This window comes from Pseudomonas sp. SDO5591_S426 (assembly GCF_054070755.1).
This window is the reverse complement of sequence record NZ_JBSVXD010000017.1, coordinates 1-54,238: the sequence shown is the minus strand read 5'-3', so window position 1 is coordinate 54,238 and position 54,238 is coordinate 1. Positions and strand designations below refer to the sequence as shown.

At 59.5% G+C, this 54,238-nt stretch carries 52 protein-coding genes; 31 read left to right on the top strand and 21 right to left on the bottom strand.

The window, feature by feature from the left end; genetic code table 11:
- Positions 1 to 46: 46 nt before the first annotated feature.
- Entirely contained in the window at positions 47 to 961 is a 915-nt protein-coding gene (locus ACW9JC_RS06235; RefSeq protein ID WP_457454197.1) for a LysR family transcriptional regulator, read from the bottom strand.
- 229 nt (positions 962 to 1,190) lie between these two features.
- Between ACW9JC_RS06235 and ACW9JC_RS06230 the strand changes: the two genes are divergently transcribed.
- The 6 genes from ACW9JC_RS06230 to ACW9JC_RS06205 all read left to right on the top strand — a co-directional run bounded on the left by ACW9JC_RS06230 (position 1,191) and on the right by ACW9JC_RS06205 (position 8,939).
- Positions 1,191 to 2,681 carry an aldehyde dehydrogenase gene (locus tag ACW9JC_RS06230; protein WP_457454195.1) on the top strand — a complete coding sequence of 497 codons (1,491 nt, stop codon included), beginning with the start codon at positions 1,191 to 1,193 and terminating at the stop codon, positions 2,679 to 2,681.
- Positions 2,682 to 2,830: 149 nt separating this feature from the next.
- On the top strand, positions 2,831 to 3,871 hold the full coding sequence (locus tag ACW9JC_RS06225) for an ABC transporter substrate-binding protein (RefSeq protein ID WP_150701568.1): 1,041 nt from the start codon (positions 2,831 to 2,833) through the stop codon (positions 3,869 to 3,871).
- Positions 3,872 to 3,972: 101 nt separating this feature from the next.
- Positions 3,973 to 5,418: an amino acid permease gene (locus tag ACW9JC_RS06220; RefSeq protein ID WP_448109414.1), complete on the top strand. Its 1,446-nt coding sequence runs from the start codon at positions 3,973 to 3,975 to the stop codon at positions 5,416 to 5,418.
- A 28-nt stretch (positions 5,419 to 5,446) separates the two neighbouring features.
- On the top strand, positions 5,447 to 6,829 hold the full coding sequence (locus tag ACW9JC_RS06215; RefSeq protein ID WP_457454194.1) for an aspartate aminotransferase family protein: 1,383 nt from the start codon (positions 5,447 to 5,449) through the stop codon (positions 6,827 to 6,829).
- A 337-nt stretch (positions 6,830 to 7,166) separates the two neighbouring features.
- The gene (locus ACW9JC_RS06210) at positions 7,167 to 8,432 is read left to right on the top strand and encodes a flavin-containing monooxygenase (RefSeq protein ID WP_457454193.1); all 1,266 of its coding nucleotides are present in this window, start codon (positions 7,167 to 7,169) and stop codon (positions 8,430 to 8,432) included.
- 72 nt (positions 8,433 to 8,504) lie between these two features.
- Positions 8,505 to 8,939: a RidA family protein gene (locus ACW9JC_RS06205; RefSeq protein ID WP_457454191.1), complete on the top strand. Its 435-nt coding sequence runs from the start codon at positions 8,505 to 8,507 to the stop codon at positions 8,937 to 8,939.
- A gap of 90 nt (positions 8,940 to 9,029) precedes the next feature.
- Here the strand turns inward: ACW9JC_RS06205 and ACW9JC_RS06200 are convergent, their stop codons facing one another.
- Together ACW9JC_RS06200 and ACW9JC_RS06195 are read right to left on the bottom strand one after the other, a co-directional pair.
- Positions 9,030 to 10,109 carry an endonuclease/exonuclease/phosphatase family protein gene (locus ACW9JC_RS06200; RefSeq protein ID WP_457454189.1) on the bottom strand — a complete coding sequence of 360 codons (1,080 nt, stop codon included), beginning with the start codon at positions 10,107 to 10,109 and terminating at the stop codon, positions 9,030 to 9,032.
- Positions 10,110 to 10,175: 66 nt separating this feature from the next.
- Positions 10,176 to 10,850 (bottom strand): YciC family protein, encoded by a 675-nt coding sequence (locus ACW9JC_RS06195; protein WP_457454187.1) that lies wholly within the window; start codon positions 10,848 to 10,850, stop codon positions 10,176 to 10,178.
- A 178-nt stretch (positions 10,851 to 11,028) separates the two neighbouring features.
- Between ACW9JC_RS06195 and ACW9JC_RS06190 the strand changes: the two genes are divergently transcribed.
- The 3 genes from ACW9JC_RS06190 (at position 11,029) to ACW9JC_RS06180 (ending at position 13,036) form a co-directional block, all read left to right on the top strand.
- A complete protein-coding gene (locus tag ACW9JC_RS06190) occupies positions 11,029 to 11,808 on the top strand; it encodes a DUF2076 domain-containing protein (protein ID WP_457454185.1) in 780 nt (259 codons plus the stop codon).
- Positions 11,809 to 11,928: 120 nt separating this feature from the next.
- The gene (locus ACW9JC_RS06185) at positions 11,929 to 12,408 is read left to right on the top strand and encodes a LabA-like NYN domain-containing protein (protein ID WP_007990686.1); all 480 of its coding nucleotides are present in this window, start codon (positions 11,929 to 11,931) and stop codon (positions 12,406 to 12,408) included.
- Between the two features lie 22 nt (positions 12,409 to 12,430).
- On the top strand, positions 12,431 to 13,036 hold the full coding sequence (locus tag ACW9JC_RS06180; RefSeq protein WP_034148168.1) for a 3'-5' exonuclease: 606 nt from the start codon (positions 12,431 to 12,433) through the stop codon (positions 13,034 to 13,036).
- 139 nt (positions 13,037 to 13,175) lie between these two features.
- On the opposite strand, the gene ACW9JC_RS06175 is transcribed toward ACW9JC_RS06180, so the two are convergent.
- Positions 13,176 to 13,628 carry an Lrp/AsnC family transcriptional regulator gene (locus tag ACW9JC_RS06175; protein ID WP_416129074.1) on the bottom strand — a complete coding sequence of 151 codons (453 nt, stop codon included), beginning with the start codon at positions 13,626 to 13,628 and terminating at the stop codon, positions 13,176 to 13,178.
- A 165-nt stretch (positions 13,629 to 13,793) separates the two neighbouring features.
- On the opposite strand from ACW9JC_RS06175, the gene yedA reads away from it, so the two are divergent.
- A complete protein-coding gene (gene yedA / locus ACW9JC_RS06170) occupies positions 13,794 to 14,723 on the top strand; it encodes a drug/metabolite exporter YedA (protein WP_416129073.1) in 930 nt (309 codons plus the stop codon).
- Positions 14,724 to 14,787: 64 nt separating this feature from the next.
- Complete coding sequence (locus ACW9JC_RS06165; RefSeq protein ID WP_150701556.1) at positions 14,788 to 16,128, top strand: DEAD/DEAH box helicase; 1,341 nt, start codon at positions 14,788 to 14,790, stop codon at positions 16,126 to 16,128.
- Between the two features lie 71 nt (positions 16,129 to 16,199).
- On the opposite strand, the gene ACW9JC_RS06160 is transcribed toward ACW9JC_RS06165, so the two are convergent.
- The gene (locus ACW9JC_RS06160; protein ID WP_457454182.1) at positions 16,200 to 17,447 is read right to left on the bottom strand and encodes a TIGR03862 family flavoprotein; all 1,248 of its coding nucleotides are present in this window, start codon (positions 17,445 to 17,447) and stop codon (positions 16,200 to 16,202) included.
- 280 nt (positions 17,448 to 17,727) lie between these two features.
- On the bottom strand, positions 17,728 to 18,648 hold the full coding sequence (locus ACW9JC_RS06155) for a histone deacetylase family protein (protein WP_457454180.1): 921 nt from the start codon (positions 18,646 to 18,648) through the stop codon (positions 17,728 to 17,730).
- Positions 18,649 to 18,725: 77 nt separating this feature from the next.
- On the opposite strand from ACW9JC_RS06155, the gene ACW9JC_RS06150 reads away from it, so the two are divergent.
- From ACW9JC_RS06150 to ACW9JC_RS06140, 3 genes are all read left to right on the top strand, one after another.
- The gene (locus ACW9JC_RS06150) at positions 18,726 to 19,295 is read left to right on the top strand and encodes a GNAT family N-acetyltransferase (protein ID WP_338586590.1); all 570 of its coding nucleotides are present in this window, start codon (positions 18,726 to 18,728) and stop codon (positions 19,293 to 19,295) included.
- Between the two features lie 106 nt (positions 19,296 to 19,401).
- Positions 19,402 to 20,271: an acyl-CoA thioesterase II gene (tesB, locus tag ACW9JC_RS06145; protein WP_338583234.1), complete on the top strand. Its 870-nt coding sequence runs from the start codon at positions 19,402 to 19,404 to the stop codon at positions 20,269 to 20,271.
- Positions 20,268 to 20,861 carry an HAD family hydrolase gene (locus ACW9JC_RS06140; RefSeq protein ID WP_416129070.1) on the top strand — a complete coding sequence of 198 codons (594 nt, stop codon included), beginning with the start codon at positions 20,268 to 20,270 and terminating at the stop codon, positions 20,859 to 20,861. Before tesB ends, ACW9JC_RS06140 begins: the two co-directional genes overlap by 4 nt.
- A gap of 95 nt (positions 20,862 to 20,956) precedes the next feature.
- Here the strand turns inward: ACW9JC_RS06140 and ACW9JC_RS06135 are convergent, their stop codons facing one another.
- The 4 genes from ACW9JC_RS06135 to ACW9JC_RS06120 all read right to left on the bottom strand — a co-directional run bounded on the left by ACW9JC_RS06135 (position 20,957) and on the right by ACW9JC_RS06120 (position 25,582).
- Positions 20,957 to 21,913, bottom strand: a complete 957-nt coding sequence (locus tag ACW9JC_RS06135; protein WP_457454178.1) for an alpha/beta fold hydrolase — start codon at positions 21,911 to 21,913, stop codon at positions 20,957 to 20,959.
- The gene (gene ypfJ, locus ACW9JC_RS06130; RefSeq protein WP_457454176.1) at positions 21,914 to 22,804 is read right to left on the bottom strand and encodes a KPN_02809 family neutral zinc metallopeptidase; all 891 of its coding nucleotides are present in this window, start codon (positions 22,802 to 22,804) and stop codon (positions 21,914 to 21,916) included.
- Positions 22,805 to 23,016: 212 nt separating this feature from the next.
- On the bottom strand, positions 23,017 to 23,850 hold the full coding sequence (locus ACW9JC_RS06125; RefSeq protein WP_457454175.1) for an aldo/keto reductase: 834 nt from the start codon (positions 23,848 to 23,850) through the stop codon (positions 23,017 to 23,019).
- Positions 23,834 to 25,582 carry an FAD-dependent oxidoreductase gene (locus ACW9JC_RS06120; protein ID WP_457454173.1) on the bottom strand — a complete coding sequence of 583 codons (1,749 nt, stop codon included), beginning with the start codon at positions 25,580 to 25,582 and terminating at the stop codon, positions 23,834 to 23,836. Before ACW9JC_RS06120 ends, ACW9JC_RS06125 begins: the two co-directional genes overlap by 17 nt.
- 176 nt (positions 25,583 to 25,758) lie before the next feature.
- Here ACW9JC_RS06120 and ACW9JC_RS06115 point away from each other — a divergent pair, with 176 nt between their 5' ends.
- The 4 genes from ACW9JC_RS06115 (at position 25,759) to ACW9JC_RS06100 (ending at position 29,658) form a co-directional block, all read left to right on the top strand.
- On the top strand, positions 25,759 to 26,535 hold the full coding sequence (locus tag ACW9JC_RS06115) for an IclR family transcriptional regulator (protein WP_457454172.1): 777 nt from the start codon (positions 25,759 to 25,761) through the stop codon (positions 26,533 to 26,535).
- Positions 26,536 to 26,770: 235 nt separating this feature from the next.
- On the top strand, positions 26,771 to 27,826 hold the full coding sequence (locus ACW9JC_RS06110; protein ID WP_457454171.1) for a Gfo/Idh/MocA family protein: 1,056 nt from the start codon (positions 26,771 to 26,773) through the stop codon (positions 27,824 to 27,826).
- Positions 27,827 to 27,828: 2 nt separating this feature from the next.
- Positions 27,829 to 28,644, top strand: a complete 816-nt coding sequence (locus tag ACW9JC_RS06105) for a sugar phosphate isomerase/epimerase family protein (RefSeq protein ID WP_457454170.1) — start codon at positions 27,829 to 27,831, stop codon at positions 28,642 to 28,644.
- Between the two features lie 135 nt (positions 28,645 to 28,779).
- Entirely contained in the window at positions 28,780 to 29,658 is an 879-nt protein-coding gene (locus ACW9JC_RS06100; RefSeq protein ID WP_457454169.1) for a DMT family transporter, read from the top strand.
- A 64-nt stretch (positions 29,659 to 29,722) separates the two neighbouring features.
- On the opposite strand, the gene ACW9JC_RS06095 is transcribed toward ACW9JC_RS06100, so the two are convergent.
- Complete coding sequence (locus tag ACW9JC_RS06095; protein WP_448109397.1) at positions 29,723 to 31,060, bottom strand: MFS transporter; 1,338 nt, start codon at positions 31,058 to 31,060, stop codon at positions 29,723 to 29,725.
- A gap of 332 nt (positions 31,061 to 31,392) precedes the next feature.
- Between ACW9JC_RS06095 and quiC the strand changes: the two genes are divergently transcribed.
- Positions 31,393 to 33,294 carry a 3-dehydroshikimate dehydratase QuiC gene (gene quiC, locus ACW9JC_RS06090; protein WP_457454167.1) on the top strand — a complete coding sequence of 634 codons (1,902 nt, stop codon included), beginning with the start codon at positions 31,393 to 31,395 and terminating at the stop codon, positions 33,292 to 33,294.
- Between the two features lie 102 nt (positions 33,295 to 33,396).
- Positions 33,397 to 34,074 carry a TetR/AcrR family transcriptional regulator gene (locus ACW9JC_RS06085; RefSeq protein ID WP_338583221.1) on the top strand — a complete coding sequence of 226 codons (678 nt, stop codon included), beginning with the start codon at positions 33,397 to 33,399 and terminating at the stop codon, positions 34,072 to 34,074.
- A 105-nt stretch (positions 34,075 to 34,179) separates the two neighbouring features.
- On the opposite strand, the gene ACW9JC_RS06080 is transcribed toward ACW9JC_RS06085, so the two are convergent.
- The 3 genes from ACW9JC_RS06080 to ACW9JC_RS06070 all read right to left on the bottom strand — a co-directional run bounded on the left by ACW9JC_RS06080 (position 34,180) and on the right by ACW9JC_RS06070 (position 36,531).
- Positions 34,180 to 35,034: a shikimate dehydrogenase gene (locus tag ACW9JC_RS06080; protein WP_457454165.1), complete on the bottom strand. Its 855-nt coding sequence runs from the start codon at positions 35,032 to 35,034 to the stop codon at positions 34,180 to 34,182.
- Positions 35,035 to 35,039: 5 nt separating this feature from the next.
- A complete protein-coding gene (aroQ, locus tag ACW9JC_RS06075) occupies positions 35,040 to 35,480 on the bottom strand; it encodes a type II 3-dehydroquinate dehydratase (protein WP_338583217.1) in 441 nt (146 codons plus the stop codon).
- Positions 35,481 to 35,619: 139 nt separating this feature from the next.
- A complete protein-coding gene (locus ACW9JC_RS06070) occupies positions 35,620 to 36,531 on the bottom strand; it encodes a LysR substrate-binding domain-containing protein (RefSeq protein WP_448109394.1) in 912 nt (303 codons plus the stop codon).
- A gap of 119 nt (positions 36,532 to 36,650) precedes the next feature.
- On the opposite strand from ACW9JC_RS06070, the gene ACW9JC_RS06065 reads away from it, so the two are divergent.
- From ACW9JC_RS06065 to ACW9JC_RS06055, 3 genes are all read left to right on the top strand, one after another.
- On the top strand, positions 36,651 to 36,857 hold the full coding sequence (locus ACW9JC_RS06065) for a tautomerase family protein (protein ID WP_338583214.1): 207 nt from the start codon (positions 36,651 to 36,653) through the stop codon (positions 36,855 to 36,857).
- A gap of 214 nt (positions 36,858 to 37,071) precedes the next feature.
- Entirely contained in the window at positions 37,072 to 37,500 is a 429-nt protein-coding gene (locus ACW9JC_RS06060; protein ID WP_338583212.1) for a DUF4160 domain-containing protein, read from the top strand.
- Positions 37,497 to 37,943 (top strand): DUF2442 domain-containing protein, encoded by a 447-nt coding sequence (locus ACW9JC_RS06055; RefSeq protein WP_338583211.1) that lies wholly within the window; start codon positions 37,497 to 37,499, stop codon positions 37,941 to 37,943. The genes ACW9JC_RS06060 and ACW9JC_RS06055 overlap by 4 nt, the downstream gene beginning before the upstream one ends.
- A 54-nt stretch (positions 37,944 to 37,997) precedes the next feature.
- Here the strand turns inward: ACW9JC_RS06055 and trmA are convergent, their stop codons facing one another.
- Complete coding sequence (gene trmA, locus ACW9JC_RS06050; RefSeq protein ID WP_457454162.1) at positions 37,998 to 39,077, bottom strand: tRNA (uridine(54)-C5)-methyltransferase TrmA; 1,080 nt, start codon at positions 39,075 to 39,077, stop codon at positions 37,998 to 38,000.
- Entirely contained in the window at positions 39,074 to 40,369 is a 1,296-nt protein-coding gene (locus tag ACW9JC_RS06045) for an NCS2 family permease (RefSeq protein WP_338583209.1), read from the bottom strand. Before ACW9JC_RS06045 ends, trmA begins: the two co-directional genes overlap by 4 nt.
- A 220-nt stretch (positions 40,370 to 40,589) precedes the next feature.
- Here ACW9JC_RS06045 and ACW9JC_RS06040 point away from each other — a divergent pair, with 220 nt between their 5' ends.
- Both ACW9JC_RS06040 and ACW9JC_RS06035 read left to right on the top strand, forming a co-directional pair.
- Complete coding sequence (locus tag ACW9JC_RS06040) at positions 40,590 to 41,027, top strand: DUF4879 domain-containing protein (RefSeq protein ID WP_457454160.1); 438 nt, start codon at positions 40,590 to 40,592, stop codon at positions 41,025 to 41,027.
- Positions 41,028 to 41,110: 83 nt separating this feature from the next.
- Positions 41,111 to 41,662 (top strand): DJ-1 family glyoxalase III, encoded by a 552-nt coding sequence (locus tag ACW9JC_RS06035; RefSeq protein WP_338583205.1) that lies wholly within the window; start codon positions 41,111 to 41,113, stop codon positions 41,660 to 41,662.
- A 4-nt stretch (positions 41,663 to 41,666) separates the two neighbouring features.
- Here ACW9JC_RS06035 and ACW9JC_RS06030 read toward each other — a convergent pair whose 3' ends face one another.
- Complete coding sequence (locus ACW9JC_RS06030; protein WP_416129052.1) at positions 41,667 to 42,905, bottom strand: MFS transporter; 1,239 nt, start codon at positions 42,903 to 42,905, stop codon at positions 41,667 to 41,669.
- Between the two features lie 371 nt (positions 42,906 to 43,276).
- Here ACW9JC_RS06030 and ACW9JC_RS06025 point away from each other — a divergent pair, with 371 nt between their 5' ends.
- From ACW9JC_RS06025 to ACW9JC_RS06015, 3 genes are all read left to right on the top strand, one after another.
- Positions 43,277 to 44,707 (top strand): cytochrome ubiquinol oxidase subunit I, encoded by a 1,431-nt coding sequence (locus ACW9JC_RS06025; RefSeq protein WP_448109387.1) that lies wholly within the window; start codon positions 43,277 to 43,279, stop codon positions 44,705 to 44,707.
- A gap of 3 nt (positions 44,708 to 44,710) precedes the next feature.
- The gene (gene cydB, locus ACW9JC_RS06020) at positions 44,711 to 45,718 is read left to right on the top strand and encodes a cytochrome d ubiquinol oxidase subunit II (protein WP_457454157.1); all 1,008 of its coding nucleotides are present in this window, start codon (positions 44,711 to 44,713) and stop codon (positions 45,716 to 45,718) included.
- Between the two features lie 87 nt (positions 45,719 to 45,805).
- Entirely contained in the window at positions 45,806 to 45,973 is a 168-nt protein-coding gene (locus tag ACW9JC_RS06015) for a DUF2474 domain-containing protein (RefSeq protein WP_338583199.1), read from the top strand.
- Between the two features lie 66 nt (positions 45,974 to 46,039).
- Here the strand turns inward: ACW9JC_RS06015 and ACW9JC_RS06010 are convergent, their stop codons facing one another.
- Together ACW9JC_RS06010 and ACW9JC_RS06005 are read right to left on the bottom strand one after the other, a co-directional pair.
- On the bottom strand, positions 46,040 to 47,164 hold the full coding sequence (locus tag ACW9JC_RS06010) for a methyltransferase (protein WP_457454155.1): 1,125 nt from the start codon (positions 47,162 to 47,164) through the stop codon (positions 46,040 to 46,042).
- A gap of 157 nt (positions 47,165 to 47,321) precedes the next feature.
- Positions 47,322 to 48,053 carry a helix-turn-helix transcriptional regulator gene (locus ACW9JC_RS06005; RefSeq protein ID WP_457454154.1) on the bottom strand — a complete coding sequence of 244 codons (732 nt, stop codon included), beginning with the start codon at positions 48,051 to 48,053 and terminating at the stop codon, positions 47,322 to 47,324.
- 336 nt (positions 48,054 to 48,389) lie between these two features.
- Between ACW9JC_RS06005 and ACW9JC_RS06000 the strand changes: the two genes are divergently transcribed.
- A complete protein-coding gene (locus tag ACW9JC_RS06000; protein WP_448109384.1) occupies positions 48,390 to 49,166 on the top strand; it encodes a ferredoxin--NADP reductase in 777 nt (258 codons plus the stop codon).
- A 44-nt stretch (positions 49,167 to 49,210) separates the two neighbouring features.
- Here ACW9JC_RS06000 and mscL read toward each other — a convergent pair whose 3' ends face one another.
- Complete coding sequence (gene mscL, locus ACW9JC_RS05995; protein WP_338583191.1) at positions 49,211 to 49,624, bottom strand: large-conductance mechanosensitive channel protein MscL; 414 nt, start codon at positions 49,622 to 49,624, stop codon at positions 49,211 to 49,213.
- Between the two features lie 657 nt (positions 49,625 to 50,281).
- Here mscL and radA point away from each other — a divergent pair.
- A complete protein-coding gene (gene radA / locus ACW9JC_RS05990; protein ID WP_338583190.1) occupies positions 50,282 to 51,649 on the top strand; it encodes a DNA repair protein RadA in 1,368 nt (455 codons plus the stop codon).
- A 110-nt stretch (positions 51,650 to 51,759) separates the two neighbouring features.
- Here radA and ACW9JC_RS05985 read toward each other — a convergent pair whose 3' ends face one another.
- The gene (locus ACW9JC_RS05985; protein ID WP_457454153.1) at positions 51,760 to 52,128 is read right to left on the bottom strand and encodes a PilZ domain-containing protein; all 369 of its coding nucleotides are present in this window, start codon (positions 52,126 to 52,128) and stop codon (positions 51,760 to 51,762) included.
- Between the two features lie 159 nt (positions 52,129 to 52,287).
- Between ACW9JC_RS05985 and ACW9JC_RS05980 the strand changes: the two genes are divergently transcribed.
- On the top strand, positions 52,288 to 54,238 hold a 1,951-nt coding region (locus tag ACW9JC_RS05980; RefSeq protein ID WP_457454152.1), incomplete at its 3' end, for a carbon starvation CstA family protein.

The following is a 54,238-nucleotide window of genomic DNA, read 5'->3' as shown; positions in this document are numbered from 1 at the left end:
GCGTTCCCCTGTAGGAGCTGCCGAAGGCTGCGATCTTTTGATTTTTTCAGGGCGCCATTTTCTGGCTAAGTTGTTCGCGGCAAAAATCCACGAACAATTGCGCAGGCTTGGTTAGTTGGCTGCGTTTCAAATGGGCGGACGCCAGCCCGGACAGGGTGACCGGCTCTTTGATGTTCACCGAGATCACCTTCTTGCCATCGTAAGTGCATTCCGAGTGCGGGCGGGTGACCAGGATCGAGAAGCCGAAGCCCTGACCAACCATGCCCCGCACCATCTCAATCGAAGGTGAGCTGAAGACGATGTTGGGCGTCAGATCCAGTTCATGGAACAGGCTGACAAAGTAAGTCCGGCTCGGTTGCACATCGAGAAGAATCATCGGTTCGCTGCACAAGTCCCGTAGCGATACCTCTTTCTGGTCAGCGAAGCGATGCCCTTCAGGCAGCAGCACGTAAGGCTTTTGCGGTGGCATCAACGGCGTGGTCTGGATGGTGCCGTCCAGACCGTGATCGTAGAGGAAGGCCACGTCGAAAGTGCCAGCGGTCAAGCCTTGCACCAGCTCCTGCTGCTCGCCATCGCGAATACGAATGTCCACGCCCGGATAAAGCTTGCGAAAGCCTGCGATCAGTTGTGGCAGGTACAGCGGGGCGACGGTTTCGAAGCAGCCGATGTCGATCTGCCCAGACACCGTGTCGTTGTCGGCCAGCGCATTTTGTTCAAACTCCCTGGCCATGCGCAGCAGCTCTTGCGCCTTGTGATAGAAGCGCGTGCCGGTGGGCGTCAGCGAAACGCCCTGGGCGTGGTGGCGGATGAACAGCTGGACGTTGAACGACTCTTCCAGACTCTTGATCGCCGTGGAAACCGAGGGCTGCGCGATGTACAGCTGCCGCGAGGCTTCAGCGACGCTGCCGGCTTCTACCGTTGTGACGAAATACTTGAGTTGCCGCAATGTATAGGAAGCCACACGCACCTCGTTCTGCTTTGTTTTGCGCTGAAAGACCGGATGGTCGCCGCGCCGATTGTTGACTGAACCTTACCCTATGCGGGTTCCGGACTGGGTCAGCGCTTACCCAGTTTTTTCTTATACCCCGAGCACATTTTTAATAATTTTCCTCTTCGCACGGTTGCCGCACTATCTCTACAACCTCTGATAACAACCCCGACCACCCTGGCGGTCGTAAAGGGAGCGTAGCGTGTTCGACCTCGACTATTGGCAGCAACGAGCTGCCCGGCAAACCTTCTCTGACAAAGCCTTGATCGATGGCCGGCAGGTGGCTGCGTCTTCGGGCGCAACATTCGATTCGATCAACCCGGCGACGAATCAGTTGCTTGCCCGTGTCGCCGCGTGTGGCGAAGTGGAAGTGGAACTCGCCGTACGCAGTGCGCGCCGAGCTTTCAACGAAGGCCCGTGGGCGCGGATGGCGCCGGTCGAGCGCAAGCGGGTGATGCTGCGTCTGTCCGAGCTGGTGCTGGCGCACCGCGAAGAGCTCGCCTTGCTCGATTCGCTGAACATGGGCAAGCCAGTGATGGATGCCTACAACATCGACGTCCCCGGCGCCGCCCATGTGTTCGCTTGGTACGGCGAGTCGCTGGACAAGCTTTACGATCAGGTCGCACCTACCGCGTCCTCGGCGTTGGCGACCATCACCCGTGAAGCGCTGGGCGTGGTGGCAGCCGTGGTGCCGTGGAATTTCCCGCTCGACATGGCAGCCTGGAAACTGGCCCCGGCCCTGGCAGCCGGCAATAGCGTGGTACTCAAGCCCGCCGAGCAATCACCGTTTTCGGCGCTGCGTCTGGCCGAGTTGGCGCTGGAAGCCGGTTTGCCGCCGGGCGTGCTGAACGTGTTGCCGGGGCTGGGCGAGTCTGCCGGCAAGGCGCTGGGTTTGCATCCGGATGTCGATTGCCTGGTGTTCACCGGCTCGACTCAGGTGGGCAAATACTTCATGCAGTACGCCGCGCAATCGAACCTCAAGCAGGTCTGGCTTGAATGCGGCGGCAAGAGCCCGAGCCTGGTGTTCGACGATTGCCGTGATCTTGATCTGGCGGCGGAGAAAGCGGCGTTTGGCATCTTCTTCAATCAGGGCGAAGTCTGCTCAGCCAACTCGCGGCTGTATGTCCAGAGCTCGGTCAAAGATGAGTTTATCGAGCGTCTGCTGGAGAAAGCCAAAGCCTGGATGCCCGGCGATCCACTGAATCCTGCGAGCGCTGCTGGCGCCATTGTCGATTCGGCACAGGCATCGCGGGTGATGAATTTTATCGAGCGCGCCCACGAAGACGGCGCCCGACTGCTCACCGGCGGCCGTCGCTTGAGCTTTAACGGTTCCGACAACTTTATCGAGCCGACCATTTTTGCCGAGGTCGATCATGATTCGCACCTGTCCCGCGAAGAAGTATTCGGACCGGTGCTGGCGATTTCCACGTTCGACACTGAAGAGCAAGCGGTGCGGCTGGCCAACGACAGCATCTATGGGCTGGCCGCCTCGGTGTGGAGCGATGATCTGAATCGTGCGCACCGGGTTGCACGGGCGCTGAAGGCGGGCACTGTTTCGGTGAACACCGTGGACGCCCTCGATGTCAGCGTGCCGTTCGGCGGTGGCAAGCAATCGGGTTTCGGCCGGGACTTGTCGTTGCACTCGTTCGATAAATACACCCAGTTGAAAACCACCTGGTTTCAATTGCGTTAAGCGTCTGCTGAACAATTAACCGCACGCTGATGGTGTGCGGTTTGAAGAATAAAAAGATGTCACCACGCGGAGAGTCTTCCGTGAACTTGCGGCTGCGTGGCCGTGACTGCCTCAGTAACTAACCACAATTAAAAAGTGAGGGAGCTTTCATGTTCAGATATTCGTCTTCGAGCGTTGTAACAGCATTTTTGGTATTCACGGTGCCCGTTGTTGCGCACTCCGAAAGTCTCACGGTTATTTCGTTCGGCGGTGCCACCAAGGCAGCGCAAGAGGGGGCTTATTTCAAACCCTTTGAACAAAGTGGCGCTGGCAAAGTTGTGGTTGGCGAGTACAGCGGAGAACTTTCCAAAGTCAAAGCCATGGTCGATGTGGGCCAGGTCAGTTGGGACGTCGTCGAAGTCGAAAGCCCTGAGCTGCTGCGCGGCTGTGAAGAAGGGCTGTTCGAGCGGTTGGACCCGGCGCTGATCGGCGATTCAAAAAACTATCTGGCTGGCGCGGTCAGTGAGTGCGGCGTGGCCAGTTATGTGTGGTCGATGGTGCTCGCCTACAACTCGAACAAGGTGGCGGCGGCGCCGACCTCCTGGGCGGATATGTGGAACCTGCAGCAATTCCCCGGCAAGCGCGGCCTGCGCAAGGGCGCCAAGTACACGCTGGAAGTGGCGCTGCTCGCCGACGGGGTCAAACAGGATGACCTGTACAAAGTGCTGGGCACCAAGGAAGGCGTGGACCGGGCGTTTCACAAGCTCGACCAGATCAAACCGTCGATCCAGTGGTGGGAAGCCGGAGCGCAGCCTCCGCAATGGCTCGCAGCAGGCGACGTGGTGATGTCGGCGGCCTACAACGGCCGGATTGCCGTGGCGCAAAAGGAAGGCTCGAAACTGGCCATCTCCTGGAACGGCCACCTCTACGATCCTGATCACTGGGCCATCGTCCGCGGCAGTCCGAACAAGGCGCTGGCCGAGCGATTCATCGTGTTCGCCAGCCAGGCGAGTGGGCAGAAATCCTTCTCCACGCAGATCCCTTACGGTCCGATCCGCAAGGATGTGCTGGCGCAACTTCCGGCCGACACGCTTGCCCAGTTGCCTACCGCTCAGGCCAATCTTTCTGAAGGCCAGTTGGTCGATGCCACGTTCTGGGTCGATCACGGCGAAGAGCTTGAGGAACGCTTCAACGCCTGGGCGGCCCGCTAAGCCGCTGCTGTCGTCAATCGCCGCTCACGGATGAGTGGCGATGTTTATCCCTGCCTTCCACGTGAAGGCGATCAACAACAAGAAAACACGGGGAGTTTGTCATGAGTTCAAGTACAACCGCGTCCATCCAGGCGCCGTCCGGCGGCTTGCGCCGGGTCCTGGGGCTGGGTTCATTGCTGGCCGTTGCGGTGGGCGTCGTGGTCTCGCAAGGCGTGATGGTGCTGATGCTGCAAGGCGCGGGCATCGCCGGTTTCGGTTTCATTATTCCGCTGGCCATCGCTTATGTGTTGGCAATCACTTACGCCTGGTCGTTTTCCGAATTGGCCTTGATGATTCCGAAGGCAGGCAGCCTCAGCAGTTACACCGAAGTGGCGATCGGGCATTTCCCGGCGATTCTGGCGACCTTCTCGGGCTACATGGTGGTGGCGATGTTTGCGCTCTCCGCCGAGTTGCTGTTGCTGGACCTGGTGATCAGCAAGGTCTATCCCGATGTCATTCCGCACATGGTGGTGGCCTACGGCGTACTGGGGCTGTTCACCGTGCTGAACCTGTTCGGCATCGATGTGTTCGCCAAGCTGCAGAACGTGCTGGCGCTGGTGATGGTGGTGATCCTCATCGCCATGGGCCTGGCTTCGCTGACTAACGGTCAGGCCAGTTTGCAACTGCCGCTGGATCAGGGCTGGAACCCGTTGGAGTTCGGCGCGATCACCTTGGCTGCGATGGCGGTGTGGGGTTTTGTCGGGGCGGAATTCGTCTGCCCGCTGGTGGAAGAAACCCGCAATCCCGAGCGCAATATTCCACGCTCGATGACCATTGGTTTGACGGTGATTTTCGGTGTGATTGCGTTGTATTGCTTTGGCGCGCTGCTGTGCATTCCACGTGAACAACTGGCGAGCGATGCGCTGCCTCACTACTTGCTCGCCACCACGGTTTTCGGTGAGGCAGGGAAGCTGTTCCTCGTCGTCGCAGCCATCACCGCAACGTGCAGCACGGTGAACTCATCCTTGGCAGCGTTGCCGCGCATGCTCTACGGCATGGCGCAAAACGGCCAGGCGTTCCCGCAATTCAAGAAGCTCACCGCACGTGGCCGTACACCTTGGGTGGCGGTGTTGTTCGTTGCCGCGATCACCGGCCTGCCGATCCTCATTCTGGGGCATGACGCGGCGGCGATCAGCTTGCTGCTATTGGCTGCCGCGTTGGCGTGGCTTTTGGCCTACATCATCGTGCACATCGACGTGATCGCCTTGCGCCGCCGCTATCCCCATTTGGCCCGTCCATTCCGCTCACCGTTTTACCCTTGGCCACAAGTCGTCGGCATCGCCGGCATGCTGTTTGCGATCTATCACGTGTCGCCAACACCGGAGATGACCGCGAGCATTTTTGCTTGCGCTGGCGTGGTACTGGGCGTGATATCGATCATTGCCGTGGTGTGGGTCAAGTTCGTGATGCGCAAACCGCTGTTTACGCCAGAACCCCTGATCCAAAACGAATCGCAGGACAACGGTGTGCCTGCCGTGGCACCGCTGACTACCGTGTCCGGGAACTGAACCTTTATTCAATTCAGGAGAATAAAAAATGACAACCGATTACAAACCCCAGCGCGAAACCAAGGACTATCAAGCGTCCGATGCCGCCCACCACATTCACGCGTTCCTCGATCAGAAGGCGTTGAACGAAGAAGGGCCGCGCGTGATCGTCGGTGGCGACCGCCTGCACCTGTGGGACAACGACGGCAATCGTTACCTCGATGGCATGTCCGGTTTGTGGTGCACCAACCTCGGCTACGGGCGCAAGGATCTGGCCGCGGCGGCGACCCGTCAGTTGGAGCAATTGCCGTACTACAACATGTTCTTCCACACCACTCACCCGGCGGTGGTCGAGCTTTCGGAGCTGCTGTTCAGCCTGCTGCCCAAGCACTACAGCCACGCGATCTACACCAACTCCGGCTCTGAGGCCAACGAGGTGTTGATCCGCACTGTACGCCGCTACTGGCAGGTGCTGGGCAAGCCGCAGAAGAAGATCATGATCGGTCGCTGGAACGGTTATCACGGCTCAACCCTGGCCGCCAGCGCCATGGGCGGGATGAAGTTCATGCACGAAATGGGCGGTGTGATTCCTGACGTCGCGCACATCGATGAACCGTACTGGTTTGGTCATGAAGGTGATCTGACGCCAGCCGAATTCGGCCTGCGCGCCGCTCAGCAACTGGAAACCAAGATCCTCGAACTGGGCGCGGAAAACGTTGCTGCGTTCATCGCCGAACCGTTCCAGGGCGCGGGCGGCATGATCTTCCCGCCAGAGAGCTACTGGCCGGAAATCCAGCGTATCTGCCGCAAGTACGACGTGCTGCTGTGTGCGGACGAGGTGATCGGTGGCTTCGGGCGGACCGGCGAATGGTTTGCCCACCAGCACTTCGATTTTGAGCCGGACACCTTGTCCATCGCCAAGGGCCTGACCTCGGGTTATATCCCGATGGGCGGCCTGATTTTGAGTCGGCGCATGGCCGAGGTGTTGGTTGAACAGGGCGGCGTATTTGCCCACGGCCTGACCTACTCCGGTCACCCGGTGGCGGCCGCCGTGGCAATTGCCAACCTCACAGCGTTGCGCGATGAGGGTGTCGTTACCCAAGTGAAAAGCGACACCGGCCCGTACTTCCAACAGTGCCTGCGTGAGGTGTTTGGCAATCACCCGTTGGTGGGTGAAATCCAGGGTGTCGGCCTGGTGGCTGCGTTGCAGTTCGCCGAGGACAAGGCGACCCGCAAACGCTTCGCCAACGAAGGCGACATCGCCTGGCGCTGCCGCACGATCGGTTTTGAGGAAGGCGTGATTATTCGCTCGACGTTGGGCCGCATGATCATGGCGCCGGCATTGATTGCCACGCGTGCTGAAATTGATGAGCTGGTTGGCAAGACGAAGATTGCGGTGGATAGAACAGCCAAAGAAATCGGCGTGCTTTAAACAACTATCAGGTTCGCTTCTGTAACTGTGGGAGCGAGCCTGCTCGCGATGGACGTTAACGATAATGCGTTTTGTCTGAAACAACGCGGTGTTTTTAAATTCATCGCGAGCAAGCTCGCTCCCACAATGACCGTGGTTATTCAGTAAATATCGAAGTTAGTTGTTGGTTAGTTTTTTCATGGGCAACAACGACAAAAATCATATTTTCGCTATTGGCATTCGCTAAGCACAATAAACCTACCCCGCCAGCAAAGTTATCCACGCGGTATTCAATTTTAAAAACAGCTGATCTGTCGCGACTTGCCGCGCCATAGTCGCCTCTCTGAAGGACACAAGCATGAATGATAAAAAGATAGAAATAGATACGCTTGTTGTCGGTGCCGGCCAGGCTGGCGTCGCCATGAGCGAACACCTGAGCAAACTCGGTGTGCCGCACCTGGTGCTGGAGCGTAACCGCATCGCTGAAGCGTGGCGCACCGGGCGTTGGGATTCGCTGGTGGCGAACGGTCCGGTCTGGCACGACCGCTTCCCGGGGCTGGATTTCGAAGACCTGGAACCCGATGCCTTCGCCTCAAAAGATCAAGTGGCGGCTTACTTCGAAGCCTACGCCGAGAAATTCGAAGCGCCGATTCGTACCGGTGTGGAAGTCAAAAAAGTCGTACGCAACAGTGATCGTCCAGGCTTCACCATCGAAACCTCCGAAGGTGTGATTCAGGCCAATCGCGTGGTGGCGGCGACCGGTCCTTTCCAGCGTCCGGTCATCCCGCCGATTGCGCCGACAGACAGCACGATCACGCAGATTCACTCGGCCCAGTATTTCAACCCGCAACAGCTGCCCGAGGGCGGTGTGCTGGTGGTCGGTGCCGGTTCTTCCGGTGTGCAGATCGCCGATGAATTGCAGCGTGCCGGCAAGCAGGTCTACCTGTCGGTCGGCCAGCACGACCGTCCGCCTCGCGCCTATCGCAACCGTGATTTCTGCTGGTGGCTGGGGGTGCTGGGGCTTTGGGATCTGGAAACCATGGAGCCTGGGCGCGAGCACGTCACCATCGCCGTGAGCGGTGCGCGTGGTGGGCAGACCGTCGATTTCCGGGCTCTGGCCCAGCAAGGCGTGACGCTGGTGGGGCTGACCCAATCCTTCAACGACGGCGTGGTGACGTTCCAACAGGATCTGGCGCGCAACATCGCTGCCGGTGACGCTAATTACCTGTCGCTGCTGGACGCGGCGGATGCCTACATCGCGCGCAACGGACTCGACCTGCCGGAAGAGCCCGAAGCGCGGTTCATGCTGCACGATCCAGAGTGCGTCACCCACCCGATTCTCGAACTGGATCTGGCCGAGGCGGGCATCACCTCGATCATTTGGGCCACCGGTTACGCCGTCGATTACAGCTGGCTGCAAGTCGACACCTTTGACGAGAAGGGCAAGCCGCGTCATCAGCGCGGGGTCTCGAATGAGCCGGGTATCTACTTCGTGGGCCTGCCGTGGTTGTCGCGCCGCGGATCGAGCTTCATCTGGGGCGTCTGGCACGACGCCAAGCATGTCGCTGGCCACATCGCCACCCAGCGCCAGTACCTCGAATACCGCGACCCGTCGCAGCGTTAAGAATCGATCGAGGGAGTGGTCCTGTGGCCATTCCCGATCCACACCTTCACTCAAGTTTCAGGGAGTCAGTTGATGCCTACTCACACGCGCATTCGCATGTTCAATACCAAGGACACGTACCCTAACCAGTCACTGGACAATGACCTTTGCCAGGCCGTACGGGCCGGCAACACGGTTTATGTGCGCGGCCAGATCGGCACCGATTTCGATGGCAACCTGGTAGGCCTTGGCGACCCGGGTGCCCAAGCTGAACAGGCGATGAAAAACGTCAAGCAGCTGCTGGAAGAGGCGGGGAGCGATCTTTCCCATATCGTCAAAACCACCACGTACATCATCGACCCGCGTTACCGTGAGCCGGTTTATCAGGTCGTGGGCGAGTGGTTGAAAGGCGTGTTCCCGATTTCGACGGGGCTGGTGATTTCCGGGCTGGGTCAACCGCAATGGCTGATGGAAATCGATGTGATCGCTGTCATTCCGGATGATTGGCAGGCAACGCCAAACCTGTAGGAGCCGAGCTTGCTCGCGATGAGGCCGGCACATCCAGCCTCATTGGCGGCTGACACACCGTCATCGCGAGCAAGCTTTGCTCCTGCAAGATCAAGGCGCGGCGGGCAGCAGGAACCGCGCAATCACCGGCAAGTGATCGGAGATGCGCAACGTATCGTCCTGTCTGACCGTGGCCTCGACCCGTTTGATACGTGGGCTGTAAAACAGGTAATCGACGGTTCGGTCCGGGCCGTTCAGGTTAGGGTCGTTCGGGTAGTGGGTCAGCCAACGCGCGCGGTCGATACCGCTGGCTTCGTTGTTGTTGGGGATCATCGGGTACTTGTCCCACAGCACGTGCAGGGCGCTGTCGGCAGAGTAGGGCATGCGTTGCTCGCTGGGCAGGCGCTGGAATTGCCCCAGCGGCAACAGATTGAAGTCGCCGCCGATCAACCAGGGCGTACCGCGGCTTTCGAACTTGTCGAGCACTTTGCCTATGGCCGCGACCTGCGCTTGCAGCGTCCCGTCAGGTTGCCGCACTCGGTCGAGATGGGTGGTAAGGATTGCGACCTGACCGCCATCACTCACTGGCAGGTAGGCGACCAGCAAGGCGTTTTTCGGCTGGAACTGGCGGCTGACCAGATTGACCGGCGCCACCGGCAGTTGCAGGCGCTGGGCATGATCGATCTGATAGCGGCTCAGCGTTGCCAGTTGCCGGCCGACGCTGCCGAAGATATGCGGGTCAGGGACGAAGTCAGCCTTCCAGTCGAAGGCGCTGACACTGCATGGGTACAGGTCGGCGAGCCGTTCCTGCAGCAGTTTGAGCTGGTGCTGGTAAGCGCTGGCCTTGGCGCCGTCATCGAGTTCCTGCAACAGCACCACGTCCGGTTGCTCGTCGCGAATCACCCGCGCCACTTCATCGAGGCTGAAGGCCATGTCTTCCGGCGTGGGTTTTTCATCGGTGCCGTTGGCCAGGTCATTCCAGAACACGTAGCGCTTGCCCGCCAGGTACTGGACGTTCCAGGTCATCACCTTCAGTGCCTGGCCGGGCGCCAGGGTCGGCGCCTTGGTGCTGCAATTGACCGGCAGCACTTCGCGGGCTTCGGGGCGCCAGGTCAGGCTGTAGATCATCACGCCAGTCAGGCCGATGACAATCAACAATCCCAGCAAGGTGTAGCGCAGCAGTCGGGTCATGGCTCGGCTTATAGCGTTACGGAAGTTGGTCCCGAGCATACCCGAGTGACGGGCGGTCGCCCAAGGTCAGAGTGGCCCGTCGATTTTTTCCGGCACATCGCTGATCAACATGAACAGGCGGAACAGCACCACGCTGGTGAACAGTTGCAGGAAGCTGTGGGCGCTGTCGATCAGCAGCGAGATCACCGGGTTCTGCGGTTCGGGATAGACCGCCAGCGTCGCGCCCTTGAGCAGCCACAACGGCCCCATCACGCACAAAATGCACACCAGGATGCGCAGGAAATGGCCACGGGTCAGGCGCAGGCTTTCCTTCATCGCTTGCAGCGGGGCCAGGCCTCGCAACACCAGCAGGTACTCGCCGAACGCCAGGGTCACCATCAGCCAGATACCCGGCAGGAAATACAACGACAGGCCGAGCAGGATCAACAACGTATTGATCGCCGTCAGCAGTGCGAAGCGTGGCCACAGGTAGGCCGACCTCGACAGCAAGTCGCGGTTGCGTGGCGATTCGCCACGGCTACGGGCGTCGAGAAACAGGATCAGCGCGGCGGTGTACAGCGGATAGATCAGCAGGCCGACGATCACGCTGACACCAGGAAAACTGTCCGGCTCGGTGGACTGGTCGACCACGTGCTGCAACAGGGCCTCGATGATCACCAGCGGCAGGCACAGTTGCACGATCTGGCTCAGATTGCGCTTGAAGAAATACAGGGAGTCACGCAGCACATCTAACGGGTTCATCAGTCGGTATCGCAGGTCATAAACAGTGGCTCACTGTAACCGATGATGTACCGCCTGAAGCAAACGTAAACGTTGGGTAAATGTCATTGAAACAGATTGTTTCAGCCTCCATTAAGGTCGGGCACCTTATCCTCCTTGGAGAAGGGCAACGATTTCCCCGGCAATCTACGAGGTCGCCATGAACAGCGAAGAACAAACCCTCATCGATGGACTGTTTTCCCGGCTGCAACAGGCCGAAACGGACTCAGCCCCGCGCGACACCCAGGCCGAGGCGCGGATCAAGGAACACCTGACACGCCAACCGGCGGCAGGTTATTTCATGACCCAGGCGATTCTGGTGCAAGAGGCGGCGATCAAGAGCCTCGACGAGCAGAACAAACAACTGACGGCGCAAGTCCAGCAATTGCAGGCCGAACTGCAACAGGCCAAGGCGCAAACGGCGGCTCCGGCGCCGAGCAGCAGTGGTTTTCTATCGAGCATCTTTGGTGGCAGTCGTGATCCGCAACCCGCGCCGACCCAGAGTGCGCCGCCATCGAGCGGCGGCTGGCGTGAACCAGGGCGGGCTTCGTTCAATTCGCAGCCACCACAACAGAATTTCGGTGCACCGCAGCAAAACTTCCCGCAACAGGGTTATGCACCCCAGCAACAGGCTCCGGCAGCGGCGGGCAGCGGTTTTCTCGGTGGCGCGCTGAAAACCGCGGCCGGTGTGGCAGGTGGCGTGATGCTGGCGCAGGGCATCAGCAGCCTGTTCCATCACAATCAGCAACCGGAAGAAATCGTCGAAGTCATCAAGGAGCAACCGGCCCAGGTCAACGACCAGGGCAACAACGACTGGGGCGATGACCAGCGTGTGGCCGGCAATGATTCCTACGGCAATGACCAGGGCGGTTTCACCGACGCCGACTACAGCGATGACAGTTCATCGTTCTTCGGTGGCGACGACGATTCCTTCGTCTGACCCGCCATTCGTCCGGAGCGCGCCTGCGCTCCGGGCCGATTATTCGCGGAACATTCCTTGAGGCTGGCATACTGGGCGACTTTTCGGGCCTGGGGCCTGATTCAGCCTTGAGGAAAACCGGTGAAAAAAATCGCAGTGTTCGCCGACGTCCAAAACCTCTACTACACCGTGCGTCAGGCTTATGGTTGTCACTTCAACTACGCCGCGCTGTGGGCTGACATCAGTAAACAGGGCGAGATCGTCGAAGCCTATGCCTACGCCATCGATCGCGGCGACAGCAAACAGCAGCAGTTCCAGCAGATCCTGCGCAACCTCGGTTTTACCGTGAAGCTCAAACCCTACATCCAGCGCAGCGATGGCTCGGCCAAGGGCGACTGGGACGTGGGCATTACCCTCGACATCATGGACGCCGCCGATCACGTCGACGAAATCGTCCTGGCCTCCGGTGATGGCGATTTCGACATGCTGCTCGAACGCATCATCAGCAAACACGGCGTGCAAGCAGTCGCCTACGGCGTGCCGGGCCTGACCGCCAACTCGCTGATCCGCGCCGCCAGCCGCTACGTGCCGATCGAAGGCGCGTTGCTGCTCAAGAATTGATTTTTACGGAGTTGAAACAGGTTTGGAACGCATAGCAGTCATCGACTTTGAAACCACCGGAATCTCCCCGAGCAGCAGCTGCCGGGCCACGGAAATCGCCGTGGTGATTCTCGAACAGGGGCGCATCGTCGAGCGTTACCAGAGCCTGATGAACGCCGGCGTGCGCGTCCCGGCCTTCATCGAACAACTCACCGGCATCAGCAACGCCATGTTGCGCACCGCGCCATCGGCCGAGCAGGTAATGAACGAAGTCAACGAATTCGTCGGCATCACACCATTGCTGGCGCACAACGCTGCGTTCGACCAGAAGTTCTGGGACTTTGAACTGGGGCGGATCAAACGCACCCGGTTGCAGAATTTCGCGTGCTCGCTATTGCTGGCCCGACGCCTGATGCCCGCCGCGCCGAACCACAAACTCGGCACCCTCACCACCTTCGCCAACCTGCCGCACACCGGCAAGGCTCACCGGGCGATGGCCGATGCCGAGATGGCGGCCAACCTGACGGCGCATCTGGCCGAAGAGCTGCGGCACAAGCACGGATTGCGCGAGCTGTCTCATGATTTGCTGTGCAAGTTGCAGAAAGTGCCGGCAGCCAAAGTAACCGAACACCTCCAGCGTTATCGCTGATTTCAAGCACCCCACAAATCCCTTGTAGGAGCTGTCGAGTGAAACGAGGCTGCGATCTTTTGACTTTGATTTTTTAAGATCAAGATCAAAAGATCGCAGCCTCGTTGCACTCGACAGCTCCTACAGGCCTACAGCAGTGCTATTTGCCGTTGCTTTCGATGTGCCCCAACGGCACGCGTTTCTCTATCGCGCTCGACAACACAATCGACGTCTTGCTGAACCCGAACGTGGCAATCCGGTTGATCAACTCTTCCAACTCAGGCATCGAACCCACCGCCGCTTGCATGATCACGCACGGATCGCCGGTCACCCGATGGCACTCGGTCAATTGCGGGATTTTGATCAGGTCGTCGTAGGCCTTTTGGTTGCCGTGCTGGTTCAGGCGCAGTTCGATCACGCACTGGATCGGCAGGCCGAGCTTGGCCATATCAACTTTCGCCTGATAGCCGGTGATCACGCCGCTGGTTTCGAGCTTGGCCACGCGCTCGGCCACGGCCGGGGCAGACAGGTTGACCTTGCGCGCGAGATCCGCGTAGGACGCGCGACCGTTTTCCAGCAGCGCGCTGAGCAGCATGCGGTCGTACTTATCCATCGGATGACTCCTGAAAAATGACCAACTTTCGAAAGCACGGTTTATAGCGCTGAACTCCGTGTTTTGAAAAGTGTACCGGCGCTTTAAACAGGTTTTGTAACTTATTTTATGGCGCTGGCCTTTTTAGAATAGCCGTTCACTTGTCCTTGCCTGTGAGCTGCCCTCATGTCTGGCCTTCGTCGCTTTCCCTTACCCTTGATCGCTGCCTTTTTCGCCTTGTACGTGATTTGGGGTTCGACCTATCTGGTGATCCGCATCGGCGTGGAGTACTGGCCGCCGTTGCTGCTGGCGGGCATTCGCTTCGTGATTGCCGGGACCTTGATGTACGCCTTCCTGCGCTGGCGCGGGGCGCCGGCGCCGACCTGGGCGCAATGGAAAGCCGCGGGGATCATCGGGATTTTGCTGCTGGCGTGCGGCAACGGCGCGGTCAGCGTGGCCGAGCACACGGGCGTGGCTTCCGGAGTGGCGGCGTTGGCGGTGGCGACGGTGCCATTGTTTACCTTGCTCTGTGGATATTTCTGGGGCGCGCGTAATACCCGTCTCGAATGGGCCGGGATTGTGCTCGGGCTGATTGGTATCGCCATGCTCAACCTCGGCTCCAACCTGCAGTCGAGCCCGTTGGGGGCGGCGTTGCTGATATTTGCGGCGGCAACCTGGGCCTTCGGCTCGGTGTGGAGCAAGCACTTGCCGTTGCCGCAAGGCGCGATGGCCAGTGCCGTGGAAATGCTGGTGGGTGGCGTGGTGTTGCTGATCGCCAGCGCCGTGAGCGGTGAACACCTGGAAAAAATCCCGCCAATCGAAGGCTGGGCCGCGCTGGCGTACCTGACCGTGTTCGGTTCGATCATCGCCTTCAACGCCTACATGTACCTGTTGAAACACGTGCGTCCGGCGGCCGCGACCAGTTATGCCTACGTCAACCCGGCGGTGGCGGTGTTGCTGGGGATCGTGTTCGTCGGCGAGACCATTGGCATCGAAGAAGCTTTGGCGATGGCCGTGATCATCAGCGCCGTGGTGCTGATTGGCCTACCGCAGTGGCGCCGTGCACCGACGCTGCCGACGGTGAAGGTCGTGCCGACAGAATCCCGTGTGAATTAGGGTAAACTGCGCGGCATTGCACACTCGTTTGCACAACTGCGCTGAATTTTCCTACGGTATTCCCATGACTTTCGCCACCCTTGGCCTGATCGAACCCTTGCTGCGCTCCCTCGAGACGCTCGGCTACCAGACTCCGACGCCGGTTCAGGCGCAAGCCATTCCGGCGGTGCTGGCCGGTCGCGACTTGATGGCCGCCGCCCAGACCGGTACTGGCAAGACCGCCGGTTTCGCCTTGCCGCTGCTGCAACTGCTGGCCATGGAAGGGCCGAAAGTCACCGCCAACTCTGTGCGCGCACTGATCCTGGTACCGACCCGCGAACTGGCCGAGCAAGTTCACGAAGCCGTGCGCCAGTACGCCGAAAACCTGCCGTTGCGCACCTACGCGGTGTACGGCGGCGTCAGCATCAACCCGCAAATGATGAAGCTGCGCAGCGGCGTCGACCTGCTGGTGGCGACCCCGGGCCGTTTGCTCGACCTGTTCCGCCAGAACGCGCTGAAGTTCAACCAGCTGCAAACCCTGGTGCTGGACGAAGCCGACCGCATGCTCGACCTGGGCTTTTCCGAAGAGCTGGCGAACATTTACCGCGCGCTGCCGAAGAAACGTCAGACGCTGTTGTTCTCCGCGACTTTCTCCGATGACATCCGCCTGCTGGCCGGGCAGATGCTCAACGATCCGCTGACGGTCGAAGTGAGCCCGCGCAACGTGGCGGCCAATACGGTCAAGCAATGGATCGTGACGGTGGACAAGAAGCGCAAGCCGGAACTGTTCGTGCACCTGATGCGCAAGGGCAAGTGGAAGCAAGTGCTGGTGTTCGCCAAGACCCGTAACGGCGTGGACGCGCTGGTGGAAAAACTCCAGGGCCTGGGCATCAACGCCGACGGCATCCACGGCGACAAACCCCAGGCAACCCGTCAACGCGCACTGGACCGTTTCAAGGCCAGTGAAGTGCAGATCCTGGTCGCCACCGACGTCGCAGCCCGTGGCCTGGACATCGAAGACTTGCCGTTGGTGGTCAACTTCGACCTGCCAATCGTGGCCGAGGATTACATCCACCGCATCGGTCGTACCGGCCGCGCGGGCTCGACCGGCGAGGCGATTTCCTTGGTGTGCGCCGATGAAGTGAATTTGCTGTCGGCCATCGAGATGCTGACCCGCCAGACCTTGAAGCGTCAGAGCGAGCCGGACTTCGAACCCGAGCACCGCGTGCCGGACACCGATGCCAGTGGCCAGGTCGTCAAGAAGCCGAAAAAACCGAAGAAGCCAAAGGCGTCTGGTGGCGGCGGCGGTAAGCGCAATCTGGGTAAGTGGGTGGATAGCGGGGAAGCTGCGCCGGTGGAACCTTCGATCAAGCCTGTGCGAAAAGTGCCGGTGTTCAATACTGGGCCGCGTAAGCGTAAGCCTTGAAGAAGCAGCGGCAAGCGGCAAGCTACAAGCTACAAGCGGCAAGTTAGAGCCGCTGGCTTGCAGCTTGCCGCTTATAACTTGCGGCAGCCCCTAAGCCAATCCACCATCCCCAACCCCGCCGCGCGCCCACTGGCGAAACACGCGGTCAGCAGATAGCCGCCCGTCGGCGCTTCCCAGTCCAGCATCTCTCCCGCGCAGAACACGCCCGGCAGTTGCTTGAGCATCAAGTGCTCATCCATCGCTTCGAACAACACGCCACCCGCGCTGCTGATGGCTTCGTCCAGTGGACGGGTTTTCACCAGTGTCAGCGGCAACGCCTTGATCGCTTTGGCCAGCAGGGCCGGATCGGTGAAGGTGTCGGCAGTGGTCAACTCCCGCAACAACGCCGCTTTCACGCCATCGATGCCCAACTGACTGTGCAGGTGCTTGGCCATGGAGCGCGAACCCCGAGGTTTGCTCAATGCAGCCTGAACTTTATCCACAGGCCTGCCGGGCAGGAGATCGATATGAATCGTGGCCGATCCGTGCAGATTGATTGCTTCGCGAATCGATGCCGACAACGCGTAAATTAAACTGCCTTCAATGCCGGTGGCAGTGATTACGCACTCGCCAAGCCGTGGCACGTCGTCGTTGAGGCCGATGGCGATATTTTTCAGCGGGGCGCCAGCGAATTTGCTGACCATCAACTCGCTCCAGGCCTGCACCTCGAAGCCGCAATTACTCGGCTGTAACGGCGCCAGTCCTACACCGCGTTGCTCCAGTGGCAGCATCCATGCGCCGTCCGAGCCAAGGCGCGACCAACTGCCGCCACCGAGGGCGAGCAGGGTGGCGTCGGCGTGTACGGTTTTTTCGCCTTCGGGGCGGGCGATGCGCAAGTCACCTTGTTCATCCCAGCCAAGCCAGCGGTGGCGGGTGTGGATAACTACGCCGCTGTCGCGCAGGCGCTTGAGCCAGGCGCGTAACAGCGGCGCGGCTTTCATGTCGGTCGGGAATACACGGCCGGAGCTGCCGACGAAGGTTTCGATGCCCAGTTCATGAATCCACTGGCACAACGCATCGGCGCCAAAGCCGCGCAGCAGCGGGGCGATTTGCGGCGCCCGTTCGGCGTAGCGCGAGAGGAACGCGGGGTAGGCTTCGGAATGGGTGATGTTCATGCCGCCGACTCCGGCGAGCAGAAATTTCCTTCCTACCGAGGGCATGCCGTCGTACAGGTCGACCTTGATCCCGGCCTGGCTCAACACTTCCGCGGCCATCAGGCCAGCGGGGCCGCCGCCGATGATGGCGACTTGAGGGGGGAGGGAGGTGCTCGGCTGAGTCATGGTAGAAGCTGCGGTGTGGCGGATTTGGCGCGCATTCTAGCAGTACACGATTACTGTGGGAGCGGGCTTGCCCGCGATAGCGGACTGTCAGTCAACAAAGATGTAGATGTGCCGGCCTCATCGCGGGCAAGCCCGCTCCCACAGGGTTCAGTGGTGTTTGCCAATGCTGGTTAAAAAACAATCAGTGGTCTGTAGCCTATACGCAGCGTGGGCTGTAGTCCCTTTCACTCAGGTTATCCACAGGCGGTTCCACAGGCATTGTGGGTAAAGCATCCACAGGTCAGTGACAACCTGATGACTGCCAGACGCGTTGCGCGCTGTGATGGAGGATGCCGTGACGCCGGGCCAAGGCATGACGGTCCTTGCTGTAGCCGCCGCCAATCACGCCGACCACCGGAATATCCCGACCCAGGCAATGGCGCATTACGCTTTCATCGCGGGCGGCGACGCCTTCGTCTGTCAGCTTCAGGTAACCGAGGGCGTCGTCCTTGTGCACATCGACCCCGGCGTCGTACAGCACCAGGTCCGGCTGGTAGAGCGGCAACAGATAGTTGAGCGCATCGTCCACCACCTTCAGGTAGTCAGCATCGCCCATGCCGTTGGGCAGCGGAATGTCCCAGTCGCTTTCGGCTTTGCGTGCAGGAAAATTCTTTTCGCAATGCAGGGAAACGGTGATGGCTTCCGGGGTGTTGTGCAGAATCCGTGCAGTCCCGTCGCCCTGATGCACGTCGCAATCGAAGATCAGCACCCGATTCACACGACCGCTTTGCAGCATGAAATGGCTGATCACTGCCAGGTCGTTGAAGATGCAGAATCCGGCCGGGTAGTCGTAATGCGCATGGTGAGTGCCGCCAGCCAGGTGACAGGCCAGCCCATGTTCCAGCGCCTGCTCGGCCGCCAGCAGCGAACCACCGACCGCCCGCACCGTGCGCCGCGCCAGGGCTTCGCTCCAGGGTAGCCCGAGGCGTCGTTGATCCTCGCGGGACAACTCGCCACTCATGTAGCGTTCGATATACGAAGGGTCATGGGCGAGGGCGAGAATCTCTGCGGGGCACAGTTGCGGGCGCAGCAAATCAGCGTCACTCGTCAGGCCGCTGTCCACCAGGTGATCGCGCAACAGTCGAAACTTGTCCATCGGAAAGCGATGATCCGCCGGAAACTCGGGGCTGTAGTCTTCGTGATAAATCAGCGGCAGCGGCATGGTGATTTCGGATAGGAATGAGAGACGGATCCTACCAGCGTTGTAGACTTGCAGCATGGAAATGGGGGAGGGGCACGATGGAGCCGATACTGGAACTGGCGAGCGCGCGACTGCTGTTGCGGCAATGGCGCGATGAGGATTTGCCGGAGTTTGCCGCGATGTGCGCTGATCCGCAGGTCATGCGCTATTTTCCGGCGCCCTTGAGCCGACTGGAAAGCGCTTCATTGATCGGGCGAGTCCGTGGTCATTTTGCCGAGCACGGTTATGGTCTCTGGGCGCTGGAACGAAAGGATACGGGCCAGTTCATCGGTTTTACCGGGCTCGGCGTGGTCGGTTTCGACGCGCCTTTCACCCCGGCCATCGAGATCGGCTGGCGCCTGGCGCGGGAACACTGGGGCCTGGGCTATGCCAGTGAAGCCGCGTGGACCGCTCTGCGCTGCGGGTTTGACCGTTTGGCGGTGAACGAAGTCGTGTCATTCACGGCCGACAGCAACTTGCCGTCGCAGAAAGTCATGCAGGCGATTGGCATGCATCACGATCCGGCCGATGACTTCGAGCACCCGAAGCTCGCTGTCGGTCATCCCCTGCGTCATCACGTGCTGTACCGCATCAGCCGTGAACAATGGCTGCAAACCTTGCATGGATAACCTGGCACGGACGTTTACAATGGCCCTCATGATGGCACGGGCCAGAAATTGAATCGACCGACGCAGCCAAGACTGCGCGGCATTGCGTTGTGTGAGGAGAGTCTGAATGAGCCAAGTGTTGGATGATCTGGTCGACCTGCTGAGCCTGGAACCTATCGAAGAAAACCTGTTCCGTGGCCGCAGCCAGGACCTGGGATTTCGCCAGCTGTTCGGTGGCCAGGTGCTCGGTCAGTCGCTGTCGGCGGCCAGTCAGACGGTGGAAGAGGCGCGTCATGTGCATTCGATGCACGGTTACTTTTTGCGTCCCGGCGACGCCAAGTTGCCCGTGGTGTATTCCGTTGACCGCGTGCGCGACGGCGGCAGTTTCAGCACGCGCCGGGTGACCGCGATCCAGAAGGGCCACCCGATCTTCACGTGCAGCGCCTCGTTCCAGTACGACGAACAAGGTTTCGAGCACCAGACCGAAATGCCGCAAGTGGTCGGCCCGGAAAACCTGCCGTCTGAGTTGGAAATCACCCAGCAGCGTGCGCACCTGATCCCCGAGCACATGCGTGAAAAACTGCTGTGCCCGAAGCCGATCGAATTCCGCCCGATTACCGAGAAAGACCCCTACAACCCGCTACCTTCCGACCCGATCAAGTACGTCTGGTTTCGCGCCGACGGTGCCCTGATCGACTCCCCGGCGCTGCACAAATACCTGCTGGCCTATGCCTCGGATTTCGGCTTGCTCGTCACCTCGATGCAACCTCATGGCAAATCGGTCTGGCACAAGGATATGCAGGTCGCCAGCCTCGACCACGCGCTGTGGTTCCACGCCAACCTGCGTGCCGATGACTGGTTGCTGTACGCGATGGACAGCCCGTGGGCGGGCAATTCGCGCGGGTTCAACCGTGGCAGCGTGTTTAACCGCGCCGGGCAACTGGTGGCTTCGGTCACGCAGGAAGGCCTGATCCGCCATCGCAAGGATTGGGCATGAGCCTGAGCGATGTGCGCCACTGGGTGTTCGACATGGACGGCACCCTGACCGTCGCCGTGCATGACTTCGCGGCCATTCGCGTGGCGTTGGCGATCCCGGCTGAAGACGACATTCTCACTCACCTCGCCGCGCTGCCGGCCGATGAAGCGGCGGCCAAACATGCGTGGCTGCTGGAGCATGAGCGGGATCTGGCGCTGGGTTCGAAACCGGCCGTGGGCGCCGTCGAACTGGTGCGTGAATTGGCTGGGCGTGGTTATCGCCTGGGCATTCTTACGCGCAATGCTCGCGAGCTGGCGCATGTCACGCTGGAGGCGATCGGCCTGGCGGACTGCTTCGCGGTGGAGGATGTGCTCGGTCGTGATGAAGCACCGCCAAAGCCGCATCCCGGTGGGTTGTTGAAACTGGCCGAAGCCTGGAATGTGCCGACCAGCGAAATGGTGATGGTCGGTGATTATCGCTTCGATCTGGATTGTGGTCGGGCGGCAGGGGCGCGGACGGTGCTGGTGAACCTGCCGGATAATCCGTGGCCGGAGCTGACGGATTGGCATGCGGCGGATTGTGTCGAGTTGCAGCGGATGCTCTCGGCTTGATTTATTAAGGTCAAAACATCGCAGCCTTCGGCAGCTCCTACAGGGGAATCGAGTACACCTTGTAGGAGCTGCCGAAGGCTGTGATCTTTTTGCGGTTACTGAAACAACGCCTTCTGCCCCTCCGGCGAAGTAAACATCCCATCGCCGTTATGCCCAACCCCGGGCACTTCAATCAGCTGCTGATTCAACCCTTGCGGTTGCAGCCGCTTCAGGTAATCGAAGTAAAACCGCCCACGGGCCAATCGATACGGGCCTTGAGCTTTTGCTTCACAACTTTTATCCAGCGCCGGATGGTTCGGGTCGATGTCCTGTTGCCCGAGTAGATAAACGACGTCGCGCTTGAGGTATTTTTCCTGCAACTGCGTAGCGCTTTGTACTTCGGCGTAGGCGGGCAAATCTGTCAGCCCGTACTTCCAGCGATTGAAGTCCGGACACGCGGCATGGTTGAAAGCCACAGGGCGACGTTCATCGAAATATGCATAGGAAGAAGGATTGGCAATCACGTAGCGCAGCTTTACGCCTGCGGCTTCCAGGGCCGATTGATCGTGGCCCAGCAAAGCGTAGCGCTGTACCACTTGAGCGCCACCCGAGTGCCCGGCGATGACGATTTGCTTCACATCCGGAAACTGCTGACGATCACCCAACCGCGCGATGATTTCGTCCAGTGCCTCGTAGGAACTCAGACGAAACGGCGCGGTGGATTCGCCGCCGGCCATCCACTCGTTGCCTTGCCAGCGCAAAACGGTGTCGGCTACCGGGTGCAGCGCGACGTCGGATTCATTGAGGAATTGCGGGGCGATCACCAAGGTCGTATCGCTTTGCCCGGCCAGTTGCGCTGCCTGCTCGCCGCTGTGGAGATAGGTTTGCGCATTGCGTAACCGACCATGGACGATGATCAACACACGCTCGATTTTTGCCGGAGCGGGACTGATGCCTACCGCTATTTCACCCGACTTCAACAGCAGGCGCCCGGGACTGAGCTCTTTGACCCCATGCTCTTGGGCCTGGGACGTTGCGCAAGTGAACAGCAAAACCAACAACCACTTCTTCATTTACAGATTTTTCGCCGCAAAGGTATCGCACTGGCCAACCTGGCCCTGGGCGAATCCGGTTTTGAACCAGCGCACCCGTTGCGCTGACGTACCATGGGTAAACGAGTCCGGCACCACGCGGCCCTGACCCTGTTGCTGCAAACGATCGTCGCCGATGGCGTTCGCCGCATTCAGTGCTTCTTCGATGTCGCCCGGTTCCAGCCAGTTCAATCGCTGCTGCGCATTGTTGGCCCAGACCCCGGCCAGACAATCAGCCTGCAATTCCTGACGCACCAGCAAACCGCCGTCGCCTTCCATCTGCCGGCCCTGCTGGCGGGCTGTCTGAATTTTCGCGGAGACGCCGAGCAAAGTCTGCACATGGTGTCCGACTTCGTGAGCGATCACGTAGGCCTGGGCGAAGTCGCCGGCGGCGGAAAAGCGTTGCGACATCTCCTGGAAAAACGCCATGTCCAGATAAACCTTCTGGTCTGCCGGGCAATAGAACGGACCGGTCGCCGAGGTCGCCAGACCGCAGGCCGAATTCACCCGATTGCTGAACAGCACCAGCGTCGGGTCTTTATATTGCCGGCCGCCCTGCTGGAAAATCTGACGCCAGGTGTCTTCGGTGTCGCCAAGGATCGAGCGGACGAATTCGGCGCCTTCGTCATTGGCCGGTGGCGCCTTGCGGGTCTGAGTTGTGGTGGGTGCGGATTGGTCCATTTGGCCGGTCAGTTGCCCGAGGATTTGCATCGGGTCCTGGCCAGTGATCCAGCCGATCCCGACGATCAACAGGATCGCTGTAAGGCTCAGACCTTTGCCGCCACCAAAGCGCATCCCGCCGCCACCGCCGCCGACATCATCGCCACGGGCATCGACCACGTTGTCGCTGCGTCGGCCTTTTTTCCATAGCATGTGGGAATCCTCTGGTTGTCCGTGCGATGAGTGTTGCTGCCAAGTGGGAGCGGCGCCAGTCCGGTCGTCCGGCTTTTGCCACGCACGCAACTATTCCCGGCAACCCGTGACGGCTGCCGAGAACGATTCAGGCTTGTATTGAACGCGGATAACCCATCGAATTCCGTCCGGCGCCGGGTTTTTCTCGAGAGGGCGATCGCCGGTCCTGCGGGTTATGCGTCGAACGCATCCCACACCGGCGCAAAGTCCGGGCTGACCTGACGTTCGCGCTTGGACAGGCTGGCGATCAAGGCGCGATCCTGATCATCGAGATTGACCTTGAGTGCCGCCAGGTTCGCGAGTTGGTTGGCTTTGCTGCTGGCTTTGGGGATCGCTGCTACGTATGGTTGATCGAGCAACCATTTCAGCGCGACCTGGGTTGGCAATACCCCGTGTTTGGCGGCGATCTGCTGGATTGCCGGAACGTCCGACACCTTGTTGCGCGCCAGTGGCGTGTAGGCCGTCAACGCCAGATCGTGTTGACGGGCGTAGTTCAGCAGTGCGTTTTGTCCGAGCAGAACGTGGTACTCGACCTGAATCGCTGACAGCGGCGCACCCAGTTCCTCGACGACTTTGCGCAGCAGGGGCAGTGGAAAATTCGCCACGCCGATGTTGCGTGCCAGGCCTTGTTCCTTGAACGACACCAACGTTTCAATCGTGCGCGGCAGATCCCAATCGGTGCTGGGCCAATGGATCATGAACAGGTCGACGTAATCGCTGCGCAAGGCTTCAAGGCTGCGATCCATGGAATGGCGCATCGCATCGGGTTGCAGTTGATCCCACCAGACCTTGGTGGTGACGTGGATCTGCTCGCGGGGTATCGGACTGTTCACCAGGGCCTGACCGACTGCGTCCTCGTTGTTGTAGGCCGCCGCCGTGTCGATGTGCCGATAGCCCAGCGCCAGCGCCTGTTCCACCGCGCGGGTGCATTCTTCACCGAGCATCGGCCAGGTGCCGAGGCCGAGTTTCGGCATGTTCAAACCCTGAGCGTTAACGATGTGCTGCATGGTCGATCTCCTTTTCATAAGCAGTGACGCCTGCGATGTGGCGGGCGGCGATGTAGCCGAAGGTCAGCGCCGGGCCGATATTGATGCCGCCGGCGGGGTAGTGGCCGCCCATGATGCTGGCCATGTCGCCGCCCGCCGCATATAGCCCGGCGATGGCGTGGCCCGAGTCGTCGAGAACCTGGGCGTGTTGGTTGACCTTGAGCCCGGCGAAAGTGCCGAAGCAGCCGGGCTGGACCTTCACCGCATAAAACGGTCCTTGCTCGATCGGCGCGACGCAGGGATTGGGTTGTTGCAGCGCATCACCCTGTTTGCGGTTGTAGGGTGTCGAGCCGCGTCCGAATTGCGGATCTTCGCCGTTGCGTGCATGGCGGTTGTAGTCCGACACGGTGCTGCGCAAGCCGAGCGGATCGATGCCGCAGACCGATGCCAATTCCTCAAGGGTATTGCCGGTTTTCAGATAGCCGCTGCGGATAAAGGATGACAGCGGTACGGGAAATGGCCGAGAGATCCCCAAACCATAACGTCGCTGAAAACGGTGACTGCAAATCAGCCAGGAAGCGACGTCTTCACCCGGCGGGGCGGCGGCAACCATGGCCGTCACGTAATCGTAGTAGCCGTTGGCTTCGTTGACGAAGCGCTGACCGTTGCTCAGCACGCCGATAATTCCGGGTTTGCCGCGTTCGATGATGTGCGGGAAATGGCCGATGCTGCCGTCGCTGTGCGGCACCTGCGAAACCGGCGCCCAGGCGACGGGGGACAGCATGTTTGCATTCACTTGGGCGCCGACGCTTTCACCCAATCGCAAGCCATCACCGGACACGCCGAGTGGCGGCAAGGCCAAATGCTCATGCCCGGTCGGCGTACGCTGGAACAGCGCTTTGCGCCGTTCGATGTCGTTGGCGAAACCACCGGCCGCGAGCACTACGGCCTTGCTTGCATGGATGCGCACCGAGCCTTTGGCGGTGCTGATCACGGCGCCGCGAACCTTTTTGTTTTCGCGCAGCAGTTCCGTAACCGGCGCCGAGTCCCAGAGCAACACGCCGAGGTCGTCGGCGGATTTCGCCAGGCGCGCCACCAACGCCACGCCGTTGACCAGTTGCATCGCCCGGCCATGCACCACGAGATCGAATAGATGGCGGGTAAATCGCCGAGTGACATGCACGGCCGCCGACAGTGAACGGGTCAGGTTGAGAAACGCCGTGAGGTCCGCGCCCGCCATGATCGGCATGCCCATGAAGGACGTTTCCCGCATGGTTTTGCGAAGACGCTTGAGCAGTTTGCCGACTTTTCGTGCGTCGTATGGCGCGGCGATCACCGAGCGCCCACCGGTGCCGGCGCCTGGCGTGTCGCCATGAATGTCGGCAATCGCATTGCCGTCGGCGAATTGCAGTGAGGTGTGCTGTTCAAAAAACGCGACCATTCGTGGAGCGGCTTCGAGGAAGGCATCGATCATCGCCGGATCGTAATGTTCGCCCAATTCGTGTTTGAGGTAGGTGCGCGGTTGCTCCACGTCTTCGACGATGCCGGCGCGTCGTGCCAGAGGATTGCACGGCACCCAGGCCCAGCCACCGGACCACGCCGTCGCGCCGCCAAATACCGGGTCCTTTTCCACCACGATGACTTTGAGGCCATGCCACGCTGCGGTCACGGCTGCCGACAACCCGGCCGCACCGGAGCCGACGACAAGCACATCGCAGTCAATGTCGGGAAGAAAATGCGCTTCGGCAGGCATTGTTTGGGCTCCGGTGTTTTAGTTGTTGTGGAATCTGATTCCAGAAAATATAAGAGGCACATCGGAGCAGGCAAGCGAGCGTCGCTTAAAACGGGCGGTTATCGGACGCACAGTTCCAGATTTCGCATTTGCCGGGTTGTCTTCTAGAATCGAGCAAATTTAGCGTGGAAACTCCCATGGCCGGCAGTCAGATCGAACGTGTTTTCAGTGTGCTCGAAAGCCTCACCAGCGACCCTCGCGGGCTGCCGATGCAGACGCTGGCGGAGCAATTGGACATCCCCAAAAGTGCCACTCACCGACTGCTCGCCGAGCTGATCCGGTTGGGCTACGTGCGGCAGAATCCGGAGAACCTGCGATATCACTTGTCGACCAAACTGGTGGCGATGGGGTTCCGTTATCTGTCGAGCAGCGGCGCCGATATCGTGCAGCCGGTGCTTGATCGGCTGGCTCAGGAAACCGGTGAACTGGTGCGTCTTGGCGTAATCGAGGGCGAGCGGCAGACCTGGATCGCCAAGTCTCAGGGCGCCCGTTCCGGCCTGCGTTACGACCCGGACATGGGCCGCGATGCGCCACTGTTCTACACCGCTTCGGGCCATGCCTGGCTGGCGTGCATGAGCGATGCCGAGGCCTTGTCGCTGGTGGAGCGCCAGGCGGCGGACCGGCCGCTGGAGCTGGGGCCGAATGCACCGCGTTCCAACATCGAACTGCTTGAACGCCTGCGTCTGGCGCGGGAGCAGGGTTATGCCTGTGTCGAGGAAAGCTCGGCGGTGGGCACCTCGGCGATTGCAGCGGTGGTGCGTCATCCGGGGGATGGTCGGGTGATTGGCGTGCTCAGCATTGCCGGGCCGAGTGCACGGATGCCGGGCGCGCGGTTGCACGAGTTGGCGCCGTTGTTGTTGGCGTTTACCGCGGAGTTGAGTGCGGCGAGTCTGGCGTCGGAGTTATTTGTCTGAGCTAACGCAAATCCCTGTGGGAGCGAGCTTGCTCGCGATTGCGGATTATCAGCCAATGAAGATGTTGGATTTAAGTCCCTCATCGCGAGCAAGCTCGCACATTTTGAACGGTGTTCAATTTGAGAAGCTGTGCGCTATTCGAACACTTTCAGTATCGGTCTGTGTAAGATTGTGGAACTCGGTTCTAAATTAATGGAAGTCATTCTTCCAACAAGAACCACAAGAGGACCGCATCTTGATTTCGCCCCTTCGAATTGCGCTGATCGGCGCTGGCAACATGGGCCAGCAGCATTACCAGCATCTGAAAACCCTGACGGAGGCGACCCTGTGTGCGGTGGCCGATCCCGGGCCGCAAGCCGCCGGCCTGGCGACGGAATGGGGCGTGAGGTATTTCTCTGATCACCGTCAGATGCTGGAGCAGGTGAAGCCAGACGCCGTCATCGTCGCCAACCCCAATACCTTGCATGTCAGCACTGCGCTCGACTGTTTGGCGGCGGGCGTGCCGGTGTTGCTGGAAAAACCGGTGGGTGTGCACCTCGATGAGGCCCGTGAGCTGGTGGCTGCCTCGAAGGCGAGCGGCGTTCCGGTGCTGGTCGGCCATCATCGTCGCCATAATCCGTTGATCGTTCGCGCCCATGAACTTGTCCGCAGCGGCGCGCTGGGGCGGTTAACTACGGTCACGGCGCTCTGGCAATTACGCAAACCCGACAGTTATTTCGAGACACCATGGCGCCGTGAGTCCGGCGCGGGGATGTTGTTGACCAACCTGATCCACGACCTCGATCTGCTGCGGCATTTGTGCGGTGAAGTGCGTCAGGTGCAGGCCATTACCAGCAACGCGATACGCGGGTTTGCCAACGAGGATTGCGCGGCGGTGCTGCTGCAATTCGACAACGGTGCACTGGGCAGCCTGACCGGCTCCGATGCGGTGGCGGCGCCGTGGAGTTGGGAGCTGGATTCGGGAGAGAACCCGGTGTATCCGCGCCAGGCCGATCAGCCGTGTTATTTGCTGGCCGGGACCGGCGGGGCGCTGAGCATCCCGCAGCTCAAACGCTGGCACTACAACGAGGTCGATGGCGGCTGGCATCAACCATTGCAGGCGACTGAGGAAACATTCAGCGCCGATGAAGCCCTGCGTTTGCAGTTGCAGCATTTCGTGCGCGTTGCGCGTCGGGAGGTCGAGCCGCTGGTGAGCGCTGCCGATGCTGCCCGCACATTGGCGCTGATCGAAGCCATCCGCGAAGCCGCCGAAACCGGTCGCGCGTGCGCACCGTCGTTGATCGAGGACTGACCATGAGCGAACGAATCTTTTCCCTCGCCAGTCTGACGGTGCTGGAGCTGTCACCGCCCGAGATGGTCGAGGTCGCGGCGCGGGCCGGTTACAGCCACGTCGGTTTGCGGCTGGTGCCGGCAATCCCCGAGGAACACCATTTTGCCTTGGTCGCCGATGGGGATTTGCGCCGTCAGACCCTGGCCCGTCTGCGCGACACCGGCATTCGTGTGCTGGATGTTGAAATCCTGCGTCTGAAACCGGACACCGTTGTCGCCGACTTCGAGAAAATTCTGGCGGTCGGCGCCGAATTCGGTGCCAGTGAGTTGCTGGTGGCCGGTAACGATTCCGACGAGCAACGGCTGACGGAAAATTTCGCCCGGCTGTGTGATCTGGCGGCACCTTACGAACTGCATCCGCATCTGGAGTTCATGCCTTGGACCGATGCGCGCAATTTGCAGCAGGCGGTGCGGATCGTCGAGAACGCCGGGCGGGAAAATGGCGGGGTGCTGGTGGACGCATTTCACTTCGATCGTTCCGGGTCGCAACTGGAAGATCTGGTCAGCGTCGCCCCTTCGCGGTTACGGTATGCGCAGTTGTGCGACGTTGCCGGGCCGCGACCGGCAGACATGGCCGAGATCTTGCGTCAGGCCCGTAACGAACGGCGTTTTCCCGGCGACGGCGACTGCGACCTGCCGGGGTTGTTGCGGTGTTTACCGGCTAACATTCCCTTGAGCCTGGAGATTCCCACCGTGCATCTGCTGGAGCAGGGTGTGAGCGGGTTGGACCGGGCGCAGATGGCTTTGGATAAAACCAGGGAGTTGTTGGCGCGGATGTAAGCGGTGCTGCGCACCTATCGCGGGCAAGCCTTGCTCCTACGGTTTTTGAGTTGCGCCAGATTTTGCGGCCGACGTAGTAGCTGTAGGAGCAAGGCTTGCCCGCGATGCTTTTGACTTTTAGTACAAGGAATACTCATGACCGTCAGCACCCCGCTCTCCGGCGTCAATCAGCCCTTCAAGGGGATCCTGCTGATCGTTGTCGCAACCTTCCTGTTTTCCAGCCACGACGCCTTTTCCAAATACCTCTCCGGTTTCTATCCGATCGTCATGGTGGTCTGGGCGCGGTACGTGGTGCACACGTTGCTGATGGCCGGGATTTTCCTGCCGCAATCCGGGCTGCGGGTTCTGCGCACGAAGCGGCCGTTGCTGCAATTGATCCGGGCGCTTTGCCTGCTGGGCACCAGCCTGTTTTTTACCACCGGGTTGATGTACATCCCGCTGGCCGAGGCCACCTCGGTCAACTTCCTCGCACCGGTGCTGGTCACCGCGTTGTCGGTGCCGTTGCTGGGTGAGCGAGTTACACGCGGGCAATGGCTGGCGGTTATTTTCGGTTTCATCGGGGTGCTGATCATCGTTCACCCTGGTGGTGATTTGTTCACCCCGGCGGTGTTGCTGCCGTTCTGTTCGGCGCTGTTTTTCTGCTTCTACCAATTGCTCACGCGCAAGCTCGCCGAGATCGACAGCCCGACCACCAGCAACTTTTTCGCCGGGCTGTGCAACACGTTGGTGATGAGTGCGCTGGTGCCGTTCTTCTGGCAGACGCCGAGCCTTGCGCATGGCGCGATGATGCTGGCGTTGGGGGCTTGCGGGATGACCGCGCACCTGTTTTTGACCCAGGCTTTCCGTCTCGCGGCACCGGCATTGCTGGCACCGTTCAGCTATTGCCAGATCATCTTCGCCGGCCTGTTGGGTTGGCTGCTGTTTTCCCACACGCCGACGGCGACCACCGTGATCGGCATTGCCGTGATTTGCTGCAGTGGCCTGGCAGCGGCCTGGCAGCAAAGCCGTAAATAGAAGGTCACCGAAAATACCTGTGGGAGCCAGCAGGCTGGCTCCCACAGAGTTAATGCGCCGAGGTTTAGTCGGTGACGGTCGGAATCTTGCGCGGTGCCATGAAGTACATCCAGATCAGCGCGATGAAGTACATCGCCGGGATCAGGGTGAACAGCACGGTGTAGTTGTTGTTGGTGACGGTCAGGATGTGGCCGACCAACTGAGTCATGAACATCCCGCCAATTGCCGCACACATGCCGCCGAAACCGAACACTGTACTCATCATGTGCTTGGGCGTGTAGTCCATCACCAGGCTCCAGATGTTGGCGGTCCAGGCCTGGTGCGCGCCGATGGCCAAGGAGATGGCGAACACTGCGACCCACAGGTTGCTGGAGCCGGCTGCCATGATCACGCCGATGATGCAACAGGCGAACAGGAACATGGACATCAGCCGCGCCTTGATCGGGTTGACGCCGCGACCGATCAGAAACGAGGACAGGATCCCGCCGCCGACACTGCCGAAGTCGGCGGTCAGGTAGATGATGATCAGCGGAATGCCCATCTGGGTGACGTTGATGCCCAGGTTGTATTGCTGATTGAGAAACGGTGGCAGCCAGTACAGGTAGAACCAGAACACCGGCGCGGTGATCGAGTAGGCGAGGGCGAAGGCCCAGGTGCCACGCATGCGCAGGATTTTCGAGAACGGTACGCGGGATTGCTCCGGTTCGACTTCGTTCTGGATGTAGTCCAGTTCCGACTGTTTTACGCTCGGGTGGTCTTCCGGGTTGAAGTATTTCAGGCCCCAGAATAACAGCCAGATTCCGCCCAGTGCCGACATGCACAGGAACGCGGCTTGCCAGCCCCAGACGTGCAGGATCAATGGCAGCAGCATCGGCGTGAACATCGCACCGACGTTGGTCCCGGCGTTGAAAATGCCGGTGGCAACGGCGCGTTCACCGGCCGGGAACCACAGGCGCGTGGTCTTCACGCAGGCTGGGTAGTTGGCGGCTTCGGTGAGGCCGAGAATGAACCTGCAGACCATGAAGCCAACCGCCGAAGTGGCCAGGCCGTGGGCGCCGGTCGCCAGGCTCCAGAGCAGCACGGCGCAGAAGAACACGCGCTTGACGCCGACCCGGTCGATCAAGCGGCCTTGCAGCACGAAGCCGATGGCGTAGCCGACCTGGAACCAGAAGTTGATGTTGGCGTAGTCCATCGCCGTCCAGCTCATTTCCTTGGCGAGGATGGGCTGCATGACGCCGAGGGCGGCGCGGTCGATGTAGTTCAGGGTGGTGGCGAAGAACACCAGCGCCAGCATGCCCCAGCGGGTCTTGCCGACAGCCATGGCGCCGCGGATTTTGTCGCCGATGCCACCAGTTGCAGCGCTCATGGCCGGAGCCATGCGAGAGCTTTGAGTAGGAATCATGTGTACCACCCGTTTTTGAATTTGTTATGTGGTGTTCTGGGTCGTTGAACGGTTTGTTAATCACTACGACCGGTGGTTCTTGGCAGGACGCAATGTGATGACGATGTTGCGCAGTGAACAAAAAATCGTCAATTCGCCAACGGCCATTGTGTTCGATAATCGCACGCAAAACTAACTGGGTAGTACACTTTGAATTGCTGTGTGGAATTTCGCGGCCAATAATTCATTCAAAGCTAAACGCAATCTCCGTAGGAGCAGGCTTCGGCAGCTCCTACACAGAGCCAGCGTGCGATGTCCCTAACAAGATTGCCTCCACCACCGGGAGTCGAAATATGCAGCGTTCCATTGCCACCGTGTCTTTGAGCGGTACCCTGCCGGAAAAACTCGAAGCCATCGCCGCCGCCGGTTTTGACGGTGTCGAGATTTTCGAGAACGACCTTCTTTACTACGACGGCAGCCCCCGGGAAATTAAACAGATGTGCGCCGATCTCGGGATCGCCATCACGCTGTTTCAACCGTTTCGCGACTTCGAAGGCTGCCGCCGCGATCGCCTGGCGCGCAATCTGGAGCGGGCCGAGCGCAAATTCGACCTGATGCAGGAGCTGGGCACCGACCTGGTGCTGGTGTGCAGCAACGCTTCGGTCGACTCCGTCGGTGATGAACAGATTTTAGTCGATGACTTGCGCCTGCTGGCGGAACACGCCGGTGCGCGCGGTCTGCGCATTGGTTATGAAGCGCTGGCCTGGGGCCGGCACGTGAACACGTACCAACGGGTGTGGAACATCGTCCGACAGGCCGATCATCCAAGCCTCGGTGTGTTGCTCGACAGTTTCCATACGCTGTCGCTCAAGGGCGACCCGAGCGCCATCGCCGAGATCCCCGGCGACAAGATTTTCTTCGTGCAGATGGCCGACGCGCCGATCCTGGCGATGGACGTGCTGGAGTGGAGCCGGCATTTCCGTTGCTTCCCGGGCCAGGGCGAATTCGATTTGCCGGGCTTCCTCGCGCCGATCATCAAGAGTGGCTACACCGGGCCGCTGTCGCTGGAGATCTTCAACGACGGTTTCCGCGCCGCACCGCCACGGGCCAACGCCGCAGACGGTTTGCGCTCGTTGCTGTATCTCGAAGAGAAGACCCGCGAGCGTCTGGCGCAGGAAGCCCAACCGATCGCCAATACCGAGATTCTGTTCGAAACGCCCAAGGCCAGTGAGTACAACGGCATCGAGTTTCTCGAATTCGCCGTGGACGAAAGCCTCGGCGCCAAGCTTTCCCATTGGCTGGAGCGACTGGGTTTCGTCAAGGCTGGCCAGCATCGCTCAAAGAGCGTCAGCCTGCTGCGCCAGGGCGATATCAACCTGATCCTCAACTCGGAGCCGTACTCGTTCGGCCACAGTTTTTTCGAAGCCCACGGGCCGTCGCTGTGCGCCACCGCCGTGCGGGTCAAGGACAGCGCCAGCGCGCTGGCCCGGGCCGTGGCCTATAAAGGTCAGCCCTATCGCGGGCTGGTCGGCCCCAATGAACTGGAACTTGCCGCGGTGCGTGCGCCGGACGGCAGCCTTATTTATCTGGTGGACCAGCACGCCGACGTCTACGGCACCGACTTCAATATGCTGCCCGACGCGGTAGCCAGCGGCGGTCTCAAGCGCATCGATCACATGGCCATCGCGCTGCCCGCCGACAGCCTTGATAGTTGGGTGCTGTTCTACAAGAGCCTGCTGGATTTTGAAGCCGACGACGAAGTGGTCCTGCCCGATCCTTATGGCTTGGTGAAGAGCCGTGCGCTTCGCAGTCGAGACAGTTCGATTCGCCTGCCGCTGAACATTTCCGAGAACCGCAACACCGCGATCTCACACGCGCTGTCGAGTTATCGCGGTTCCGGCGTGCATCACATCGCGTTCGATTGCGACGACATCTTTGCCCAGGTCAGCCGCGCGAAAGAGGCGGGCGTGCCGCTGCTGGATATCCCGCTCAATTACTACGATGACTTGGCGGCGCGTTTCGATTTCGACGATGAATTCCTCAGCGAACTGGCGTATTACAACGTGCTGTACGATCGCGACGCACAGGGCGGCGAGCTGTTTCACGTGTACACCGAGCCATTTGAAGGGCGCTTCTTCTTCGAGATCATTCAGCGCAAGAACGGCTATGCCGGTTATGGCGCGGCCAACGTGGCGGTGCGACTGGCGGCCATGGCCAAATCCCGAAGTGGCGCCGTACGTCAGGCAAAGTTGTAGGAAAATCGTAAACACGCCGACAAACCGCTGCCGCACGGCTTCCTTCACTGTGCGGCGCGGCTCATAATCGCCAGCCTGTGCAGTGATGGCCGTGAGCCCGCAATGACAATGACTTCAGAACTCTCCGCAGCGCCCGACGAACCGATTGCCGAGCCGCGCAAGAGTCGCAAGAACAACCCGGAAAAAACCCGCGAGAATATCCTCCAAGAGGCGATTGTCGAGTTCGTTCAACAAGGCCTTTCCGGGGCGCGCGTCGATGCCATCGCCGAGCGCATCCATACGTCAAAACGCATGATCTATTACTACTTCGGCAGTAAGGAACAGCTCTACGTCGAGGTTCTGGAAAAGCTCTACGGCGATATCCGGAGCACGGAAAACCGCCTGCACCTGACGGAGCTGGCGCCGGTGGAGGCGATTAGGCGGCTGGTGGAATTCACCTTTGATCACCATGACCGCAACGTCGATTTCGTACGCATCGTCAGCATCGAGAACATTCACAACGCCGAGTATGTGAAGCGCTCCGATGCGATCAAGGCGATGAACAACACCATCCTCGATTCACTGGGCGAGATTCTGCGTCGCGGCGCCGAGCAAGGGCTGTTCCGCACGGGGCTTGATCCGTTGGATGTGCATTTGCTGATCAGTTCGTTCTGCTTCTATCGCGTCTCGAACCGCCATACCTTTGGTGAGATTTTTCAGATTGATCTGCCGGACGAAAGCATCAAGCAGCGTCATCGGGAAATGATTTGCGAGTCGGTTTTGCGTTATTTGCAGGCCTGAAAAGATCGCAGCCTGCGGCAGCTCCGACAAAGGTCGGTGTCTATGCGGAAATTCCGGCATGCACGAAACCTGTCGGAGCTGCCGAAGGCTGCGATCTTTTGCTCTTCAACCATTCATGCTTTGAAAATGCGCCAGCATCCGCTGGGCATCCGGCGCCACGCCGCTGAACAATTCAAACGCCTTTACTGCCTGAAACACCGCCATGTTGCCGCCATCCAGCGTCCGGCAACCCAGCGCGCGGGAATGGCGCAGCAGTTCGGTTTCCAGCGGGAAATAAACAATCTCCGCCACCCATAATTCGGCTCGCAGCAACTCGACCGGCACCGGCGTGCCCGGTAGTTTTTTCATGCCCATCGGTGTGGTGTTCACCAGGCCATCCGCCTCGGCCAAGGTCAGCGCCAAATCATGGCCGGCCACCGCGCGACCGCTGCCGAAATCTTGATTGAGATTGTCTGCAAGGCTTTGAGCGCGGCTGAGTTCCACATCGAAAATGCTCAGTTGCTGTACGCCTTCGCTCAACAACGCGTGGGCCACCGCCGCGCCGGCGCCACCGGCACCCATTTGTACGACACGCTCAACGGCAACGCCCTTCAAGCCCCGGCGAAATCCCTCGGCAAAGCCAAGGCAATCGGTGTTGTGGCCGATGCGTTTGCCGTCCTTCAACACCACGGTATTCACCGCACCAATGCCGCGTGCTTCCGGCGACAACTCGTCGAGCAGCGGGATGATCGCCTGCTTGCACGGGAAGGTGATGTTCAGCCCGGTGAAGTTCATGCGCTCGGCAGCCATCAACAGGTCGGGCAGGGCATTGCAGTCGAGTTGCAGCTGATCAAGGTCGATCAGGCGATAGAGGTAACGCAAACCCTGGGCATCGCCTTCATGTTCGTGCAACGCCGGGGTGCGCGAAGCCTGGATGCCGGCGCCGATCAGTCCGGCCAATACCGCGTGGTTGTGGCTCACGATGTTCACCCCTTCAGACGTTGACTGAAATGCTCCAGCGCCAGGCGATAGCCGTGGCTGCCGAACCCGGCCAGCACGGCGGTGGCGATGGCTGAAACGAAGGAGTGATGACGGAAAGGTTCGCGGGCGTGGACGTTCGACAAGTGCACTTCGATCACCGGCAGCTCGCTGGCGACCAGCGCATCGCGAATGGCCACCGAGGTGTGGGTCCAGGCGGCCGGGTTGATGACGATCCCGGCGCAACGGCCGCGTGCGGCGTGAATCCAGTCGAGCAATTCGCCTTCATGGTTGGTCTGGCGAAATTCCACTGCCAGGCCGAACTCTTCAGCGGCGCGGCCGCACAGGGCGGAAATGTCAGCGAGGGTTTCGTGGCCGTAGGTCGCCGGTTCACGGGTGCCGAGCAGGTTCAAATTCGGGCCGTTGAGTACCAGAATGATCGGGGACATCGATGTTTCTCCACTTATTATTTTTAGAATTGGCCTGAGGTTCCGGCCTGTGGAGATAAATTGTACTAGATGGTTAATTTGGTCAATTGAACCGGTGGTTCTCCGGCGTTTTGTGTGCGGTGATCGGACGGTTTCGCTATCAGCGCGGCAAATGCTCCACCAGAAAATCAATGAACGCGCGCAATCGCAGAGGCATATGGCGGCTTTGCGGATAGAGCAAGGTAAACGGCCGCGAGCGCCCGCCATAGGGCTTGAGCACTTCCACCAGCGAGCCGTCGGCCAGTTCTTTTTCGACGATAAAGCGATAGGTCTGGAACAGACCGGCGCTGTGTTTCGCCAGGGTCACACCACCCAGGACATCATCAGAACAAACGTAATTGCCCTCGGCCAGAATCTCGCGCTGTACACCGCTGTCATTGAACAACCAGGCGATGCGCCGGCCGCTGCTGGGCAATTCGTATTGAATGCAGTCGTGCTGCTGCAAATCATCGAGGGTTTGCGGTGTGCCGCAGCGGTTGAGGTAATCGGGGCTGGCAATCATCACCAGCTCGGCGTCCTCCAGCGGCCGGGCGATCAGGCCGGAGTCCGGAATGGCGCGCACGCGAATGGCCAGGTCATAGCCCTCGCCGACGAAATCGATATTGCGATTACTGATGTGCGACTCAACCTTCACATCCGGAAACCGCGCGCGAAAGGCCGGCATCAACGGCAGGATCCGGTGGTGGGCGTAGGTGGTCGGGATACTGATGCGCAGAGTCCCGGACGGCACCTGCTGCTGGCCCATGACTTCACGCTGGGCTTCCACCAACTGTGCCAACGCCTGGCGGCATTCTTCGTAGTAGCGTCGGCCGCTGTCGGTCAGTTTGACGCTGCGAGTGGTGCGCGCGAACAGCCGCACGCCCAGACGTTCCTCCATGCGCGACACCGAGCGACTCACCGCAGCCGGCGTAACCCCCGCCACCAACGCCGCTGCGGTGAAACTGCCGGCCTCGGCGGCCAGGCAAAACAGCTCTATGCTGCCCAACTGAAGATCGTCGAATTGTCGTTGCATGATTGATTACACCAAGGATCAAATGAAGTGTCTGGAGCAGTATTTATCAGATGGCTTCACAGGGCTACAGTGACTTGTTTTTGGTCAGCCTTTCTTAATCAGCGAGCAGGAGAAGCAGCATGCCTTTCGTCAGCGTACGCATCACCCGTGACGGCGTAACCCGTGAGCAAAAAGCCCAGGTCATCGCCGAAATCACCGAGACCCTGCAACGCGTGCTCGGCAAGCCGCCGGAGCTGACCCATATCGTGATCGAAGAAATCGACACCGATAACTGGGGATACAAGGGTATTACCACGACTGAGTTCCGGAAAAATCCGTCGGAGTGATTCTGCTGCAAGACAAAACAGCCGTCCTCGTGGCGGCTTTTTTGTGGGCGCAGGGAAAGGATTGCTTACGATTCTTTGGCGTTATCCAACGGTCCGAAGCGCGGCTGAGCGCTAGTCTCAGTCACGCAAATTCCATTTAGTGTTGGGCACCAGTGGTCGGTTTTTTCAGGGAATGTCGAGTCTTCGGAGTTATTAACCTAACGGATGGGTTAGCATGAAAGTATGCAGCTACAAAGGGCTCTCGGTGGTCATCATGTTGCGCGATGAGCACTGTCCGCCTCATGCACATGTGGAGGCGGGTTCGTGGAGTGCGCGGTTCAAATTCAGTTTCTGGCACAACGGCGTCGAGCTCTGGGACGTTGTTCCGCTCTCGCGTCGGCCACCGATTGCGGTGCTTGAGGGGTTGCGTCAATCGCTAAAGCTACCTGCCCATTTATTGCGGGCTCGCTGTATCTGGTGGCGAAAACTGCAAACGGCCTGCCTTGATAATCAATTGTGGGATTGGCAAACCAGTGAGGTCGTAGTAGTGAAAAGGATTGTCAGTACCACCAACATGATCGTTTCGGCTTGCTATGAGCCTGAAACGAACAGGACGCGGCTATCTCTGATAGGTGCGCAGGAGTGTGTGGAGATCGAGTTATGAAAACGGTCAAAGCCAAGGTCCAGGTAGACAGGCCAGTAACAGAGGCTCGTCTTGATCGAGCTATTGAACGGGGCAAATCGCGCCCTAACAGCGGGTTACGGGCGACAGCGGTAACCTTTCAGGCTCCGTGTCTGGCGGTCAGCTTTGAAGATGGCAGCGGGATACTGCTGCCGGTTGGAAACTACCCCGAGTTCGATGGATTCCAGATCGAAGACTTTGCCGGTTTAGAGGTAGGTTTCACCGGCACTGCGATCTGCCATGAAGGCAAGGACCTGCATATCTCTATCGCCGGAATGATCTCGGCCAGCGAGCCATTGATGGCGATGGCGGCTTCGGTGATTGCTTCGCGCAATGGTCGTCAGAGCAGCGCTGCCAAAGCTGAGGCTGCTCGGGCCAATGGCAAGAAAGGTGGGCGCCCGCGCAAGGTCGATGTCGTGCTTTGAGCGCCCACAAAAAAGCCGTCGTGATGACGGCTGATTTGTTTACGGCATCTGCACTCACCGCCGGGTCAATAACACCCCGGATTCCATGTGATGCGTCCACGGGAACTGGTCGAACATCGCGCATTGGGTAATGCGGTGCGTGTCGTGCAACTGGGCGATGTTGGCCGCCAGGGTTTCCGGGTTGCAGGAGATGTAGAGAATGTTGTCGAAGCGCCGGGTCAGCTCGCAAGTGTCCGGGTCCATGCCGGCGCGGGGCGGGTCGACGAAGACGCTGCCGAATTCGTAGCTTTTCAGGTCGATGCCATGCAAGCGACGGAACGGGCGCACTTCGTTCAGCGCTTCGGTCAATTCTTCAGCGGACAAACGCACCAGAGTGACATTATCCACAGCGTTTTCGCTGAGATTGCTCAGCGCTGCGTTGACCGAGGTCTTGCTGATTTCAGTGGCCAGCACTTTGCGCACGCGAGTAGCGAGCGGCAGGGTGAAGTTGCCGTTGCCGCAATACAGCTCCAGTAAATCGTCCGGACGATCACCCAGTGCGTCGTAGGCCCAGTTGAGCATCTTCTGGTTTACGGTGCCGTTGGGTTGGGTGAATGCGCCTTCTGGCTGGCGATAGCTGAAGGTGCGCCCGCCAACTTCCAGTTTCTCGACCACGTAATCGTGACCGATGACTTCACGCTTACCCTTGGAGCGGCCGATGATGCTGACGTTCAGGTCGGCTGCGAGTTTCGTGGCCGCCGCGTGCCAATGCTCGTCCAGCGGACGGTGGTAGCACAGGGTGATCATCGCATCGCCGGCCAAAGTGGTCAGGAACTCCACCTGGAACAGCTTGTGGCTCAGGGGAGCACTGGCTTGCCACGCGGCCTTGAGCTGCGGCATCAGTTGATTGATGCGCAGGCTGGCGATCGGAAATTCTTCGATCAGGATCGGCGTGCGTTTGTCTTCCTGGGAAAACATCGCGTAGTGACGCTCGCCGGCTTCGCGCCACAGGCGGAATTCGGCGCGCAGGCGGAAGTTCTGCAGCGGCGAGTCGAAAACGGCCGGCTCCGGTGCATCGAACGGGGCCAGCAGGTCACGCAGGCGCGTGACCTTGTCTTCGAGCTGAACGGCGTAGTCCTGGGAATCAAAAGTCATGCGTTAAACCAACCCAGCTTGATCACGAACAGAATCGACAGGATCACCAGCGCCGGGTTCAGCTCACGGCCGCGACCAGACATCAGCTTGATGGCGGTCCAGGCAATGAAGCCGAAGGCGATGCCATTGGCGATGGAATAAGTGAACGGCATGGCCAGCGCGGTGATCACCACCGGCGCGGCGACGGTAATGTCGTCCCAGTCTATTTCGGCCAGGCCGGAAGTCATCAGCACGGCGACGAACAGCAGGGCCGGCGCGGTGGCGAAGGCTGGAACGCTGGCGGCCAGTGGCGAGAAGAACAGCGCCAGCAGGAACAGGATTGCCACCACGACGGCGGTCAGGCCGGTGCGGCCCCCGGCACTCACGCCTGCGGCGGATTCGATGTAGCTGGTGGTGGTCGAGGTGCCCAGCAGGGAACCGGCCATCGCAGCAGTACTGTCGGCGATCAGGGCACGGCCCATTTTCGGCATGTGGCCGTCCTTGCCCATCAAACCAGCACGCTTGGCCACGCCGATCAGGGTGCCGGAGTTGTCGAACAGGTCGACGAACAGGAAGGCGAAGATCACGCTGACCAGGCCGATGTCCAGTGCGCCTTTGATGTCCAGTTGCAGGAAGGTCGGGGCTAGCGACGGTGGCATCGACATCACGCCGCCGAACGGGGTGAAGCCCATCACGATGGATATGATGGTCACGACCAGAATGCCGATCAGTACCGCACCGCGCACGGCGAGGGCTTCAAGGGCGACGATCAGGGCAAAACCGAGGGTGGCGAGGATCGGCGCCGGTTGTTTCAGGTCGCCGAGGCCAACCATGGTCGCCGGGTTGCTGACCACGATGCCGGCGTTGTGCAGGGCGATCAGCGCCAGAAACAGGCCGATACCGGCGGCAATCGCCGAACGCAGCGGCAGCGGGATGCTGTTGATGATCCATTCACGGATGCGGAAGATCGAAAGCAGGAAGAAGCACACCGCCGAGATGAACACTGCCCCCAGCGCCACTTGCCAGGTGTGGCCCATGTGCAGGACCACGGTGTAGGTGAAGAAGGCGTTCAGGCCCATGCCCGGTGCGAGGGCGATCGGGTAGTTGGCGATCAGGCCCATGACCGTCGAGCCGATGGCGGCTGCCAGACAGGTGGCGACGAACACCGCACCCTTGTCCATGCCGGTCTCGCCGAGGATGCTCGGGTTGACGAACAGAATGTAGGCCATGGCCAAAAAGGTCGTGACGCCCGCCAGGATCTCGGTGCGTACGTTGGTGTTGTGTGCCTTGAGTTGAAACAGCCTTTCCAGCATGTCTGCTCCCCGTGGCGCGCCCGGCGCCGTGAATGTATCGACCTCAACAGCAAAGCACAGACCGCTGCAGGCGCCTGGGATTTTTCTGTGGGTCGGAAAAAGCCGCGCATCATACCAGCCGCACAGGGTTATGGCTGCTTATGGCGGTGATCGTCGTCGATGTTTTGCGTTTAGCCCAAACCAGCCATACTGCACGCTGGTTTTTTGGGGTGGTGTTTGCATGAAAAAGCGTCTGTTGATCTTGCTGGCCCTGGTCTTGGGGACACAAACCGTCTCGGCAGCCTCGGCACCGCCGTTGACCCAGGTAAAAGTGCTCAAGGTCGAGTCGCCTGAATGTGGTTTTGAAACCATTGATGAAGGCCAGACACAAACGCGCTGCAATCACAGCGGCCCGAACATCAGGGTCTACGTGCTGGAAGTGGGTTACGGTCGCAGCCAGCCCCATGTCGCGCTGGATGGTTTCGAGGTGAACGGAACCCGCACGCAGGTCTGCGCCTACGAAAATGGCAACCTGACTGATTGTTCCCAGCGGACCAAGGTCGTCGGCAATTTGTACATCTTCAGTCTGGCGGGCAAACAGGAAGGCACGTTCACCTTCAGCAACACCTCGATCAATGCGCCGGGCAACACGATGTCGACGCAGCTTTACATCAAGTAGCTTTTACATCAGGTAACGGCGGGCCTCGAACAAGGGTAAGGAAAGCTGACTACGCTTGAAGAACCCTCCTGTGGATTGTTCCCATGACCTTTCGAGCTTTGATTACCCTCGCCGAGGGCACTGACGACCTGCAAACAGTGACCCTTATCGATGTCCTGCGCCGCGCCAAGGTTGAAGTGGTGGTGGCCAGCATCGAAGGGCGACGCATGCTGACGTGTGCACGTGGTACACGCCTGACCTCTGACGCCATGCTGGTGGACTTGCTGGCCCAGCCCTTCGACCTGATCGTTCTGCCTGGCGGCGCTGTGGGGACTCAGCATCTGGCCGCACACCAACCCCTTCAACAATTGATCAAGGACCAGGCGGCGGCCGGTCGGCTGTTCGCCGGTATCGCCGAAGCCCCTGCCGTGGCGCTACAAGCGTTCGGCGTGTTGCGTCAGCGGCGCATGACTTGCCTGCCTTCGGCCAGCCACCAACTGTCGGGTTGTAACTTCGTCGATCAACCGGTGGTGGTCGACGGCAATTGCATCACTGCCCAGGGTTCAGGCGCTGCATTGGCATTTGCGCTGACGCTGGTTGAACAACTATGTGGCAAGGCCACGCGGGCGGCGGTGGCGGGGGAGTTGGTGGTTTAGCGGTTCATGCCTTCACTTCTTCCTTTGGCACATGCATCCGGTCGCGTTGGGCCAGGGTCGGGAACAGTTTGATCCAGGTCCCCGTCACCACCAGCGTGCCGATGCCACCCATGACCACCGCCGGCACGGTGCCGAACCAATGCGCCGTCAGGCCGGATTCGAATTCGCCCAACTGGTTTGAAGCGCCGATGAACAGGCCGTTCACGGCACTGACCCGGCCACGCATTTCGTCCGGGGTTTCCAGTTGCACGAACGAGGCACGGATCACCATGCTGATCATGTCGGCCGCACCCAAAACCACCAGCACGGCCAGCGAGAACCAGAAAGATGTCGACAGACCGAAGGCAATGGTCGCGACGCCGAATATACCCACAGCGGTGAACATCACCCGCCCGACATTGCGCTCCACGGCAAACCGCGCGAGGTACAGCGACATCAGCAACGCACCCACCGCCGGTGCCGAGCGCAACAGGCCGAGGCCCCACGGGCCGGTCAACAGAATGTCCTTGGCGAACACCGGCAACAGCGCCGTTGCACCACCTAGCAGGACGGCGAACAGGTCCAGGGAAATCGCCCCGAGAATGTCCGGCCGACTGCGAATGAAGCGAATGCCCGCCAGTAGCGAATCCAGAGTGGCCTTGCCTTTGTTCAGCGGTGTTTGCCGCGCGGGCAGGTTGAGCATCAGCGAGCAGGCGATGATGTACAGGATCACCGTCGGGCCGTAGACCCAGACACTGCCGAAGGCGTAGAGCAAACCGCCAAGGGCCGGGGCGACAATGGTTGCCGATTGCTGTGCCGATTGCGCGGCGGCCACGGCGCGGGGGAACAGCGCGCTGGGCACGATACTCGGCAGCAAGGCCTGGGTGGTCGGCATCTCGAAGGAGCGGGCAGCGCCGAGCAGGAAGGCGAGGATGAAGATCATCTCCCGAGTGACATGGTCGGTAGCGCTGCCGATGGCCAGCGAGAGGGCGATCAGCGCTTGCAGGGACTGGCAGATGGCCGCGACCTTGCGCCGGTCGTAGCGGTCGGCGACATGCCCGGTGTGCAGCATGAACAGTACGCGCGGGGCGAACTCAACCAACCCCACCAGACCCAGATCGAGCACGTTGCCGGTCAGTTGGTAGAGGTTCCAGCCAATGGCCACGGTGAGCATCTGAAAGCCGCTGGCGGTAAAAACCCGGGCCAGCCAGAACGCAAGGAAAGGACGGTGATGGCGTAACAGCAAGGGCTCTTGGCTGGGCATCTGCGGGCAAATTAGGAGGGAATGAATGACGAGATTATCACCAAGCTGTAACAGGAAGTTGCCATGACGAAAAATTTAGTTAGCTAGATACCGATTTTGACCGTGTCTCTCGGGCGACTTGCATGAGGCAACTTGTCACGCGGCAAAAGACCACGCGGTTCATCCCCAAAAATGGGACTACTCTTTCATCGTTGCTTGATCCAGATCAAAGCCCTCACAAGGAATTTGATCCGGCGGCCGCAAGGCCAGACTCCCTGCGTTGTGATGCGTAGAAAAAAAGAACAAACAGAGATTCGCCACACTCCATATCCGTGGGGGCCGTGGGTGCAGGCTTCCAGCCCGCAGCCGTACTACCTGACAGAGGAAGACTTATGTTCGGTTTAGAGGCACTTGATCTCGCCCGAATTCAGTTCGCGTTCACCATCTCGTTCCACATTCTGTTCCCTGCCATCACCATTGGCCTGGCCAGTTACCTGGCAGTCCTCGAAGGCTTGTGGCTGAAAACCCACAACGACACCTACCGTGACCTCTACCATTTCTGGTCGAAGATCTTTGCCGTCAACTTCGGCATGGGCGTGGTTTCGGGGCTGGTGATGGCCTATCAGTTCGGCACCAACTGGAGCCGTTTCTCGGACTTCGCCGGTTCCGTGACCGGGCCACTACTGACGTACGAAGTATTGACTGCGTTCTTCCTTGAGGCCGGGTTCCTCGGCGTCATGCTGTTTGGCTGGAACAAGGTCGGACGTGGCCTGCACTTCTTCGCCACGGTCATGGTTGCCATCGGCACGTTGATTTCGACCTTCTGGATTCTCGCGTCCAATAGTTGGATGCAGACCCCGCAGGGCTTTGAAATCATCAATGGCCAGGTGATCCCGACCGACTGGCTGGCGGTGATTTTCAACCCGTCGTTCCCGTATCGTCTGATGCACATGGCCACGGCGGCGTTCGTCGCGACGGCGTTCTTCGTCGGTTCCTCGGCGGCCTGGCACTTGCTGCGCGGCAAGGACAACCCGGCGATCCGCAAGATGCTGTCGATGGCGATGTGGATGGCGCTGATTGTCGCGCCGATCCAGGCGGTCATTGGTGACTTCCATGGCCTCAATACCCTAGAACATCAACCAGCGAAAATTGCCGCGATCGAGGGCCACTGGGAAAACAAAGGTGACGAAGCGACGCCGCTGATCCTGTTTGGCTGGCCGGACATGAAGGAAGAGAGGACCAAATACGCTGTCGAGATCCCGTATCTGGGCAGCCTGATCCTCACTCACTCGCTGGACAAACAAGTGCCGGCGCTCAAGGAGTTCCCGCCTGAAGACCGGCCAAATTCGACCATCGTGTTCTGGTCGTTCCGGATCATGGTCGGCCTGGGCTTCCTGATGATCTTCACCGGTTTGTGGAGCTTGTGGCTGCGCAAACGCGACAAGCTGTATACCTCGCGGCCGTTCCTGTACCTGGCGTTGTGGATGGGGCCGTCCGGCCTGATCGCGATTCTTGCGGGTTGGTTCACTACGGAAATCGGTCGTCAGCCATGGGTGGTCTACGGCCTGATGCGCACGGCGGATGCGTCCTCCAACCACAGTTTCATGCAGATGAGCATCACCTTGATCCTGTTTGTCGTGGTGTATTTCGCGCTGTTCGGCGCCGGTCTGGGCTACATGATGCGCCTGGTGCGCAAAGGGCCGAAGATCGACGAAGGCAAGGAAACCAACGACGGTGGCCCCGGCCAGAAACGCACGCCGGCGCGGCCGTTGTCCGCTGCCGACGACGACCACACCGACCACAGCCTGACCAAGGAGATTTGAATCATGGGTATTGATCTTCCGCTGATCTGGGCCGTGATCATCATCTTCGGCATCATGATGTACGTGGTCATGGATGGTTTCGATCTGGGGATCGGCATTCTCTTTCCGTTCATCCCCGGCAAAACCGACCGCGACGTGATGATGAACACCGTCGCCCCGGTCTGGGACGGCAACGAAACCTGGCTGGTACTGGGCGGTGCGGCGTTGTTCGGGGCTTTCCCGCTGGCCTATTCGGTGGTGCTCTCGGCTTTGTACCTGCCGCTGATCTTCATGTTGATCGGGCTGATTTTTCGCGGCGTGGCGTTCGAGTTCCGCTTCAAGGCCAAGGACGACAAACGTCATTTGTGGGACAAGGCGTTCATCGGTGGTTCGATTGCCGCAACGTTCTTCCAGGGCGTGGCATTAGGCGCATTCATCGATGGCTTGCCGGTGGTCAATCGGCAGTTCGCCGGAGGTTCACTGGACTGGCTGACGCCGTTCACGATGTTCTGTGGTGCGGCGCTGGTGGTGGCTTATGCGTTGCTCGGTTGCACCTGGCTGATCATGAAGACCGAGGGCAAGTTGCAGGAACAGATGCATGATCTGGCGCGGCCCTTGGCGTTCGTGTTGCTGGCGGTGATCGGTATCGTCAGCATCTGGACTCCGCTGGCCCACGCCGAAATTGCTGCGCGCTGGTTCACCTTGCCGAACCTGTTCTGGTTCCTGCCGGTGCCGATTCTGGTGCTGGTCACACTGTACGGCCTGATCCGCGCGGTGGCGCGCAATGCGCACTACACGCCGTTCCTGCTGACGCTGGTGCTGATCTTCCTCGGCTACAGCGGCTTGGGAATCAGCCTGTGGCCGAACATCGTGCCGCCGTCGATCTCGATCTGGGATGCCGCCGCACCGCCACAAAGCCAGGGCTTCATGCTGGTGGGCACGCTGTTCATCATCCCGTTCATCCTGGGCTACACCTTCTGGAGCTACTACGTTTTCCGCGGCAAGGTCACCCATGAAGACGGTTACCACTAAAAGGCGTCGCACAGAATATGTAGGAGCCGAGCTTGCTCGCGATGGCGTCGTCACAGGCGCCATCGACCTATACGAGAGGTAGAAGCAATGAACAACAAACATTCCCTGCACGACATCGAAGAAGCCGAAAAAAAGCCGCTATGGCAGCGGCTCGGCTGGCTGGCCCTGATCTGGGCCGGCAGCGTCGGTGTACTGTTTATCGCGGCCAGCCTGATGCGGATGTTCATGAACGCCGCGGGTTTGACCACTCACTGACATCCCATACCGTCGTCTTAGGACGCGGATTCATAACCCTCCGACCGGAGGGTTTTTTTCGCTTCGTTACTTGCGTGCCTTGAGAATCACGAACTTCGGTGTGGCCGCTACTTGCTCGACACCACGGAACAACCGCGCCAGTTTGCTGTGATAGCCAAGGTGACGGTTACCGACGATGTACAGCGCACCACCTACCACCAGCGCTTCCCGGGCCTGCTGGAACATCCGCCACGCCAGAAAATCGCCGACCACTTGTTGCTGGTGAAACGGTGGATTGCACAGCACCACGTCCAGCGATTGGGGTTCCTGTCCGGCCAGGCCATCACCGGCACGCACGATGACATCGCGCTCACCCAGCGCTGCGCGCCAGTTCTCGGCGGCCGATTGCACCGCCATGAACGACTCGTCCACCAGCGTGTAATGGGCCTCGGGGTTGTGCAGGGCGCTGGCGATGGCCAGCACGCCGTTGCCACAACCGAGGTCGGCAACCCGTGCAGTGCCAAGGTTCTTCGGCAGGTGCGGGAGGAACGCGCGGGTGCCGATGTCCAGGCCTTCGCGGCAGAACACGTTGGCGTGGTTGAGCAATTCGATGGCCGGTTCGTCGAGACGATAGCGCGTCGGATAGGGCGACGTGACCGGCGCTTTGGCCTCAACTGTGGCAATCAACAATCGGGCTTTCTTCACCGCCAGCGACGCCTGCACCGGGCCGATGTAACGCTCCAGCAAGTCACCGGCGGCACGCGGCAGATGTTTGATCATTGCGCCCGCAACCACTTGGGCGCCAGGACTCAATTGGCCTTGCAGGCGAATCAGTTGCTCTTCCAGCAACGCCAGGGTCTTCGGCACCCGGATCAGTACCCGGTCGAATGGGCCGGTGATCGCTTCGCTGGCTGGCACGTACGGCAGCGCATCAAACGCCTGGCCATTACGGACAAGGTTCTTTTCCAGCCCTTGAAACGCCAGGAAGGAATCGCCGCTGCTGGTCACGTTGACCTTGCCGGTCAGACTGGCGGCCAATGCGCCAAAACTGTCGTTGAGCACCAGAACCCGTGTCTCGGCCGAGGGTTGCTGTTCGGCCAGATGGTTGAGCAGGTACTCGTCCGCCGCATCGAAGGCTTGCAGCGGTTCGTTCTGCTGTTCGGGCTGGCGGATGAGGTCGAGGCTGGCGAAAGGTGTTTCGAGCAAAGGCATGGGGCAGGCTCTGGGTAATCAACGGGTATCCCGCGCCCAGGGGCTTGGCGGGCGGGGCCGTCCGAGTGAACTGCAACGTGGAAAGCTCACACGTCTTCACTCAGGCCGGACCGCGAATGGTACGTTTTTTTGTGTCGGATTACCCGCAGGTTTCGATTCAGCGCAGCGCATTGCTGGTGAGATAACCAGCCTTGACGGCGGCGATGACGGCCGAAATCTTGTTGTTGACCCCGAGTTTGCGAATGGCTTCCTGAACATGGAAGTTGATGGTGCGCGCGCTGAGATTGAGAATTCTGGCGCTTTCATAGGCAGTCTTGCCGTCCGCCGCCAGTTTCAGCACGTCGATTTCCCGTGGCGTTAAATGCGGTGTAGACGGATCTACAGGTACCTTGGGCATTGTCTGGGCAATCAATTTATGCAGGTGACGCCCAATAAACACAGAGAAACCGAGGTTTTCATACAGCTCCCACGCACTGACTGGGCAATGGGTTCTGGCGAGGCTCAAAATGCTGCACAGACCACTTTCCTCGTCATGGACGGCTTGTGACCACCCATGCTGCAACCCCTGTTGTTCCAGTGCATCCCATAACCATGGTGTGTTGCTGAAGAGATCTTCACTCCATAAAACTGGCAGCATGGATTGATTGCAATGCGCCACTACTGGATCTATTGCGCAAAACTTGTTTTTTTCGTATTCGGCGTTCCAGTCTTTTGGGTAATTGTTGAAACGTACTGTGTGAAAATGCTCATTTTTTGTTGGGCAACTTGTTGAAAATGCAAAAAATTTGAATCCGATATTTTTCGCAAAACTCAGAGAGATGCGGTAGGCACTCTCAATTTCCGTTGTAGTGGATAGTTGTATGAGTTGTAGTTCCTTCCACCTTTCCATCATCGGCTCCGTCGTAAGTTTCTAACGTAATAGGCGCACTTGGATCCAAGGCTGGCGCGAATTGGAGTGTAGGATGATTCTGATATTCCGTTGAGATTTTTTTGCTTTGCTGAAGTGTTTTTAAACAGGTCTATGGTTCTAAAACTTTGCCATAAGGTAATAGTCAATTTGTATGTCGATATTAATGTCATTCTTTTTTGGAAGTTAACCAAGCGGTTAATTGGTTGTGGAATACAAATGAGAACAAGAGCACCTGCTTAATGACACTACAAATCACCGGTGTTTCTGCTGCTCGCTTTGCGAGACACTGAGGCCATCTGTTGAATGGAGCGCCCCATGAGTGCCAGTGAAGAGAAATTTACTCGCCAGACCTTGCTCGAAGTCCAGCCGTTGACCCCGAACCTGTTCACTCTGCGGGCGTCGAGGGATCCCGGTTTTCGCTTTCGCGCAGGTCAATTTGCGCGGCTGGGCGTGACAAAAGCTGACGGCAGTACGGTTTGGCGCGCCTATTCCATGGTGTCGTCACCCTTTGACGAGTTTCTCGAGTTCTTTTCCATTGTGGTTCCTGGGGGCGAGTTCACCAGCGAACTGAGTCGGCTGGGTGTCGGCGATACGCTTCTGGTCGACCGCCAGGCCTTTGGTTACCTGACGCTGGACCGTTTTGTCGACGGACGCGATCTGTGGCTGCTATCCACTGGCACCGGCATTGCGCCGTTTCTGTCGATCCTTCAGGACTTCGAAGTGTGGGAGAAATTCGAACGGATTATCCTGGTCTACAGCGTGCGCGAATCGCGGGAGCTGGCGTATCAGGAACTGATTGCAGGGTTGGCGCAGCGTGAATATCTGGCGGAATACGCACACAAGCTGCAATTGATCAACACGGTGACGCGCGAGCAGCATCCCGGCGCCCTGAACGGGCGGATCACCACGCTGATCGAAAACGGCGAGCTGGAGCGCGCGGCCGGTGTGGCGCTGACGCCTGAGCATTCGCGGGTGATGTTGTGCGGAAACCCTCAGATGATCGATGACACGCGCAAGCTGCTCAAGCAGCGCGATATGCATTTGAGCCTCAGCCGGCGACCCGGGCAGGTGGCAGTGGAGAATTTCTGGTAAAAAAACGGCGCCCTGCAGGCGCCGTTCTTTTATCGCTGAAACGCTCAAGGCCGATTGTTCTGGGCCTTCAGCAAATCACGAATCTCACCGAGCAATTCTTCTTCCTTGGTCGGAACCGGCGGCAGGGTCGGGGCCACGGCTTCTTCGCGCTTCAGGCGGTTGATGGCCTTGACGCCCATGAAGATCGCGAAGGCAACGATGACGAAGTCGATCAGGGTCTGGATGAATTTACCGTACGCCAGGACCACCGCCGGAACGTCGCCTTGAGCTGCCTTGAGCGTAATGGCCAGGTCGCTGAAGTCCACCCCGCCGATCAGCAGCCCGATAGGGGGCATGATCAAATCGCCGACAAAAGACGAAACGATCTTGCCGAAAGCGGCGCCGATGATGATACCGACGGCCATGTCGATCACATTGCCTTTGACCGCGAAGGCCTTGAACTCGTTTAGCACGCCCATAGGTTATTTCCTTGTTACAGATGAGGTTGGTGAACGCAGTGTAAATCAGCAAGGTGCATCCTGCCCGAAACAACTGCTTACGTTGCTTGCCTGCAATCGACCGGATCAGCGCTGAAAAGTTTAGACCGCGCCCTCGCTTCCACGCGGTGTAACCGCGCTGGAATCGCCGTTTCGATAACCTTTGAACGAAAACGACATGTCCCTGGTACTCGCCTGAATGGATGATGACAAATGGGCATACTCGGGTTTACTGGGCTCTGATATGGCGGATTCAGTTTCGGTTTGAAAATTCGAATCGCGTCTTTTGTTGGATGGACTAGTTGAGTGCTCGGGTAAGTGGTCTGATGGCATTTCTATGGCAATGAGTATCTTGTACGGTGTGACTTTTTGCTTTCAGTTCTTGTACAACTTTTTATTCGGATTTATTGGGGTTCAAAAGTGAGGATGGCGGAAAAAACTTGGACAAAATTAATTGATTTACATGTGGCTAGTATATTAGAAGCAATTTGAAATATAAGCTCTTGGCAAGCTATGAAGTGCCAATGCCCTTTTATGATCTTTAAATTTTTAGTTGCTCCAGGACACCCAACCGGACAACCGTGACGTACCGATCCGCCTCAGCTGAGCTATCATCGCGATTTTTGCCGGGGAGTTCAGATGGCCAAGGCCAAGCGCATGTACGGCTGCACCGAGTGTGGCTCAACCTTCCCGAAGTGGGCCGGCCAGTGCGGCGAATGCGGCGCCTGGAACACGCTGACTGAGACCATGGTGGAAAGCGGCGGGGCGGCGGCGCCCAGCGGGCGTACCGGTTGGACGGGCCAGCAGGCGCAGATCAAGACTCTGGCCGAAGTCAGTGTCGAAGAGATCCCGCGCTTCTCCACGGCCTCCAGTGAGCTGGATCGGGTTCTGGGCGGTGGCCTTGTCGACGGTTCGGTAGTGCTGATCGGCGGTGATCCGGGCATCGGCAAATCGACCATTCTGTTGCAAACCCTGTGCAACCTCGCCAAAAGCATGCCGGCGCTGTACGTCACCGGTGAAGAATCCCAGCAACAAGTGGCCATGCGTGCCCGCCGCTTGGGCTTGCCGCAGGATCAGCTGCGGGTCATGACCGAAACCTGCATCGAAACCATCATCGCCACGGCCCGGCAGGAAAAGCCCAAGGTCATGGTGATCGACTCGATCCAGACGATTTTCACCGAGCAGTTGCAGTCGGCGCCGGGTGGCGTGTCTCAGGTGCGGGAAAGCGCGGCATTGCTGGTGCGCTATGCCAAGCAGAGCGGCACGGCGATTTTCCTGGTCGGTCACGTTACCAAAGAAGGCGCGCTGGCCGGTCCACGCGTGCTGGAGCACATGGTCGATACAGTTCTGTATTTCGAAGGCGAGTCCGATGGCCGTCTGCGTTTGCTGCGTGCGGTGAAAAATCGTTTCGGTGCAGTCAACGAATTGGGCGTGTTCGGCATGACCGACAAGGGCCTGAAAGAAGTCTCCAACCCGTCGGCGATTTTTCTCACCCGTGCGCAGGAAGAAGTCCCGGGCAGTGTGGTCATGGCGACGTGGGAAGGCACCCGGCCGATGCTGGTGGAAGTCCAGGCGCTGGTGGATGACAGCCATCTCGCCAACCCGCGGCGGGTGACGCTGGGGCTGGATCAGAATCGTCTGGCGATGTTGCTGGCGGTCCTGCACCGTCATGGCGGAATTCCGACCCACGATCAGGACGTGTTCCTCAACGTGGTCGGCGGCGTGAAGGTACTGGAAACGGCTTCCGACCTGGCGTTGATGGCGGCGGTGATGTCCAGTTTGCGCAACCGGCCGTTGCCCCACGATTTGCTGGTGTTTGGTGAAGTCGGTTTGTCCGGCGAAGTGCGCCCGGTGCCAAGCGGTCAGGAGCGATTGAAAGAAGCCGCCAAGCACGGCTTCAAGCGGGCCATCGTGCCCAAAGGCAATGCGCCGAAGGAATCGCCGCCGGGGTTGCAGATCATTGCGGTGACGCGTCTGGAGCAGGCGCTCGACGCACTCTTCGAGTAAGCGACTGAATTGTAGGAGCTGCCGAAGGCTGCGATCTTTTGATCTTCAGTGATACGGCTGACGCAAAAAACCAAAAGATCGCAGCCTTCGGCAGCTCCTACATAGCGTGTTCAAACCTCGATCAGCGCACCCAGCTCCCGCTCCAGCTCTGCTTGGTCTCCGAGGTTCAGCTCAATCAACCGCCGCAGACGCTCAATAGACTCCAGGCTGATATGCCTGCACACAAAGCCCAATTGCCCATGGTCTTCATGGGTCAACTGCACATCCATCTTGATATCGACATCTTCGCCCAGATGAATGTCGACAAAAAAGTCCTGCTTGCCATCACCCAGCCAAGGCTCGGGGCGCTCGATCAATAGCCCTTTGAGCGACAGGTCGATCAGCTTCACTGGCCAGATGAATTCCCCTTGGCTCAGCTCGGTTCTGGCATCGAACGCAATACGTTTGAAGCGGCGGCGATCGGCTGGGTGCTCGCTCATGGCGCAATCCTCTGGATGTTCGCTGACTATAGACCGGCATTGTCAAAACCTGCCAGCCAGGACAAGGCTCTAGACCAACGTTGGGGTATGGCCTTTACCGTCAGGAGAGCTAAACTCGGTGTGGCTGTCTTTCTTGTCCACTCTGGCTGGAATAATAAAATGAAAAATAATAATAGCCCGCTACGCCATCTACCCTGGCTGGTGCTGGCAATCATAGGGGCGTGCGCCCTGGGTGTAGTGGCACTGCGCCGAGGTGAGGCAATCAATGCCTTATGGATTGTGGTCGCAGCCGTGGCCATTTATCTGGTTGCGTACCGTTACTACAGTCTGTTCATCGCTAACAATGTGATGCAGCTTGACCCGCGACGGGCCACCCCCGCCGTACTCAACAACGATGGTCTGGACTACGTGCCGACCAACAAACACATCCTCTTCGGTCACCACTTCGCGGCCATCGCCGGCGCGGGGCCTCTGGTCGGTCCGGTGCTGGCGGCGCAGATGGGGTATCTGCCCGGCACGCTCTGGCTGATCGCCGGTGTGGTGCTGGCGGGTGCCGTTCAGGATTTCATGGTCCTGTTCATGTCCACCCGCCGCAACGGTCGTTCCCTGGGTGACATGGTTCGCGAAGAAATGGGCCGCATCCCCGGCACCATCGCGCTGTTCGGCTGCTTCCTGATCATGATCATCATCCTCGCGGTGCTGGCGTTGATCGTCGTGAAAGCGTTGGCCGAGAGCCCGTGGGGCATCTTCACCGTGATGGCGACCATCCCGATCGCGATGTTCATGGGCATCTACATGCGCTACATCCGCCCGGGCCGCATCGGTGAGATCTCGGTGATCGGCGTGCTGCTGCTGCTCGGTTCGATCTGGCTCGGTGGGCAGATTGCTGCTGATCCGGTGTGGGCCAAGGCGTTCAGCTTCACCGGTATCCAGATCACCTGGATGCTGATCGGTTACGGTTTCGTCGCGGCGGTACTGCCGGTGTGGCTGATCCTGGCGCCGCGTGACTACCTGTCGACCTTCCTGAAAATCGGCACCATCGTTGCCCTGGCGATCGGTATTCTGATCACCATGCCCGAGCTGAAAATGCCAGCACTGACTCAGTTCATCGACGGCACCGGTCCGGTGTGGAAGGGCGGTTTGTTCCCGTTCCTGTTCATCACCATTGCCTGTGGCGCGGTATCGGGTTTCCATGCGCTGATTTCCTCCGGCACCACGCCGAAGTTGCTGGATAACGAGGTCAACGCCCGTTACATCGGCTACGGCGGCATGCTGATGGAGTCCTTCGTGGCAATCATGGCCATGGTCGCCGCTTCGGTGATCGAGCCTGGCGTGTACTTCGCCATGAACAGTCCGGCTGCAGTAGTCGGCGGTGACGTGGTGGCGGTGGCTACAGCGGTCAGCAGCTGGGGTTTTGCGATTACCCCGGAAGCGCTGCAAGCGGTTGCCCATGACATCGGTGAAACCACCATCCTGGCCCGTGCCGGCGGTGCGCCGACCCTCGCGGTCGGTATCGCGCAGATCCTGCACAGTGTGCTGCCGGGTGAAAACACCATGGCGTTCTGGTACCACTTCGCGATTCTGTTCGAAGCGCTGTTTATCCTGACTGCTGTGGACGCCGGTACCCGTGCCGGTCGTTTCATGCTGCAAGACCTGTTGGGGTCTTTCGTTCCGGCGCTGAAACGCACCGAATCCTGGACCGCCAACCTGATCGCCACCGCCGGTTGTGTGGCGATGTGGGGCTGGTTGCTGTATCAGGGCGTGATCGATCCGCTGGGTGGCATCAACACCTTGTGGCCGCTGTTCGGTATCTCCAACCAGATGCTGGCCGGTATCGCACTGATGCTCGGCACTGTCGTGCTGATCAAAATGAAACGTCAACGCTACATCTGGGTGACCTTGTTGCCTGCCGTGTGGCTGTTGATCTGCACCACCACTGCCGGTTTCATCAAGCTGTTCGACGCCAACCCGGCGATCGGCTTCCTGTCGCTGGCGAAAAAATACAGCGATGCACTGGCCAACGGCCAGATCCTCGCCCCGGCCAAGGACATCACGCAGATGCAGCACGTGATCTTCAACGCCTACACCAACGCAACGCTGACTGCTTTGT

Excerpts from the sequence above, each read along its gene's own strand:
- ACW9JC_RS06115 (WP_457454172.1), top strand. The coding sequence starts at position 25,759 with ATGGCCGGCAGTCAGATCGAACGTGTTTTCAGTGTGCTCGAAAGCCTC.
- ACW9JC_RS06155 (WP_457454180.1), bottom strand. The coding sequence starts at position 18,648 with ATGCCGCTGCCGCTGATTTATCACGAAGACTACAGCCCCGAGTTTCCG.
- ACW9JC_RS06175 (WP_416129074.1), bottom strand. The coding sequence starts at position 13,628 with ATGGATAAGTACGACCGCATGCTGCTCAGCGCGCTGCTGGAAAACGGT.
- yedA (WP_416129073.1), top strand. The coding sequence starts at position 13,794 with ATGTCTGGCCTTCGTCGCTTTCCCTTACCCTTGATCGCTGCCTTTTTC.
- ACW9JC_RS06025 (WP_448109387.1), top strand. The coding sequence starts at position 43,277 with ATGTTCGGTTTAGAGGCACTTGATCTCGCCCGAATTCAGTTCGCGTTC.
- ypfJ (WP_457454176.1), bottom strand. The coding sequence starts at position 22,804 with ATGCTATGGAAAAAAGGCCGACGCAGCGACAACGTGGTCGATGCCCGT.
- ACW9JC_RS06005 (WP_457454154.1), bottom strand. The coding sequence starts at position 48,053 with ATGGAAAGGTGGAAGGAACTACAACTCATACAACTATCCACTACAACG.
- ACW9JC_RS06135 (WP_457454178.1), bottom strand. The coding sequence starts at position 21,913 with ATGAAGAAGTGGTTGTTGGTTTTGCTGTTCACTTGCGCAACGTCCCAG.
- ACW9JC_RS06125 (WP_457454175.1), bottom strand. The coding sequence starts at position 23,850 with ATGCAGCACATCGTTAACGCTCAGGGTTTGAACATGCCGAAACTCGGC.
- ACW9JC_RS06040 (WP_457454160.1), top strand. The coding sequence starts at position 40,590 with ATGAAAAAGCGTCTGTTGATCTTGCTGGCCCTGGTCTTGGGGACACAA.
- ACW9JC_RS06060 (WP_338583212.1), top strand. The coding sequence starts at position 37,072 with ATGAAAGTATGCAGCTACAAAGGGCTCTCGGTGGTCATCATGTTGCGC.
- ACW9JC_RS06190 (WP_457454185.1), top strand. The coding sequence starts at position 11,029 with ATGAACAGCGAAGAACAAACCCTCATCGATGGACTGTTTTCCCGGCTG.
- ACW9JC_RS06085 (WP_338583221.1), top strand. The coding sequence starts at position 33,397 with ATGACAATGACTTCAGAACTCTCCGCAGCGCCCGACGAACCGATTGCC.
- ACW9JC_RS06160 (WP_457454182.1), bottom strand. The coding sequence starts at position 17,447 with ATGACTCAGCCGAGCACCTCCCTCCCCCCTCAAGTCGCCATCATCGGC.
- ACW9JC_RS06200 (WP_457454189.1), bottom strand. The coding sequence starts at position 10,109 with ATGACCCGACTGCTGCGCTACACCTTGCTGGGATTGTTGATTGTCATC.
- cydB (WP_457454157.1), top strand. The coding sequence starts at position 44,711 with ATGGGTATTGATCTTCCGCTGATCTGGGCCGTGATCATCATCTTCGGC.
- radA (WP_338583190.1), top strand. The coding sequence starts at position 50,282 with ATGGCCAAGGCCAAGCGCATGTACGGCTGCACCGAGTGTGGCTCAACC.
- ACW9JC_RS06010 (WP_457454155.1), bottom strand. The coding sequence starts at position 47,164 with ATGCCTTTGCTCGAAACACCTTTCGCCAGCCTCGACCTCATCCGCCAG.
- ACW9JC_RS06120 (WP_457454173.1), bottom strand. The coding sequence starts at position 25,582 with ATGCCTGCCGAAGCGCATTTTCTTCCCGACATTGACTGCGATGTGCTT.
- ACW9JC_RS06215 (WP_457454194.1), top strand. The coding sequence starts at position 5,447 with ATGACAACCGATTACAAACCCCAGCGCGAAACCAAGGACTATCAAGCG.
- ACW9JC_RS06150 (WP_338586590.1), top strand. The coding sequence starts at position 18,726 with ATGGAGCCGATACTGGAACTGGCGAGCGCGCGACTGCTGTTGCGGCAA.
- ACW9JC_RS06055 (WP_338583211.1), top strand. The coding sequence starts at position 37,497 with ATGAAAACGGTCAAAGCCAAGGTCCAGGTAGACAGGCCAGTAACAGAG.
- ACW9JC_RS06095 (WP_448109397.1), bottom strand. The coding sequence starts at position 31,060 with ATGATTCCTACTCAAAGCTCTCGCATGGCTCCGGCCATGAGCGCTGCA.
- ACW9JC_RS06035 (WP_338583205.1), top strand. The coding sequence starts at position 41,111 with ATGACCTTTCGAGCTTTGATTACCCTCGCCGAGGGCACTGACGACCTG.
- ACW9JC_RS06205 (WP_457454191.1), top strand. The coding sequence starts at position 8,505 with ATGCCTACTCACACGCGCATTCGCATGTTCAATACCAAGGACACGTAC.
- ACW9JC_RS06030 (WP_416129052.1), bottom strand. The coding sequence starts at position 42,905 with ATGCCCAGCCAAGAGCCCTTGCTGTTACGCCATCACCGTCCTTTCCTT.
- ACW9JC_RS06000 (WP_448109384.1), top strand. The coding sequence starts at position 48,390 with ATGAGTGCCAGTGAAGAGAAATTTACTCGCCAGACCTTGCTCGAAGTC.
- ACW9JC_RS06220 (WP_448109414.1), top strand. The coding sequence starts at position 3,973 with ATGAGTTCAAGTACAACCGCGTCCATCCAGGCGCCGTCCGGCGGCTTG.
- ACW9JC_RS06140 (WP_416129070.1), top strand. The coding sequence starts at position 20,268 with ATGAGCCTGAGCGATGTGCGCCACTGGGTGTTCGACATGGACGGCACC.
- ACW9JC_RS06015 (WP_338583199.1), top strand. The coding sequence starts at position 45,806 with ATGAACAACAAACATTCCCTGCACGACATCGAAGAAGCCGAAAAAAAG.
- ACW9JC_RS06100 (WP_457454169.1), top strand. The coding sequence starts at position 28,780 with ATGACCGTCAGCACCCCGCTCTCCGGCGTCAATCAGCCCTTCAAGGGG.
- ACW9JC_RS06065 (WP_338583214.1), top strand. The coding sequence starts at position 36,651 with ATGCCTTTCGTCAGCGTACGCATCACCCGTGACGGCGTAACCCGTGAG.
- mscL (WP_338583191.1), bottom strand. The coding sequence starts at position 49,624 with ATGGGCGTGCTAAACGAGTTCAAGGCCTTCGCGGTCAAAGGCAATGTG.
- aroQ (WP_338583217.1), bottom strand. The coding sequence starts at position 35,480 with ATGTCCCCGATCATTCTGGTACTCAACGGCCCGAATTTGAACCTGCTC.
- ACW9JC_RS06105 (WP_457454170.1), top strand. The coding sequence starts at position 27,829 with ATGAGCGAACGAATCTTTTCCCTCGCCAGTCTGACGGTGCTGGAGCTG.
- ACW9JC_RS05985 (WP_457454153.1), bottom strand. The coding sequence starts at position 52,128 with ATGAGCGAGCACCCAGCCGATCGCCGCCGCTTCAAACGTATTGCGTTC.
- ACW9JC_RS06195 (WP_457454187.1), bottom strand. The coding sequence starts at position 10,850 with ATGAACCCGTTAGATGTGCTGCGTGACTCCCTGTATTTCTTCAAGCGC.
- trmA (WP_457454162.1), bottom strand. The coding sequence starts at position 39,077 with ATGACTTTTGATTCCCAGGACTACGCCGTTCAGCTCGAAGACAAGGTC.
- quiC (WP_457454167.1), top strand. The coding sequence starts at position 31,393 with ATGCAGCGTTCCATTGCCACCGTGTCTTTGAGCGGTACCCTGCCGGAA.
- ACW9JC_RS06165 (WP_150701556.1), top strand. The coding sequence starts at position 14,788 with ATGACTTTCGCCACCCTTGGCCTGATCGAACCCTTGCTGCGCTCCCTC.
- ACW9JC_RS06045 (WP_338583209.1), bottom strand. The coding sequence starts at position 40,369 with ATGCTGGAAAGGCTGTTTCAACTCAAGGCACACAACACCAACGTACGC.
- ACW9JC_RS06225 (WP_150701568.1), top strand. The coding sequence starts at position 2,831 with ATGTTCAGATATTCGTCTTCGAGCGTTGTAACAGCATTTTTGGTATTC.
- tesB (WP_338583234.1), top strand. The coding sequence starts at position 19,402 with ATGAGCCAAGTGTTGGATGATCTGGTCGACCTGCTGAGCCTGGAACCT.
- ACW9JC_RS06070 (WP_448109394.1), bottom strand. The coding sequence starts at position 36,531 with ATGCAACGACAATTCGACGATCTTCAGTTGGGCAGCATAGAGCTGTTT.
- ACW9JC_RS06210 (WP_457454193.1), top strand. The coding sequence starts at position 7,167 with ATGAATGATAAAAAGATAGAAATAGATACGCTTGTTGTCGGTGCCGGC.